We start from the raw sequence: 47,979 nt of genomic DNA, 5'->3' as shown, positions 1-47,979 counted from the left end.
AGGCAATGAACTTCAGCGGCTCAATGAATTGCTGAAATAAACTGTTCGACTTCTTATTGCTAAGAAATCGTCTTGGTCACTTCACCAGACATTGAAAATCAACAAAATTGTTTGATGTTCGATGCTGTGAGTGCCCACACAGATTGCTTGATTCAAATTGTTAAAGAGCGACGCAACAGTGTGTTGCTGCGGGAGTGGAATTCTACTCAACCGCCTTCTCGAGTCAAGCCTTATTTTCAAAGGCTTTTCGAGGCACCGACTGGCTTGTTTGCGTTGCCGCTTGCCCTGTCGATGGAGGCGCATTATAGGGAGTTGAATCTTTCTGGCAACCCCTTATCGGCAATAAAATTGCAAAAATCGGCACTTTTTTAGTTATTCATAACCAACCACAGCTTTTGTACAAACTTATCCACAGAAGCGAGTTCCGGATTGCTAGAATGGCCAAAAACAAGGAGACCAAGATGGACTTGCGACTGAGACCTTACAAAGGAAAACGCCCACAACTGGGTAAACGTGTATATGTGGATCCCTGCGCGACTCTGGTGGGGGATATAAATCTGGCGGAAGATGCCAGCATCTGGCCCATGGTGGCGGCGCGGGGGGATGTGAACCATATCCGCATCGGCGCCCGCAGCAATATTCAAGATGGCACTGTGTTGCACCTTACCCGCAAGAGTGCCAGCAATCCTGAAGGCTATCCGCTGTTAATCGGGGAAGATGTCACCGTCGGCCACAAGGCCATGCTGCACGGCTGCACCATAGGCAACCGTGTGCTGGTCGGCATGGGGGCCATCATCCTGGATGGGGTTGTGGTGGAAGATGACGTGATGATCGGGGCCGGCAGTCTGGTGCCGCCAGGCAAGCGACTCGAATCCGGATTCCTCTATATGGGCAACCCCGTCAAGCAAGTCCGCCCCCTCAAACCTGCCGAAGTCACATTTCTCAAGACCTCAGCCGACAACTATGTCCTGCTCAAGGACGAGTATCTGCAAGAGGCTTGAGCAGACCCCACAAACAGGAAGCCCGGCATGATGCCGGGCTTCTCTTCTTATTATAGCTATCTATATAGCAACAGAGTGCCGAAAGTTAATGGGCCTGATCCCAGTTGTCGCCCGTGCCTGCTTCGACTAGCAGCGGCACATGCAGTTCGGCAGCGGCCGACATCTTCTCCTTGATGATGGCTGTGTACTCCTCCAGCTTCTCTTCGCGGATCTCGAACACCAGTTCATCGTGTACCTGCATCAGCATGCGGATCGACTCATCCTCGATGCCGCAGATCCAGCCATCTACGTTGATCATGGCGCGCTTGATGATGTCGGCGGCCGTCCCCTGCATGGGGGCGTTGATCGCCGCCCGCTCGGCGCCCTTGCGCAGACCGGCGTTGCGGGACTTGATATCCGGCAGATAGAGACGACGGCCGAACAGGGTCTCGACATAACCCTGTGCTTCTGCCTGCTGGCGGGTACGCTCCATATACTCCAGCACACCCGGGTAACGTTCGAAGTAGAGGTCCATGTACTTCTGCGCCTCGGCGCGACCGATCCCCAGCTGTTTGGCCAGGCCAAAGGCGCTCATGCCATAAATGAGGCCGAAGTTGATCGCCTTGGCGCTGCGACGCATGTCGGTGGTAACCGCATCGAGCGCGACCCCGAACACCTCGGCGGCCGTCGCCTTGTGGATGTCCTTGCCCTCGGCAAACGCGGTCAGCAGCCCCTTGTCACCGGAGAGGTGCGCCATGATGCGCAGCTCGATCTGGGAGTAGTCTGCCGCCACCAGCTTGTAGCCGGCACTCGGGATGAAGGCCTGCCGGATCCGGCGACCCTGCTCGTTGCGCACCGGAATGTTTTGCAGGTTGGGATCAGAGGAGGACAAACGGCCGGTGGCCGCCACCGCCTGATGATAGGAGGTGTGTACCCGCCCGGTCTGGGGCTTGATCATCAGCGGCAGCTTGTCGGTATAAGTGGACTTGAGCTTGGCCAGAGTGCGGTGCTCCATCAGCAGGCGCGGCAACTCGTAGGTCTCCGCCAGCTCGGCCAGCACCTCTTCTGCGGTGGACGGCGCACCCTTCGGAGTCTTTTTGATGATCGGCAGGCCCAGCTTGGTGAAGAGGATCTCCCCCAGCTGCTTGGGCGAGGAGAGGTTGAACTCCTGCCCGGCCAGCTCATGGGCCTGACGCTCCAGTTCGGCCAGCCGCAGCTCTATCTCCTGGCTCTGCTGGTGCAGCAGCTTGGGATCGATAGTGGTGCCGAGCAATTCCATCCGCGCCAGTACCGGCAGCAGCGGCAGCTCGATTTCGCTGAATACCTGGCACAGGCCAGGCACGGCTTCCAGTTGGCCCCACAGGGTCTGGTGCAGACGCAGGGTGATATCAGCATCTTCCGCCGCATAGGGAGCTGCCTGCTCCAGCTCAATCTGGTTGAAGGTGAGCTGCTTGACCCCTTTGCCCGCTATATCTTCAAAAGAGGTGGTTTCGACCCCGAGATAGCGTTTGGCCAGCGAATCCATGTCGTGACGACTGGCGGTAGAGTTGAGCACGTAGGACTCGAGCATGGTGTCGTAGGCGATACCCTGCAGGTCGATGTCGTGGTTGAGCAACACGTTGCGATCGTACTTGAGGTTCTGACCCACCTTGAGCCGGGTCGGATCCTCCAGCAACGGCTTGAGCTTGCCCAGTACCACGGCCTCGGTCAGCTGCACCGGCGCCCCGAGATAGTCGTGACCGAACGGCACATAGGCCGCCTTGCCCGCTTCGACGGCGAAAGAAACGCCGACGATGCGCGCCTCCATGTAGTCGAGACTGGTGGTTTCGGTATCGAAGGCAAACAGCGGTGCCACTTTCAGCTGTTCCAGCCAGCCGTCAAACTCGGCTTCGTCCAGAATACAGCGGTAGTCGGTTTCGATGGCGGCAACCGGTGCAGCGCTGTCATCGCCAGCCTCTTTCTGTCCGGCACTCTCTTCGCCACCTGACTCCAGTTCCTTGATCAGGTTACGAAGCTCGTATTCACGGTAGACTGCCAGCAGGGACTCCTTGTCGATGGGGCCAAGCTGCAGCTCTTCCAGACTCTGTTCCAGCTCGACATCGGTCTTGATGGTCGCCAGTACATAGGAAAGGCGAACCTGCTCCTCCTGCTCACGGAACTTGTCGGCGAACGCCTTGGAGCCGCGGAAGCCGAGGCCCGCCACCTTGTCGAGGTTGGCTGCAATCTCGTCTATGCTGCCGATCCCCTGCAGCAGGGCCAGCGCTGTCTTCTCGCCGACACCCGTCATGCCGGGGATGTTGTCCACCTTGTCCCCCATCAGGGCCAGATAGTCGATGATGAGCTCGGGCGGCACGCCAAACTTCTCAATCACCCCTTCCCTGTCTGTCTTCACATCTTTCATGGTGTCGATCAGGGTGACGTGGTCGGAGACCAGCTGTGCCATGTCCTTGTCGCCGGTACTGATCAGCACAGGCAGCTGCTTCTCGGTGGCCTGGCGGGCAAGCGTGCCGATCACATCGTCGGCCTCGACGCCTTCGACCATCAAGAAGGGGAAGCCCATCGCCTTGATCATCTGGTGAATGGGGGCGACCTGGCTGCGCAGATCGTCCGGCATGCTGGCACGGGTAGCCTTGTACTCGGGATAGATGTCGTCACGGAAAGTCTTGCCCTTGGCGTCGAACACCACGGCCACATGGCAGTCAGGGTATTGCTTGCGCAGGCTGCGCATCATGTTGGCCATGACACGGACGGCACCGCTCGGCAAACCGGTCGATGTGCGCAGATCGGCCTGCTGGGAGGCGAAGAAGGCGCGGTAAAGATAAGAAGAGCCGTCGACCAGAATAAGGGGATTGCTAGGGGCCATGAAATCGTCCTGCCAGAGATAAACAGCCGCTAGGATGCCACAGGGCCCCCTTCACACCAAGGGGGCTAGCGCCACCATCAACAGGCCATTGAAAAGGGGCGCACTGTGGATAACTCTGTGTTCAAAAATGGGGCTCACTACGGACCACAGTGGCAAAGCTGTGCATAACAATATAAAAGTACATATAAAACAATACGATGAGATCGTAAAAACTGATCTTGAGACGGTTGAGATGATCTCGATCAATGTGGAAAAAGATTTAAGGGAGTAGATACGGCAGGATCGAAAACGAAACAATCCTAGCACAGCGGGATGACTTGACCAGCGGATGGCGAACGATAACCATACAAAAGTACAACAATCTATCCTGGCTCACATTTTCAACAACGAGGGGTTTGCCATGAAAAAAGTGGCCGTGATTTTGAGTGGCTGTGGCGTCTTTGATGGTGCCGAAATCCATGAGGCCGTCATCAGTTTGCTGGCGCTGGCCCGCCAGGGTGCGACTACCCAATGCTTCGCTCCAAACGTGGCGCAGCTCCATGTTATCAACCACCTGACCGGTGACGTGAGCGAGGGGGAAAGCCGCAACGTGCTGGTTGAAGCCGCTCGCATCTGTCGCGGTCAGATCAGAGATGTGGCAGAGCTGGATGCGGCCGATTACGACGCGTTGCTGGTGCCCGGCGGCTTTGGTGCCGCCAAGAACCTGTGCGACTTCGCCATCAAGGGAGCCGAGTGCCAAATTCAGCCGGATGTCCTCAAAGCCTGCCAGAGCTTTGCCAATGCCAACAAGCCGGCAGCCTATATCTGCATCGCGCCCGCCATGATACCGCTCATCTATGGCGCCGGCACTCTGGCGACCATTGGCCATGACGAAGGCACCGCCAATGCCATGGAGGCCATGGGGGGCAGCCATCTCAACTGCCCGGTCAACGAGTTCGTGGTGGATCAGGAGCGCAAGGTGATCTCCACCCCCGCCTACATGCTGGCCAACAACATTGTGGAAGCGGCAGATGGCATAGAGAAGACGGTCAAGCAGCTGCTGGCGCTGTAATCCCCACTCCGCCACAAACAAACGGGCCGCTCATGGAGCGGCCTGTTTTCAATCTTGCAGCTGGCTGCCGATTAGATGGATTCGCCCATCTGCTCCATCTTGCCCAGCAGGGCACGCAAGCGCTCCTGCCATGCCACGTGCTCGTTGCGCAGCAGATGGTTCTCGTCTTGCAGCTTGCTGTTTTGCTCCTTCAGTTCGTCCAGCTCCATCTTCAGCAGGGAGATGTTGTCGACGGCGGATTGTACTTTGGATTCGAGTTGCTCAAGGACTTCTAGTGACATATGCATACCTGTATGTTCAATTGCGATGCCCCACAGAGGGCGATTCAAGCGCGTAAAGCCAGCATACCCCGAGCACATCGGCACAAACAAGCCAGCGCGCTGTAAAATGCGCCTTCCATAGATGTATTGTCTAAATATGCGTCTATTTTTCTCGCATCCTGCGCCCAGGCCGATACAAGAGCCTCATAACCAGCAGGCAACGCCCTGCCAATCCAGTCACCACGGGCATGTTGCCGGGCACTTCCCCCCAGTTATGCCTTCATCCGTGCAGCGCCACATAAGCCCCCAACAGCAAGCAGGCGACCCCGTACATCAGCAGGCCATAGAGCAGGTTCCAGCGCAGGATCATCCCCGCACTCAGGTTGTAGCGCGATGCCAATGCCAGGTTGGAGCCGGAGAGCGGGCTGGTCCCGGTCGCAAGTCCCCATCCCAGCAAAAAACACATGCCGAGCAGGCTGGGGTCCGGTGACAAGGGCCACAGCAGCGGCGCCAGCCCGGAGATGCTGATGAGCGGATGCACACCGACGATGGCCACCAGCAAGATCAACAGCAACGTCAGGGATGACTCGAGCCAGCCGAAGTGGTTGAAGAGTGGCAGCCCGTGCTCACCGCCAAGTTGGAGCACAGACAGAGCGCTGTTGATGCCGGCTGCCAGCAAACCGGCCCCCAGAAACAGCACCAGCTGGCCACCGATGGCAGGGAAACGCTCCACCACCTGCCGCTTGAGGGCGGCGCCTCGCCCGGCTCTGGGCATGAACAGCAGCGCCAGCAGCGGTGCCACCAGGGCGATCACGGCCAGAATGCCAAGCGCTGGCCAGATCTGCTTGATCAGCAGCACCAGCAGCGCCAAGGCCACCGGCAGCCCCAGGGTCTGCAGTCGAAGCGGATAGCCGGCAAAATCCTGTACGCCGAGTCGCTCCACCTGCCATGCGGTCAGCCCCATGGCCAGCAGAGCCGCAATCACGCCAAACGGCATTATGCTGGAGAGCTGCAGACCCGGCGCGTACGTGAGCGCCACTGCCATGGCGACGAAGAAGGGGGACCAGAAAGCCGCCGCACAGAAGATCCGGCTTAGCACCATTACCTGACGCCGCTCCAGGGTGCCGTTACGTTCCAACCGATCGCCGATGATGAACAGCACAGAAAGATTGATGACGGATCCCAGCAGATTGAGGCTGGCCATGGTGCTCCACAGCCCCTTGCGACCGGACCAGGAGGCAGTACCGGTCAGCAGGCCGGACGTTGCCAGGTTGAGGGTGCTCACGGCGGCAAACATGGTGAGCATATTGATGTTGGGCAACAGCCAGTCGCCCGGATTGAGGCTGGCCCCCCGCCACCATGAGAAGATCAGCAGCAAGAGGGCTGCACCATACAGAGCAAGGGCCTGTCGTCTGGCAGCCCCCACCAGCCAGGGCCAGGTGAGGAGCGATGCCCCCCAGGCGGCGATGGCCGCCGGCCAGGGGGAGAATCCCAGATAGAGGTGCAGCAGGTTGAGCAGCCACATCCCCAGGATCAGGTAACCTGACCAGCGCTTGGCCATCGAATCGTCTCGGTCAGGGGATCAGAGACACTGATCCATATCCAGCGAAGGCTTGTCGCACTCCGGGCGGCCCACTATCTTGGCCGGTACGCCGGCGACAGTAGTGTGCGGCGGCACAGGGTTGATCACCACGCTGCCGGCACCTATCTTGGCGCCCATCCCCACTTCGATATTGCCGAGCACCTTGGCGCCCGCCCCTATCATGACCCCTTCGCGGATCTTGGGATGGCGATCGCCGCTCTCCTTGCCGGTCCCTCCCAGGGTCACGCTCTGCAGGATGGAGACATCGTCTTCAATCACAGCGGTTTCACCGACCACTATGCCGGTGGCATGGTCAAACATGATGCCCTTGCCGATCCGCGCAGCCGGGTGCACGTCGACTCCGAATACCACCGAAATCTGGTTTTGCAGGTAGAGCGCCAGCGAGCGACGACCCTGGCGCCACAGCCAGTTGGCAACCCTATACCCCTGCAGGGCATGGAAACCCTTGAGGTAGAGCAGCGGGGTGGAGAAGAGATCGACCGCCGGGTCGCGCTCCTGCACGGCGCAGATATCTGCCGCCACCATTGCCAGCAACTCGGGCTCGCTGCGCAGGGCCAGCTCGATCACCTCACGCAGGGCGATGGCGGGCATGGTGGCGCTGTCGAGCTTGTTGGCCAGCTGGAAGCTGAGAGCCGAACGCAGGTTCTTGTGATTGAGAATCGTGGAGTGAAAGAAGCTGGCCAGCATGGGCTCTTCGGTTGCCATGCATGCCGCTTCTCGCTCAATTTTTTGCCAGGTTCTGGCAACCAGATCATCCATGTTGCAGCCTACTGTTGTTCTGATGGAGTGCCTTGCTGTTCCTTGTGCACCACAGAGATGGGGTCCATATGAATGATGACATCCATGCGTTCAAATTCCTGACGCACCGCCAGTTCGGCTTCATCGGCAATCTGATGGGCCTTGACCAGAGGGAGCTGATCGTCCAGTTCCAGATGCAACTGAACGAAACGGGTCGGACCGGATTGGCGGGTACGCAGATCATGCACCCCGTGGACACCTTCGACTTCACAGCAGAGGGCCATTATTCTCGCTTGTTCTTCGGCTGGCAACTGACGATCGAGCAGCGCCTGCACAGACTCATAGCCGATATGGATGGCGCCCCACAGCAGGAACAGACCGATCAGGATGGCAAACAGGCCATCGGCCCAGAACCAGCCCCGCCCCGCCAGCACCAGCGCCAGCAAGACGCCGGCATTGAGCAGCAGATCGGAGCGGTAGTGCATCATGTCGGCCTTGATGGCCACGCTGTTGGTCTTGCGGATGACAAAACCCTGGAAGCTGACCAGCAGCAGGGTCAGCACTATGGAGCCGCCGCTGACCCAGATACCCGCTTCGAGTCGAAGAATGGGGGCCTGATTGAGCAGGGAGGAGATGCCGTGCATCACCAGCAGCAGGGCCGACCCAGAGATGAAAGCGGACTGAATGAGACCCGCCAGCGATTCCGCCTTGCCGTGGCCGAAGCGGTGCTCATCATCGGCCGGTGCCAGCGCATAGCGAATGGCCAGCAGGTTGATGATGGAGGCACTGACATCCATGAAGGAGTCGGTGAGCGACGCCAGCAGACTTGAGGAATCGGTCATGAGCCAGGCGATCAGCTTGCCGGTGATCAGCAGGGTGGCGGTGGTGACGGCGGCCATACTGGCCAGCGTCACCCAGCGGGAATATTGTTGATGGCTCAAAACCGGCTTTCCTCTTGCGGTTAAAAAACTATTATACCCTGACCCCTGCGTCACTTTGGCGCGAAAAATCAGCGGAATGACCCTAGATGCACAAAATACTCCTGGTCGACGACGATCTCGAGCTGACTCAGCTGCTCACCGAAATTCTGACCCTGGAAGGCTTCCAGGTGACTGTCGCCGAGGATGGCGAAGAGGGGTTGCTGCGGCTGGCCGAGCAGGACTTCAACCTGGTGCTGCTGGACGTGATGATGCCCAGGCTCAACGGCTTCGCCATGCTGGCAAAGCTGCGTGAGACCCACGACACCCCGGTGCTGATGCTGACTGCGCGGGGCGACAGCCAGGACAGGGTCAACGGGCTGGAGGCGGGCGCCGATGATTACCTTGCCAAACCCTTTGATGACAGAGAATTGCTGGCCCGGATCCGCGCCATACTGCGCCGGACCCAGAGTGCGCAACCCCAGCGTGGCGGTACTTCCGAAGAGATCCGCTTCATGGATCTGGTGCTGCAACCGGGCTTGCAGCAAGCCAGTAGCGGCGAACAGCTGCTGGAGCTCACCGCCACCGAATTCGGGTTGCTGGAGTGTCTGCTGCGCAATCCCGGCCAGATCGTCAGCAAGAGCCAGCTCTCGGAGCTGGTGCTCGGCAAGAAGCTGGAACCCTTCGATCGCGCCATCGACATGCACCTGAGCAACCTGCGCAAGAAACTGCCGGAACGCGCCGATGGTCAGCCGCGGTTCAAAACCGTGCGGGGACGCGGCTACCTCTGGCTGGAACAGGCATGAAAACGGCTCGCTCCCTCAATGGCCTCTCCACCCAGATTTTCCTTTGGTTCTGGTTCATGTTGCTGGTCGTGGTCGCCGCTGTCGTGATACTGCCGACCCTGGATCCCCGCAACATAATCCCGTTACCCGCCCACGAGATGGTGCGGATGAACAACAACCTGAAAGCCCTTCAGCGGGGTGCCGACCCCAATCAGGATTTCGATCTGGCCAAGGCCATAGAGGCTGCTGGTCTGTTGCCTGTGGACAATATCTACCTGCGCGACGAGAAGGGACAGATGCAATCCAGCACGCGGCTCAGCAAGTTCGTCGTCCGCTTCATGGTCGACTCGGACAACCCGGCCAAACCCATGCTGGGCAGCGAGCACCAGAGAGCCATCGCCGGTCCCTTCGAGATGGAGCACCACGGTCAGACCTATCACGTCTACTTCGGCCTCAATGTCGAAAACTCCTATCTGTTCCTGTTTATCCAGATCCTGGATCACCCGATCCAGATCCTGGGGATCGCCATGCTGGTCAGTACACCGCTCTGCCTGTTGCTGGCCTGGCGACTGACTCGTCCCATACTGCAGTTGCAGCGATCAGTCTCCCAGTTGGCGGAGGGCAACCTGGAAGTACAGATCCCCAATCTGGGGCGGCGTGACGAGATTGGCCAGCTGGCGGATCACGTCAGCCACATGGTCGACACGCTCAAGAGCATGCTCCAGAAGCAGAAGCAGCTGCTGTCCGACATATCCCACGAGCTGCGCAGCCCCCTCACCCGTATCCAGCTGGCGCAGGCGCTGATCCGCCGCAAGCAGGGCGACAGCAACGAGCTGGCACGGATAGAGTCGGAGATTGGACGACTGGACAAGCTGATCGGCGACCTGCTCGACCTGTCACGGGTACAGCAGCATGTGGAGGCACCTGTGGTGATGCCGTTGGCCGAACTGCTGGAGCCCATGCTGGACGACGCCATGTTCGAAGCCAACCAGAGCGGCAAGCAACTCCGGCTGCCGCCACTGCCGACCGAGTCGATCAGGATGTGGCCCGAGCTGCTGGCACGGGCGCTGGAAAATCCCCTGCGCAACGCACTCAAGTACGCTCACAAGTTCATCAAACTGGATTGGTATCGGGAAGGAAGGGAGTGGGTCATCACCATCCGTGATGATGGCCCGGGTGTGCCGGTGGCGCAACAGGAGCAGCTGTTCCTGCCCTTCTTTCGGGTGGATGATGCCCGCAACGCCAAGACCGGCGGCACCGGGCTGGGGCTGGCGATCGCCTCGGAGGCAATCCAGCGCCATGGCGGCACCATTCGCGCCAGTTGCAATCAGCCCACCGGGCTGACGATCACCATACGTCTGCCTATTGGCTGAGCCATCTCTTTTCATCCAGGCGGGCGCTGGGTATGCTGGCGCCCTTTTCCGCCCCATCTCGGCCCGCATCAGGATCCCGCCATGCTCGATATCGTGCTCTACCAACCGGAAATCCCGCCCAACACCGGCAACATCATCCGCCTCTGCGCCAACACCGGCTACCGGCTGCATCTGATAGAACCGCTGGGGTTCGAGTGGGATGACAAGCGGGTGAAGCGGGCCGGGCTCGATTATCACGAGTTTGCCGAGGTGAAACGCTGGCCGAGCTATGAGGCATTTCTGGCTGCCGTTGCTCCCGAGCGGGTATTTGCCTGCACCACCAAGGGCAGTACCGCCCATTCTGCAGCGCAGTTCGCGCCCGGTGATGCCCTGCTGTTCGGCCCGGAGAGCCGAGGTCTGCCACTGGAGATCATAGAGAGCCTGCCGTTCGAACAGCGGCTGCGCATCCCCATGTTGCCCCAGAGCCGCAGCATGAATCTCTCCAATGCGGTGGCGGTATTCGTGTACGAGAGCTGGCGCCAGCTGGGTTATGAGGGCTCGCTCTGAGCCTGACTCACCCCATGGGGTGAATGCAACAGGCGGCCATCATGTTCCAGTTGCCAGCACAGATACCCCAGTGTCAGACCTCGGCCCGCCATCAGGGCGCCCATGGCGGCCCACAAGGCGGCAACGCCCCAGCCCTGACAGAGCCACCAGACCGGGAAGAAGCCGCAAAACGCCGCTACCAGCATGCTGTTACGCATCTCCCGGGCACGGGTAGCGCCAATGAAGACCCCATCCAGCAGGAAGCACCAGACCGCCAGTAACGGCATCAGGATCAGCCAGGGCAACTGGCGGTTTGCCTCGGCGATCACCGCCGGTATGTCGGTAATATGGGCGATGAGCTGGCTGCCGCCCGCCGCAAACAGCAGGCTGAAACCAATCGCTATGATCAGCGCCCAGCCAAGGTTCAAGACAATGGCTTCGCGCAGCGCCTGCCGATCCCGCCGGCCAATGGCGCGGCCCACCATGGCCTCCACCGCATAGGCAAAGCCATCCATCCCGTAGGAGATGAGCATCAGAAAGTTGAGCAGCACCGCATTGGCGGCCACTGCCACATCCCCCAAACGCGCCCCCTGCAAGGTCATGAAGGCAAAGCAGAGCTGCAGGCAGAGGGAGCGGATGAAAATATCCCGATTCAGGCTGAGCAATCTCAACAGCGCGGGCCACTGACGCCAGCGTTGCCAGGCCCCCTGCCACACCTCGGGCGAGAGGCGGCGCAGATGGCGGCTCACCAGCCAGAGCCCGACCCCCAGGGCGCTGTAATCTGCCAGCAGAGAGGCGGCGGCCACTCCCTTCACCTGCCAGCCCAGCCCCAGTACGAACCAGGTATCCAGCGCCATGTTGATCAGGTTGGTGAAGATCAGCAACAGCATGGGGCTGCGGGCATCCTGCATGCCCAGCAACCAGCCCATGATCACCAGATTGCAGAGCGCCGCAGGCGCACTCCAGATCCGTACCGACACATACTCGCTGGCATAAACCTGCACCTCGGCTGACCCGCCACTGAGTGCAATCAGCACGGGCAACAGGGGCAGCAGCAAGAGCAAGAGCAGCACGCCCAGCCCGACGGCGAGACCGAGCGCCCGCGCCAGGGTGTCGAGCTGGTCACCTGGACTACCGGCGCCATGAGCCTGGGCGGTCAGCCCTGTGGTGGACATGCGCAGGAAACCGAGCAGCCAGAAGATGAGATTGATGAGGGTCGCCCCGACCGAGACGCCTCCCAAAAACCAGGCCTGACCGAGCTGGCCTATCACCCAGGTATCCACCAGCCCCAGCAATGGGGTAGTGATATTGGAGAGCACCATGGGCAATGCCAGGGCAAACACGGCCCCATGGCGCCGCCTGTCTGTCAACCAGGACGGGATCAGCATGAGAGCAGCCACTCATCCGGCATCATTCGCCCTCCAGTCGCACTATTTTGGCGAAATCGGAGACCAGGGTTTCCATGACAACATGGGGTACTCGCCCCTCGCTCATCTGGGGGCGGAACACGGCTTCCAGCTTGCCTTCCGGATTGATCAGCACTATGGAGGCGGAGTGGTCGATCAGGTAATTCTTCTCTCCCTGTTCGGCAATGGAGTAGATGAGGCCCAGGTTGCGCACAAACGGGAACAACTTCTCGTGGGGGCCGGTTGCCGCCTTGAACTCGGGATGGAAGAAAGCGGTATAGGTCTTGAGGCGAGTGATGTCATCGCGCTGCGGATCCGCCGAAATGAACACCACCTGGCTGTCCGGTGCAATCTTCTTCAGCGCCGGATAGACGGAGCGCAGATCCGCCAGCGTGGTCGGGCAGATATCCGGGCAGAAGGTATAGCCGACAAACAGAAAGGTCCAGTGTCCCACCAGACTGGCTGGAACGAAGGGCTGCCCCTCCTCGTCGGTAAAGGCAAACGGATTGATGTCCCGCCCCGCCGGATAATAGTCGGCCTGCTCGGGCAGGGAGGGCCGGCTCCAGTGGAATGCAGCCATCATGCCCCCGACCAGCAGCAGGAACAGCAAGGGATAACGCGGTTTAACCATAACAACAGACCTTTTCACTGCGACATGCCCGCAGAGTGGGCACGAATGGATGGCCCATTGTAACCCAGCCCATCGCGCTCCGGGTTATCCCTTGCACCGGATGCCGCTTGGGTCAAAAGAGGCTCCCATAATCACTGGTCAGCCGGCCGAGGTCATAAAACAACAGCCCCACCATCAAAGTGGGGCTGTGAGACAAGGGCCAGGAAACATCAGGGTTGTTGTCTGCGCCGCTCATGGGCGCGCTTTGTCAAGGCTCGCAGCGGTATGACGGGAGCCGTCCAGGGAAGATCCGTTTGTCCCGTGTCGCTATGACGGTGAAACAGACGCACCAGGCGGACTATCTTGTCTTTGGGGCAGCCAAGCCAGACAGTCCAGCAGGCACCCTTGTGATGTACCCAGAGAGCATAGAAGCGGGTCATCCGGTTACCCTTGATGAAACGGGTGATGGAAGAAGCGGGCGATGCCAGACCCGGATCCCATGGCGAGCTTGAAGCCATACCTGTCCTCCTTGACCAACAGGTCACGCCGGTCAGCATCGACAGCCCCCTTGGGTGGCCAGATCGATGACTGCCGCGTGTCGACTGCGCAGGTGTGCCTTTATCCTCCAGACGGCAGATGCCGCCGGTGCAATGCTGGCCACCCTCCCTTCTATTCCGCGAACGCCTCCATCAACTGGGCTGGTAGCGCCCTTGCTGTCCGGCGCGCCGCCTGAGGCTGTTGTTATGCATCCCTGCTGACCTTGATTCCTGCCACCTGCCAAGTGGGAGAGGATCGTCTTGTCGAGCATTCGGGGGCAGATCAAGCAAGTGACTGCCTTAGCCAAGGATATATCTGAAATGAGCCGGATGCGGACGGGCGCGACAGACAAAAATCACGGGTATCAGGATCTGATTGAAATCATGGGGAAAGGGGTACAGAAGCGAGACGGCCTCCCGAGGGAGGCCGTGCTGTTACATCCAGTCGGCGTTGCGGATCACGCCGACGGCCAGTCCCTCTATGGTGAGCTGCTGGCAGGAGAGATCAACCGCGATGGGTTCAAGCTCTTCATTTTCAGGCAGCAGCCACACCTGGCTGCCCTTGCGCTGGAAGCGCTTGACGGTGACGTCTTCGTCGAGACGTGCTACCACCACCTGGCCGTTGCGCACTTCCTGGGTTTTGTGGACAGCCAGCAGGTCGCCATCCAGGATGCCGATGTTCTTCATGCTCATGCCTTGCACCCGCAGCAGGAAATCTGCCCGCGGATGGAACAGGGCGGGATCCACCTGATAGTGGCTCTCGATATGCTCCTGAGCCAGTATGGGTTCACCGGCAGCGACCTTGCCGATCAGAGGCAGGCCGGTCTCTTCCAGCACGGCTTCCTCTTCAATCAGCAGGCGGATGCCACGAGAGGTCCCCGGCATGATCTCGATGACCCCTTTTTTGGCCAGGGCCTTCAGATGTTCTTCGGCCGCATTGGCCGACTTGAAACCAAGCTTCTGGGCAATCTCGGCACGAGTCGGCGGCATGCCGGTCTCGCTCATATTCACCTTGATCAGTTCCAGCACTTCGGCCTGGCGTGGGGTTAGGGGTTTCATAACATTGGCACCTGTTTTTTTATACAGCACACTGGCAGTATATACAGTGCAGTGGCCAAGGCAAGGCGCGGCTGACATTTGTCGCGGCCAACCCCTTATTTGCCATGGTTTTACGGCTGTGCAGCCGACTCATCGTACCTCTCGGCGACAAGCAGCCGGTGATTTGTTATGCTCACGCCGCATTTTTTTGGAGAGCAGACGCACATGTCCCTTGGACAGAAGATTTCCAGAGCCATCTTGCAATGGCCGGTCAGTGGCTTGGTCAATCACAAGAGCCTGCCGGAAAATCCCATCACAGAGCTCAAGCTGGATCCAGCCAGACCCATAGTCTATGCCCTGAAAACCAGCTCGATCACCGACCTGATGACACTGCAACAGTGCTGTGAGGATCTCGGCCTGCCTGGTCCCTTCACCCCGCTGGAGCTGAACGGCCAGTTGCTGCCGCGCTATGTCTGTCTGGACCGCCCGCCTCCCCTGTTCGGCAAGCGCAGCAAACCGCTGCCTTTCTTGCAGGAGTTCCACCAGCTGCTGGATCTGCACAAGCAGGATCCGGCACTGGATATCCAGGTGGTGCCCGTCACCCTGTTCTGGGGCCGCGCCCCCGGCCGGGAAGGGGAAGAGGCCTCCGGCTGGAACATCATCAGCAGCCTGGCACCGAACCGCCTCAAGAAGGCGCTGATCGTGATCCTCAAGGGCCGCGAGAACCTGGTGCGCTTCTCTCCGCCGCTCTCCCTGCGTCAAATGGCGGACAAGCACGGCACCGACGAGGCTATCGCCCACAAGCTGGCGCGGGTGGCCCGCACCCACTTCAGCCGCCAGCAGCTGGCGGCCACCGGCCCCAAGCTGCCGAACCGCAGCCTGCTGTTCAGGCAGTTGCTGGATTCCAGCGTGATCCAGCATGCCATAGAAGAGGAGGCGCAGCGCGAGGGCATCAGCCTGGAGAAAGCGCAAAAGCGCGCCCACGGTTACATGGACGAGATCGCCTCCGATTTCTCCTACCGGCTGATCCGCCTCAGTGAAAGCTTCCTCGGCTGGCTGTGGAACAAGCTCTATCGCGGCCTTTCGGTCAACGGCGCCGAGAAGGTACGCCAGCTGGCGCAAGAAGGGCACGAGATCGTCTATATGCCCTGCCATCGCAGCCACATGGACTACCTGCTGCTCTCCTACGTCATCTACCACCAGGGGATGGTGCCGCCCCACATAGCGGCGGGCATCAACCTCAACTTCTGGCCGGCGGGCCCCATCTTCCGTCATGGCGGCGCCTTCTTCATCCGCCGCACCTTCAAGGGCAACCCGCTCTACAGCACTGTATTTCGCGAATACCTCAACCTGCTGTTTGCCAAGGGCTATTCGGTGGAGTTCTTTACCGAGGGTGGGCGCTCCCGCACCGGTCGTCTGCTGCCACCCAAAACCGGCATGCTGGCGATGACACTGCAGGCCATGATGCGCGGGCTGGACAGACCCGTGACCCTGGTGCCCGTCTATCTGGGCTACGAGCACGTGATGGAGGTGAATACCTATCACAACGAGCTCAAGGGCAGCCGCAAGGAGAAAGAGAGCTTCCTGCAGGTGCTCGGCATACTGCGCAAGCTGCGCAACTATGGCCGCGGCTTCGTCAACTTCGGCGAACCCCTGACCCTCAACAGCTACCTCAATGAACATGTGCCCGAGTGGAAGGACCACATAGGTCAGGAGGAGCGCCCAGAGTGGATGGCACCCACAGTCACCCGGCTGGCCGAGCTGCTGATGACCCGCATCAACGCTGCCGCCGCCGTCAATGGCCTGACCCTGAGCGCGCTGGCACTGCTGGCCGCCGAACGCCACGCCCTGACTCGCGATGAACTGCAGGCACAGCTCAACACCTATCTGGACCTGCTCAAGCAGGTGCCCTACAGCCCCCAGAGCACAATCCCGGCTGAGGATGCCAAGACACTGCTGGATCAGGCGATGGAGCTCAACAAGTTCGAGGTGAGCGAGGACAAGCTGGGCCAGATCATCAGCCTGGACCGCTATCAGGCGATCCTGCTGACCTACTACCGCAACAACATACTGCACCTGTTTGCATTGCCATCCCTGGTGGCGGCCCTGATCGAGCGCTGCGAGGGGATATCCCGCAGCGAGATCGTCGCCCGCTGCATCGACATCTATCCGCTGCTCAAGACGGAGCTGTTCCTCCACTACGAAGAGGATGAGCTGCCGGAGCTGGTCGATGCCCTGCTGGCCGAACTGCAACGCCAGCAACTGGTCGAGGCGCGCGATGGCGGCTACTGGGTCAATCCGGGCAACCAGATGCGCCTGCTGCTGCTGGCCGAGAGCATTCAGGAGACGCTGCAACGCTACGCCATAGTGTTGACCCGGGTGCTGGCCCAGCCCTATGTCGAGGCGGAGCAGCTGGAGGCGGACGGCCTGATGATGGCGGAGCGCCTCGGCACCCTGCACGGCATCAATGCCCCCGAGTTTTTCGACCAGAAGCTGTTCAGCACCCTGATCCACACCCTGCGCAAGGAGGGCTACCTCTCTTCCGAGTGCAAACCGGATCTGGGCCGCTTCCAGGCGCTGGCCGACAACATAGTGCCGCTGCTGAGCAACAAGATCCGCCGCACCATACAGGCGGGCAACCGGCTCTGACAGAGACCGGAAACAAAGAAGGCCGCATCATGCGGCCTTCTTTTTATCCTGACATTCATCACGGCAACAGGTAGTTGAGCACCAGGCCGATGAATACCAGCGCCCCCGCATAGTTGTTGTTGAGAAACGCCTGGAAGCAGGCCTCCCGCTGCCGCTCCCGGATCAGCCGCTGCTGGTAGACAAACAGGGCCGCAGCCCCCAACAGCCCCCAGTAATACCAAGCCCCCAGCCCCATCAACTGGCCGACCGCCAGCAGGATCAGCAGGGTTGCCAGCTGCAACACGCCGATGATCCGCTTGTCGTGGCGACCAAACAGAATCGCGCTCGATTTCAAGCCGAGCTTGAGGTCATCATCCCTGTCCACCATGGCGTACTGGGTGTCGTAGGCGATGGTCCACAGCAGATTGGCGAGGAATACCAGCCAGGCCACCAGCGGCAAGGCGTTGGCCTGAGCCGCATAGGCCATGGGGATAGACCAGGAGAAGGCCATGCCGAGCACCAGTTGCGGGATCGGAATATAGCGCTTCATGAAGGGGTAGCAGACCGCCAGCAGCAAGGCCGCGAACGACAGCGCTATGGTGAGGGAGTTCATGGTCAGCACCAGTGCGAACGAGATGAGCGCCAGCACGGCGAACAGCGCCAGCACCTCCCGCGGCTTGACCTTGCCCATGGGCAGTGGCCGACCGGCGGTGCGTTTCACATGGCCATCGAAGTTGCGATCCGCATAGTCGTTGATGACACAACCGGCCGAGCGCATCAGAAACACGCCCACCACAAACACCAGCAGGGTCCAGAGATCCGGCAGGCCGCCGGCCGCCAGCCAGAGCGCCCACAGGGTCGGCCACAGCAGCAGCAGGGTCCCGATAGGCTTGTCGATGCGGGCCAGCTGCACATAGGCCAGTCCCCGCTCCTTGGTTAACAGATTCACTCCAGCTCCTTGTTGCATGACAGAGAGGGCAAGAAGAGTTCATGGACCAACAGTGGCCATTGCCCTAGAAACAGACGGGAACGACGTCCCCAGACGGTGGCGGCCGGGCACCAGGGATTGCTCGCAATCTCGAAACAGGCCAGTTGCAGGTGATCGCGACGGGCTGGCTCGTCACCGAAGATACGCTCGCCCAGGGGCTGCTCACCCAGCTCGCCCAGCCCGCTCTCTTGCAGGGCGGCTTCGGCAAACAGGGTCCAGCCCAGCACAGCCGGCCCCCGATCACCGTGCAGTATCACCTCGCGGCACAAGCCCATGGGTTGCTCGGCGGCCACCAGCTGCTGTTCATCGGCGCAGAGGGTGACACTGCGATTGCCCAGCAGCTGCACCGAGAAGTGGCGATTGTGGTGACGCAGACGCCGGGTCATGGAATCGGCCTCCAGCAACCAGGGCCGCAATGCCTCGGGCAGCTCGCACTCTGCGGGAACCCGCCACGGCGCTAGCTGGATAAGGGGAACAGTCAACTCGGACTTCACGGCTTCACCATCCGGAGATTTACGTTATCAGGTTAAAATCCGGTTTATTATCCGTAAATCATTCGAGAATTGTAAGAACATCCGTGCTTGACGGCCCCGATGGCAACATCAAAAATGGGGTACCTGCCGCTGATGAGCCATCTATATGAAGATCTTCAAAATTCTGCTGCTGTTGTTACTGAGCTGTGGCTCCCTGCATGTGCAGGCCTCGTCCGAAGAGGAACCGTCCGCAGAGGGCGCCGACGCCGCTGCCAAGCCCGGCTTTTCCTACCACGCCCTCGATCCCGACATCATCACCAACTACATCAGCGACGGCAAGACTCTCGGCTATATCCGGATCACGGTCGAGCTGATGGCCGAGAATGAGAGCGACCTCAAACTGCTGGAACAGCACGACCCCCTGATCCGCGACGCCATCATACGTCTGATGGGCAGCAAGACCGCCGAGCAGGTCAAATCGCTGGTAAACCGTGAGGAGCTGCGCAAGGAGTGCCAGACCCAGGTCAACGAGCTGCTGGTAAAAGAAACCGGCAAGAAGGCGGTACGCGAGCTCATCTTCACCAAGTTCCTCTACCAGTAACAGATACAAGCCTTAAGCGAGGGCCACGCCAAGGTGGCCCTGTCGCTGTTTTCGAAATGAAAAGTGATTACACTAGGCCCCCACCGAGTTGTCGAGGTAGTCGTTATGGGCAACAAAACCCTGTGTGAATGGCGCCGCAGCGAGATCCCCGCCGATCTCAAGACACTGCGCAAAATCGTGCGCAAACCCAAGTTTGTCTGTGGCAAGTGTGCTCGCAGCGCCAATGACAAAAGCTATCTGTGTCAGCCGCTGCGGTTGAAAGAGGAGTAAGACTGGACATCCCCACCACGTGACCGGCTATTGATCGGTCCAGCCCTGACGCCCCTGCTCGAACAATCTGCGCGCCTGCCCGTCATTGGGGCAAACCCCACGGTATTCACTGCCGGAACGCCCGGCCAGATAGAGGTGTTCAGGCCGGCAATACCAGGCCAGTCCCTTTTGGCGTCCCTGTTTCCATAGCTCGACATCCACCTTCTTGCCGCACAGGTCCTGATGAAACGCGACCCGTTCCGTGGTGAAGCCCAGCTTGCCATCTGCCTCCCCCACCTCGCTCCATACCTTCTCGCACGGATCATCGTTGGAGGCACAGCCTCCCAGCAGGGCAGCAAACAGTATGATGGTGAGTCTCATAGTCATCCTTGAGTGTCGTTTGGGCAGTTCATTCTAGTCAGCCTGATGGCGGCGACCAAGGGATCATCCCCATTCCTGTGAGCCACACAAAAAATCAGGCGGGCCCCAAGGCCCGCCTGTTCTCTCAATGCGTGGATTACTGATCGTCGAGAGGGTCATCATCCTGCCAGCTCTCGTCTTCCCATTCATCCAGCTCTTCTTCCCAGGATTCCGGTTCCCATTCATCATCGAGATCGTAATCCGGCTTGTGTCCACCCATGCTCATTCTCCTTGGATAGTGCACCCGCCCTCAAAGTCTATCCAGAAAAATGGGGCTCGCCAGTCAAGGCTGGATCAAAGTTTGACCAGAGTGCGACCCGCGATCCGGCCTTGCGTGATGGCCTCGGCAGCCGCCACCACCTGCTCCAGTGCTATCTCGGTCACCGCCTGTTCGAAGAAGCGGGCGGGCAGATCCCGCGCCAGTCGCTGCCACGCCAACTGGCGGCGCGCCAGCGGGCACATCACAGAGTCGACCCCTTGCAACCGCACGTTGCGCAGGATGAACGGCATGACAGTGGCCTTCAGATCGAAACCGCCAGCCAGCCCGCAGGCGGCCACGGCACCACCATAGTTCATCTGGGTCAGCAGCTTGGCCAGCACCTGACTGCCGACGGTATCGACCGCCCCGGCCCACAGCTGCTTCTCCAGCGGTTTGGCAGGCTCCAGCAGCTCGCCGCGCGGCACTATGCGGCTGGCACCAAGCGCCATCAGCATATCCCCCTGCTCCTCGGGGCGACCGGTCAGGGCCGCGACTTGATAACCCAGTGCGGCCAGCAGAGCCACTGCGGTGGAACCCACGCCGCCCGCCGCGCCCGTCACCAGGATTTCACCGCTGTCGGGGGTGATGCCCGCCTCCTCCAGCGCCAGCACGCAAAGCATGGCGGTGAGACCGGCGGTACCGATACACATGGCCTGGCGCTCATCCAGCCCGGCGGGCAGCGGCACCAGCCAGTCGGCCTTGACCCTTGCCTGCTCGGCCATGCCGCCCCAGTGTCCTTCCCCCACGCCCCAACCGGTCAGCACGACTTTGTCGCCGACCTGATAGCGGCTGTCGGCCGATTCCAGTACGGTACCGGCAAAATCGATGCCGGGCACCAGCGGCCACTGACGCACTATCTTGCCCTTGCCGGTGATGGCCAGCCCATCCTTGTAGTTGAGGGAGCTGTAGCTCACCGCCACCCGCACCTCGCCTGCCGGCAACTGGCTCTCGGCCAGCCGGGTCAGAGTCGCAGCAGTCTTGCCGTCTTGATTTTCCAGTAACAGAGCCTTGAACATGGTTGCCTCTTTGATGAAGTGTGAAACGGGGATCAACTGCTTTGACGCTTCTGCAGTTGAAAATCCAGGGTCAGGGCCGTGCCCATGACAGGTTCGCCAGCCAGCTGGCGCAAGATAAGCTCGGCCGCCTCCTGCCCCATTTTGCGATAGGGGATCCGGACCGAAGTGAGCGCCGGATAGCAGGCGCGCGCCACATCCAGATCGTCGAATCCGGCGATGGCGAGCTTGCCAGGCACGCTCAGGTGACGACGCTGGCACTCGAACAGCACCCCAGCCGCCAGCTCGTCGTTGACGCACACCAGTGCATCCAGCTCGGGCCAGCGCAACAAAAATTCACCCAGCATGGCGGCCCCTGTGCTGAAACTCGGCAGCTCAGAGGTGTTGATGATGGCATCGGGGGAGAGGTAGTTGTCCAGCAGTGCCTTCTGCCAGCCCTGCATGCGCTGTTGCAGCATCCACTGTTCCTGGCGGGCACAAAGAAAGCCGATGTTGCGATAGCCGCGCTCGATGAGATGCCGGGTCAGCTGATAACCGGCATCGAAGTTGGAGACCCCCACGTTCATGTCGACAGGGTTGCGCGCCATGGCGCCCACCTCCACGACCGGCAGGCGGGATGCTTTCAGGCGGGCACAGATGGTCTCACCGGGATCGCCACCAAACAGCACAACGGCAGCCGGGTTGTGCTGCAAAAAGCTGGTCAGCAGGCTCTCTTCCTGCTGCTTCAGGTGCTGGGCATCCCCCAGCATTATCTGGTAGCCCTCATCGAGCAGGGTCTGCTGCAGCCCGGCGATCACGTCGCCGCAACCGCGCTCGGTCAGGCTGGGCACTATCACCACTATGGTCTGGGACGTAGCGGAGGCGAGCGCACCCGCCGCCCGGTTTGGAATGTAGCCGAGTTCATCCACGGCGGCATCGATGCGCTCGCGCATCTTGTCTGACACCAGCTCGGGGGTGCGCAGGGCACGGGACACCGTCATGGCACCCACTCCGGCCAGCTGGGCCACATCGTTGAGGGTCACCCGACCCGTGCTACGGCGCTTCTTCGCTTCTGACATCCCTTCCCTTCCTCGACATACGGGTGCTCACTTTAAGGCAAAAGTGCGGCACTGACTATTTGCTCAAACCGGATTTTACCCCCTTTGAGCGAGTGACGGGGCAAGATGAATCCCACTCATGGCATAAATGATAGCGCTATCACAATTTCATGTTAGCGCTATCTGGTAGCGCTAACTTTCGAGATCAGGCTCACAGTTATCGCGGGGCAAGATCGCTAGATTGGCGCCATCTCATCCAGCCGGATCATTGCCATGCTGACTCAACTGCTGACCGAAGAGGTCATTTCCATCGAAACGGGAGCCCGCGACTGGCGTCATGCCATCGAGCTCGCCACCGCTCCCCTGCTGGCCAACGGCACCATAGAGCCCTCCTATGTGGCGGCGCTGTTTCGCTCCCACGAAGAGCTCGGCCCTTACTACGTGCTGGGCCCGGGCCTGGCCATGCCCCACGCCCGCCCGGAAGATGGCGTCAACCGTCTCGGCCTGGGACTGACAGTGCTGAAAACCGGGGTCAATTTCGGCTCCGAGGGCAATGACCCGATCCGGCTGCTCATCACCCTGGCCGCCAGCGACAGCAACTCCCACGTGGAGACCATCGCCCAGCTGGCCGAGCTGTTCATGAACGAAGAGGACGTGGCGGCCATCATGGCAGCCGACACCAAAGACGACATATTGCGCATTCTGGCGCGTTACTGAGCGGCGCCCTGCGCCCGACAAAGGAAGAGACGATGAAAATTCTGGTTGTATGCGGACACGGCCTGGGCACCAGCCTGATGATGGAGATGAGCATCAAGAGCATCCTCAAGGAGCTGGCCGTGACGGCCGAGGTGGATCACAGGGATCTCGCCTCCGCCGGCAGTGAAACCGCCGAGATGTTCGTGGCCACCCGCGACATCGCCGAGCAGCTCATCAGCATGGGGGTCAACGGCCGGCTGGTGTCCCTGGACAACATGGTCGACAAAGCCGCCATGAAAGAGAAACTCTCCATCGCACTGCGCGAACTGGGCGCTCTCTGACCACCTGACTTCGCGGCCTGCGGGCCGCCTCTTCCATCTGATTGGAGCTGACCATGGAATTTTTCAATTTTCTGATGTTTGACGTGCTGTCCGAGCCGGCCGTGCTGGTCGGCCTGATCGCGCTCATCGGCCTGATTGCCCAGAAAAAACCCGTGACCGAGTGCATCAAGGGCACGGTCAAGACCATAATGGGCTTCGTCATCCTGGGGGCCGGTGCCACCCTGGTGGTGAACTCGCTGGGCGATTTTGCCACCATCTTCCAGCACGCCTTCGGCATCAAGGGCGTGGTTCCCAACAATGAAGCCATCGTCTCCATCGCCCAGCAGTCGTTCGGCAAGGAGATGGCGATGATCATGTTCTTCGCCATGCTGGTGAACATACTGATCGCCCGCCTCACCCCGTGGAAATTCATCTTCCTGACCGGTCACCACACCCTCTTCATGTCCATGATGGTGGCGGCGATCCTCTCCGCCGGCGGCATGAGTGGCATTCAGCTGATCGCGGTCGGCAGCCTGGTGGTCGGCGTGACCATGGTGCTGTTCCCGGCCCTCGCTCACCCCTACATGAAGCAGATCACCGGCTCGGACGAGGTGGCACTCGGCCACTTCTCCACCATCTCCTACGTGCTGGCCGGCTGGATCGGCGCCAAGTTCGGCAACAAGGCCCACAGCAGTGAAGAGGTGCAGGTGCCCAAGAGCCTGCTGTTCCTGCGCGATACCCCGGTGGCTATCTCCTTCACCATGGGTATCATCTTCCTCATCACCTCCGCCTTTGCCGGGCCCGAGTTCGTCACCAGCGTTGCAAAGGGCAAGCACTGGTTCATGTTCTCCCTGATGCAGTCCATCACCTTCGCCGCCGGTGTCTACGTCATCCTGCAGGGTGTGCGCATGGTCATCGCCGAAATCGTGCCGGCCTTCAAGGGGATCTCCGACAAGCTGGTCCCGAACGCCAAACCGGCGCTCGATTGTCCCATCGTCTTCCCGTACGCCCCCAACGCCGTGTTGATCGGCTTCCTGTCGAGCTTCACCGCCGGTCTGGTGGGCATGGTGCTGCTCTACCTGCTGGGGCTCACCGTCATCATACCGGGCGTGGTACCGCACTTCTTCGTCGGCGCGGCGGCCGGGGTGTTCGGCAACGCCACAGGCGGCCGGCGCGGTGCCCTGCTTGGCGCCTTCGCCAACGGCCTGCTGATCACCTTCCTGCCGGTGTTCTTGCTGCCTGTGCTGGGGGATCTCGGCTTTGCCAACACCACCTTCAGCGATGCCGACTTCGGCGTGGTGGGCATACTGCTCGGCCTGATAATGCGTTGACCGACGCCTGCACGAAAAACAAAAACGGAGCGCCTGGCGCTCCGTTTTTTATAGCCACTCTGGGCTCAGTCGCTTTCCAGGCTGGCAAGACAGTGAGAGAGGGTGCGCGCCAGCGCGCCCTGATTGCGCAGCACCACAGCGTGGGCCTGTTCGCCCATCTGACGGCGCTCGCCCTCGTCGGCCAGCAACTCGCTCACCTTCTCCCCCAGCGCGGCGGCATCGGCCACCAGGGCGGCACCACCCTGAGCCACCAGCTGGCGGGTGATGTCGCTGAAGTTGAAGTAGGCAGGGCCGCTCAGACAAGGCTTGCCCAGCGCCGCCGGTTCCAGCAAGTTGTGACCGCCGACCTTCACCAGACTGCCGCCGACGAAGGCCACATCGGCCGCCGCCAGCATCAGCGGCAACTCGCCCATGGTATCGCCGAGATAGACCCTGTCTGTCTCGCGGATCGGGGATCCGCCGGTGCGCCGCACACAGCCGTAAGGGACACAGAGCTCGGCCACCCGATCGAAGCGCTCCGGATGGCGCGGCACCAGGATCAACAAGGCCTGGGGGTGGCGTTGCAGCACCAGGTCAAACGCCGCCAATACCTGCTCATCCTCACCCTGATGGGTACTGGCGGCGATCCAGACCGGCCTGCTTTGCCCCAGCTGCTGACGCAGGGCCTGTCCCCTGGCCTGCACTTCGTCACCCAGCTGGATATCGAACTTGATGGAACCGGTCACCGCCAGCCGCTCACGACCGATGCCGAGCCGTGCAAAGCGCTCGGCATCGTCCTGATGCTGGCAAAGCAGATGGGTCAGTGGCCGGCTGAGGGTATCGAACGCCCCCTGAAAACGGGCATAGCGCTGGCAGGAGCGTTCGGATAAACGGGCATTGATGATGGTCACCGGCAGATGGCGCGCCTCGCAGGCCGCCAGCCAGTTCGGCCACAGCTCCGTCTCCATCACCCAGAGGGCGCGAGGCTTGATGCACTTGAGAAACGCGGCCACCGCCCAGGGGTAATCGAGGGGGGCGTAGCGATGCACCACCAGATCGCCGAGCTTGGCCGCCTGCTCGGCGCCGGTGCGGGTGGTGGTGGTGAGCAGGATCGGCAAATCCGGCCGCTCGGCCTTGAGTGTACGGATGAAGGGACTGATGGCCAGGGTTTCACCCACGCTGACCGCATGGATCCAGAGCGGCGCCTCCTGCCCGCTGGCCGGCGTCCGTCCCAGATGCTCGGCCCAGCGCGCACCAAAGCCAGGCTTGCCCTTCTTCGGCTTGTAGAGTGCCAACAGCGCCAGCGGCAACCCCAGGTGGATCAGCAGGTTGTAGAGCAGCCGATAGCCCATGTTATGTCGGCTCCGATCGCTTGCTCGCATCGGAGACAAACCGTGGCGGTTCGCCCACTTGCAACGCGATCGGTTGATCTGGCGACTCGGCGCACTCCAGCCGTCGGCCTGCCTCTATCACCTGTTCCGGCATCAGCTCGATCAGGCACTTGAGGTGGCCGAACTTGCAAGTGCGCTTGAAACAGGGGCGGCACTCTATGTCGGTGTGCACTATCTCGACCCTGTCCGCCAGCGGCGGCGTGTAGAGCGGCGAGGTAGAGCCATAGACGCCGATCAACGGCCGGTTGAGGGCTGCGGCTATGTGCATCAGGCCGGAGTCATTGGAGATGACCCGCCCGGCCAGCGCCATCAGATCGATCGCCTCATACAGGTTGGTCTTGCCCGCCAGCACGTGGCAGTTGGGGCGCGACAGCGGATTGATCCGCTCGCGAATGGTGTTGGCCACAGGCACATCCTTGCCGGAGCCGAAGATCCACACCTGCCAGCCCTCATCCAGATACTTCTGCGCCACCACGGCGTAGTGCCCTTCCGGCCAGCGCTTGGACGGGCCGAACTCGGCACCCGGACAGAGCACCAGCACGGGACGAACGCGATCCAGACCGAGTCGCTCCAGCGCCTTGCCCTGATTGATGAGATCCACATTGAGGGAGGGGTGGGGAATGGTAGGAATATCGGCCCGGCTCTTCATCTGCGCCTTGGGATAGGCCAGCGCCAGATAGGCCTCCACCATCAGCGGGAAGGCGGACTTGTTACTGCGCATGTCGTTGAGCAGGCCGAAGCGGTGCTCCCCCTTCCAGCCGGTGCGCACCGGGATCCTGGCGAACCAGGGGATCAGCGCCGACTTCATGGAGTTGGGCTGGATGATCGCCTGATCGTACTTCTCGGCCGCCAGCTGTTTGCCGAGCCGACGGCGGGCCCCCAGCTTGAAGTCTCCGTGGCCGAGCGGCATGGGGACAGCCTTGTCCACTTCTGGCATCCGCTCCAGCAGGGCACCGCACCAGGCTGGCGCCATCACATGCAACTCGCTGTCAGGGTGATTGGTCTTGATCGCCTTGTAGAGGCTCTGGGACATCACCATGTCGCCGACCCAGGAGGGGCCGATCACCAATATTTTCATCTCACGCTTCTCTTGGGGCCAAGCCCTGCGGTTAATCATTGCTGGCCGAGATTATGCCCCAAGAATGGTCCGAGAAATAACAGAAGATCCCCGCACCATGTACACCTCTAATAAAAAAGAAGCCGTTTGAAACTGACGTACTCAGACCGCTGGAACCATGCTCCGCCTGCCGTTTTAGGCTAGAATGGGCGCCAATTCGAGCATGCCCCGCCAGCCGGGCGCCAACAAGAGCCTTCAACCCGTGAAAAAACCGACTCTGGCGGCCGTCCTGATCGTCAAGAACGAAGCCGACAACCTGAAAGCCTGCCTCGCCTCACTCGACGGTCTGGTGGACGAGATCGTCATTCTGGACTCCGGCAGCCAGGACGAGACCCCCGCCATCGCCGCCGAATTCGGCGCCCGTTTCTTCGTCAATACGGTGTGGCCCGGTTTCGGCCGCCAGCGCCGCCTCGCCCAGTCCCATGTCCAGTCAGAGTGGGTACTGTGGCTGGATGCGGACGAGCGGCTCACCCCTGAGCTGAAAGAGGCCATCGCGACCGTCATGGCCAATCCGGCCAGCGACACCATCTACTCCATCCCCCGCCTCTCCTGGGTGTTTGGTCGTTTCATCCGCCACAGCGGCTGGTATCCGGATCGGGTGCTGCGCCTCTATCCCAAGGCGCTCACCCGTTACAACGAGGTACTGGTACACGAGAAGGTGGAAGTACGGGCCAACATGAAGATCGTCAATATCCATGGCGACCTGCTCCACTACACCTATCGGGATCTGGAGCACTATCTGGTGAAGTCCGCCGGCTATGCCAGGGCCTGGGCCGATCAGCGCACCGCCCGTGGCAAGAAGGGCTCCCTCGGCCAGGGACTGGTCCATGCCGTGGGCTGTTTCCTCAAGATGTACCTGCTCAAGGCCGGCTTCCTCGATGGCAAGCAGGGACTCTTGCTCGCGATCCTCTCGGCCCACTCCACTTTCGCGAAGTACGCAGACCTCTGGATCCGCCAGCAGCCGCAAGCGCCGGATCAGACCCGCAACTAATTGCGCAGCCGCTCAAACCAGCATGACGAAACAGGGCCCGAAAGGGCCCTGTTTGCATCTGTCAGCTCTCTGTTCGCCAGAAGGGCGGTGCCCAGCGAGCTATCGCCGCCGCCATTGTCTTGGGATCGAGCTGGCTCATGTCTTCCGGATGATCGCTGTCTTCCGGCGGGCTGAACGCCAGGTGACGCCCCTCGCTGTTGAGCGGACGCCAGCGCAGCGGGGTGGCCGAGCGGTGCGCCGGGAAGAAACCTATGGTGGGCACGTCCAGCGCCGCCGCTATGTGCAAGGGACCCGTGCTGCCCGCCACAAACAGGGCCGCGTTGGCCATCACCTGACAGAACTTGGGCAGCCCCTCGTCGGAGCGATAGATCCAGCCATTGCCGCCGTGGGCCAGCAATTCTGCCGCCAGCTGCTCGGCGATCTTCTCCTCCCCCGGCCCCGCCGTCAGGATGCACTGCAATTCCGGGCATGCCTGATTGAGCTTGATGATGAGGCGCGAGTACTGCTCGATGGAGAGGTTGTTGGCCGAACCACCGCTGCCGGCGTGTACCATCAGCCAGGGACGGCTGGCATCCAGCTTCAGTCTGGTTGCAACCTGTTCGCGCACCAGCTGCAGGCTCTGGGGGTCAAAGCTGAGGTAGGGGCCCTGTGGCTCGGCCACGCTTACCTGCTGGTCGGCGAGAAAGCGACGCACCAGATCCAGGTTGTACTCGTACTCCGGCTTCTGGGAGCGGGAGCGGCGCTGCACCAGCCGCTGGTTGTAGAGCACCTGGGCCAGCTTGGTGGCCGGGGCCAGCCGGTAGGGGATGTGCGCCTTCCACACCAGCTTGGCGTTACGGGTGTTGGAGAACAGGCAAATGGAGGCATCGAAGGCTGCCGCCTTGATGCGGGCCAGCAAGGCGCGTTGCTGTTCCTTGTCGGCTCCTGACCCCGGATCCAGGATAATCTCGTCGATCCAGGGACAGAGACGGGCCAACGGCGCCGTGTAGGCAGGAACCAGGGCAGTCACATGACAATCCATGGAGCGCTTGAGCATGGCAAAACTCGGCCATGCCAGCATGAAGTCACCAATCTTGTCGTTGCGTACTACCAGAATACGTTTCATAAAAAATCCCTTTGCTCCCTGTCACCAATGCAAGGAGGCTTGATGCGCGGTGCGGGTATTCTTGCCTGATGCACAGCTATTCTCAAGCGAAGACACCAGACGATACTGATTTGGACGACCAAACCGGGCGTCTCGCGCCAGGTCCCGCACAAAACGGACATCGTCCCGGTCGCGACAAAACATCAACAGACCCTATAATGCGACCAAATTTCCAGGTTGCAGGAATCAACAGCATGACCAACAAGGTAATTTATCCCGGCACCTTCGACCCCATCACCAACGGCCATACCGATCTGATAGGTCGTGCCGCCAGGCTGTTTGATGAAGTGGTCGTCGGGGTAGCCAACAGCCCGAGCAAGCGCCCCTTGTTCGATCTGGCAGAACGTGTCCTGCTTGCCCGGCAAGTGACGGCCCACCTGCCCAACGTCAAGGTGGTGGGCTTCTCCGGCCTGTTGGTGGACTTTGCCAAAGAGCAGCAAGCCAACGTGCTGATCCGTGGCTTGCGGGCCGTCTCCGACTTCGAATACGAATTTCAGCTGGCCAACATGAACCGCCGCCTGATGCCGGAGCTGGAGAGCGTGTTTCTCACCCCTGCCGAGGAGAACTCCTTCATCTCCTCGACCCTGGTGAAGGAGGTCGCCCTGCATGGCGGTGATATCCGCCAGTTTGTCGACCCGATCGTCGCCAAGGCGATTGCCGCCAAGCAAGGCAAGTAACAAGCAAACAGGCTACCCGAGGGTAGCCTGTTTAGTGCGGCGCACATGGGCCGCGCTCGCCATTGTCCGCACTGGCAGTCAGCCCGCCGCGCGACCCAGCACCTGCTGGCAGGAGAGCGCCAGCTCGTCAAGCCATTCGTAACGACGCCGGTACATGGCCCGCTTCTTGGAGGCAATCTCCTCCAGCGGCTTGCGCACCGCAGGCAACAGCTGCACGAAGTTGTCATCCTGATCGATGGCGCCAAATTCCTCCCACAGCTCGTCATAATCCGCCTGCAGACAGGCTTTCTTCTTCTTGCTGTAACGCTTGGCCTGGTAGATGTGTGCCTTCATCCGCACCGCCGAGATATGCTCGGCCCCCATTGCCTCGGCCAGCTGCATCACCAGCATCACCACCAGCGACTTGGGCCGCAAACCGTGGCCCTCCTTGGTCAGGGATCGAACCTTGTCCTGTGCCTGTTCGACGCAGGGTTCCGGCCCCTGTACCGAGCCGATCACCAGCGCCAGCTTGCCGGGGGTGCCCGCCAGCGAGAAGGCACAACTATAGAGGCGCTTGCCCTGTTGATCGACGATGGAGAGCGCCAGCTCGGCCTCACGACGGAAGGTGCCATCGTGGCGCAGCACTATGCGACATCCACTCTGGGGATAGTGGCCAAGCTCTATGCCCTCGTCCAGATAGAGCGGATCTATCAGCTCGGGATAACGGGCCAGCAGCAGTCGATAGTGGTTTTCCAGCATCTCGGCCCGCTGGGTCGCGGTGGAGCCGGCAAACCGATAGGGTCGCATCGGCTTGTCGAGCAGCTCGGGATAGTGGGCAGGCAGGGCCTTGAGCGGTTCGGCCTGAAACAGTTCGAACACCCGGCTCATCTGCTGCCGATAGAGCAGGCTGCGCAGCACGAACTTGGCGCGATTGAAGGTCTTGCGGGCGCTGTCATCGGGATAGAGGAAGCGGGCCATTTTTTGGGCGCAATAGTGCCCCTGCCGGGATAAGTGATCCCAGTCCATTGATTTAGCTGTCATTTTATTTTCTCAAACCGCCTGAACGGTCGAGATACTAGTGACAGGCGCCCAAATATTCAACAGACCGGAAATACTCTCTTACAACTTGGCCATGTTTGGCCAAAATAACTGCGATTCAGCGCTGGCAGTGGGAGCAAAACACGGTTGTACGCTGCCCAAGCCGTATTTCACTGAGCAGGGTATGGCAGTGCAAACAGGGCTGGCCGCCGCGACCATAAACCTGCAACTGCTGCACGAAATAGCCCGGCTTGCCATCGGCGCTGGTGAAATCCTTGAGGGTGGTTCCCCCCTGCTGGATGGCAGAAGCCAGCACCCGCTTGATCTCGGCCACCAGGGTCGCCAGTCGCTCGGCACTGATGTTGCCCGCTGCCCGTTTGGGGTGAATACCGGCAGCGTACAGCGCCTCATTGGCGTAGATGTTGCCCACACCGACCACCACATGATTGTCCATCAGGAAGGTCTTGATGGCAGTACTGCGCCCCTTGGCCCGCCCTTGCAGATACGCGGCGTTGAAGGCATCGGTCAGCGGCTCCGGGCCCAGTTTGGCCAGCAGGGCGTGTGCCTCCGCCGGTTCACGGGTCCACAGCAGGGCACCGAAGCGGCGCGGGTCATTGAGTCGCAGCAGCTTGCCGTTGGCGAGTTCTATATCCACGTGATCGTGTTTCTCGGCCGGCGTACCGATATTCAGTACCCGCAGACTGCCGGACATGCCCAGATGCAGGATAGCGGTGCCAAAGTCGGTCTCCAGCAGCAAATATTTGGCACGACGGCTGACCCTGTGGATGGTGAGATCCACCAGCTCCTGGATTTCGCCCGGTACCGGCCAGCGCAGCCGGCCATCCCGTACCACGACGCGGGTCACCTTGATGCCGGTGAGCCAGGGAGATATGCCCTGGCGGCTGACTTCAACTTCCGGTAATTCAGGCATGAGGCCTCCAACAAATAGGGTGGATTAAGGCGAGGGGCGCAACAGGCTGCGATACTGCTCCTGACTCAGGGTGAGCCAGGTTGAGGGCGGCAGCAGGGCGGCAAACTTGCCGTTGTCCTGATAGAGCCCCACTGCGATCGGATCGCTCTGACCGGCGATCCACACCTTGAGGGTGACCGGCGTGCCGCGCACAGCCTCGCCAGGGGGCAGCAACCAAGCCTGCCACGCCTCGACATGGGCCGCCAGCTGGGCACTGCTGAGCCCCAGATCCGGTCCGCTGCGCCAGCCCTGGCCGATGCGCTCTATCTGCCAGCTCGGCCCCTGCCAGGTGAGAACGACTGCACTGTCCGGCAATAGGGTACGAGGCCGCTGGGCGCTGTTCTCCTGCTGGGCAACCTCCAGCCGGTGCAACAAGGTCACAACCCCCAGCACGGCCACTATGATCACGTTATTCCAGCCTTTACGGCTCAATTTGAACATGGCAAGCCTCCGTTGAACCGGCAGTGTACTGAATTCCAGCCATAAAAAAACCCGGCACTGGGCCGGGCTTTTGGGAATGCAGCATCAAGTAATTACTTGATTTTGCCTTCCTTGTAGATCACATGCTGACGAACAACGGGATCAAACTTTTTGATCTCCATTTTTTCGGGCATGGTGCGCTTGTTCTTGGTAGTGGTATAGAAGTGACCAGTACCGGCGCTGGAGTTCAGGCGAATTTTCTCGCGAATACCTTTAGCCATGATCTAATTCCTTATACCTTAACACCGCTGGCGCGCAGTTCAGCCAGAACCACTTCAACGCCACGCTTGTCGATAATACGCATGCCTTTTGCGGATACGCGCAGGCTTACGAAGCGTTTTTCACCCTCAACCCAAAAACGGTGAGTGTGCAGGTTCGGCAGGAAACGACGCTTGGTAGCGTTGTTAGCGTGCGAACGGTTGTTACCAACTGCCGGGCGCTTGCCGGTTACTTGGCATACTCTAGACATGTCAGTCTCTCCAAATCTTACTTCATTGCTCGAGCAAATATCTGCCCCGCTGGCCTTCGATTGCGGGGCAAACAGAAGGCGGCATTTTATACAGCATCCGTGATCAAAGATCAACTAATACAGTGCCAGAGCCCAGTTACAACCAACCACGCTCTGCAAAAGAAACCGTGATGCCGTCACCGATCACCAAGTGATCCAGCACTCTGATATCGATCAGGGCCAAAGCGGCCAAGATCCGATCCGTGATCTGGCGGTCGGCCCGACTGGGCTCGGCCACGCCGGACGGGTGATTATGCGCCAGAATCACTGCGGCTGCATTATGTTTGAGCGCGATCTGCACGATTTCTCTGGGCCAGACGCTTGCAGAATCGAGGGTGCCGTAAAAAAGTTCAACGAATTGAATGACTCTGTGCTGGTTATCCAGCAACAGCAGGGCGAACACCTCCCGCGGCCGATCCCGCAGCTGGGCTTGCAGGTAATCCCGGGTCAGCTGGGGCGAGGTCAGGGCATCGCCCCGTTGCAACTGCTCGGCCAGATGGCGCTTGCCCATCTCCAGCACCGCCTGCAATTGAGCATACTTGGCAGGCCCCAGTCCATGGGCATGACAGAAGGTGCCTTGATCGGCCCCGAGCAGTGCCCGCAGCGAACCAAACTGCTGCAATAGCTGACGGGAGAGATCCACAGCACTCAGGCCGTTGACGCCGGTTCGCAGGAAGATGGCCAGCAATTCAGCATCGGATAACGTCGCTGGCCCCTGCCGTAGCAGTTTCTCTCTGGGTCTCTCATCCTCAGGCCACTCCTTGATGCTCATTTGTCTCTCCCTCATGCCTATTGAGAGAAAACATAGCAAAAAATCGCGGGAGGCCGGCCACAAGTCCCCCATGTCAGCCTCTGTCGTCGTCCGTTGCCTGTGGTATCTTAGCCGACCAGTCAGAGTGAGCCGGAAGAGAAGCAGCAGATGAGATTGGCCGATAAACGCATCCTGTTGGGTGTCAGTGGCGGGATCGCCGCCTACAAGAGTGCCGAACTGGTACGCCGCCTGAAAGATCAGGGGGCCGAGGTACGGGTAGTGATGACGCGCTCCGCCAAGGAGTTCATCACCCCGCTGACCCTGCAGGCGGTTTCCGGTCATCCGGTGGCTGACAGCTTGCTGGATCCGGCTGCCGAAGCGGGCATGGGCCACATAGAGCTGGCCAAATGGGCGGATCTGGTGCTGATCGCTCCGGCGAGCGCCAATCTGATGGCCCGCATGGCCGCCGGCATGGCCGACGAACTGCTCACCACCCTCTGCGTGGCAACCCCGGCTCCGGTGGCACTGGCTCCCGCCATGAATCAGCAGATGTATCTCAACCCCGCCACCCAGGCCAATCTCAAGACCCTGGCCAGCCGCGGCATCCTGCTGTGGGGGCCGGATTCCGGCAGCCAGGCCTGTGGCGACGTGGGCCCGGGCCGGATGCTGGATCCCTTGGAACTGGTTGAGCGCTGCTGCCAGCAACTGGCCGCCGAGCCGCTGCTGGCGGGCGTCAGACTGCTGCTCACCGCCGGACCGACCCGCGAGGCACTGGATCCGGTGCGCTACATCAGCAACCACAGCTCGGGCAAGATGGGTTACGCCATCGCCCGCGCCGCCCGTGAGGCAGGGGCCGAAGTGACGCTGGTGAGCGGGCCGGTCGCCCTGCCTGCACCGAGCGGGGTGGAGCGTGTCGATGTGGAGAGCGCCGAGCAGATGCATAAGGCGGTGATGAGCCGGGTCGGCGAGTGCGACCTCTTTATCGGTTGCGCGGCGGTGGCCGACTATAGGCCCGAGCAAGTCGCCAGCCAGAAGATCAAGAAGACCGGCGACAACGATCAGATGGTGCTGACCCTGGTCAAGAATCCCGACATCATAGCTGCCGTGGGGGCGTTATCAGACAAGCCCTTCACCGTCGGATTTGCCGCCGAAACCGTGGATGTGGAACAATACGCCCTCGATAAATTGCAGCGAAAACGGCTGGACATGATCGCCGCCAACGATGTGTCTCGTGCGGGCCAGGGCTTCAATGCCGATGACAATGCTCTGACCGTGTTCTGGCAAGGGGGTCAAGCCCCGCTGCCACTGGCCGATAAGCTGACGCTGGCTCGCCACCTCATCGCCCTGATTGCGCGCCACTACCGGCGCTGAGTGCAGACACATGGCACCCCGCTGGCATTGCCCATGCAGGACGCCCACATCAACACTCACTGAGCAACGATCAATTCATGACTGCCCGGACTGTAACGAACATTCTGGGTGTCCACACAAGAACCCATTGAAAAACGAACGATTCATGACAACACAAATTGAGCTGAAAATTCTGGATGCCCGCATCGGCACCGAGTACCCGCTGCCCGCCTACGCCACACCGGGCTCTGCCGGTATGGACCTGCGTGCGCTGCTAGATGCGCCCATGACGCTGGCACCAGGCGACACCATTCTGGTACCGACCGGTCTGGCCATCCACATTCAGGATCCCGGCTTGTGCGCCACCATTTTGCCCCGCTCCGGCCTCGGCCATAAGCACGGCATAGTGCTGGGCAATCTGGTGGGGCTCATCGATTCCGATTACCAGGGCCAGCTGATGGTTTCGGTCTGGAATCGCGGCAACGACAATTTCACCATGCAACCCGGTGAACGCATCGCCCAACTGGTGATCATGCCGGTGGTGCAGGCCAGCTTCCAACTGGTCGATGAGTTCAATCAGAGTGAACGGGGTGAAGGCGGTTTTGGTTCTTCTGGTCGCCAATAACAGACCACACAGGCCCCCGGGCCTGTGCCTAATAACAGAATCAAGCCATTGTTTTTTTTAGGGGAATCCATGGCAAGCAGTAATCAGAAACAGAGTCGGCGCGATCAGATCCTGCAAGCACTCGCCCATATGCTGGAGACCAGCCCTGGCCAGCGTATCACCACGGCACGTCTGGCGGCCGAGGTGGGTGTCTCTGAGGCCGCCCTCTATCGACATTTTCCCAGCAAGGCGCGGATGTTCGAGGGACTGATCGACTTTATCGAGGATTCCCTGCTGTCACGGGTCAACCTGATCATGGCCGAAGAGAAGGACACCATGGCCCGCTGCCATCATATCCTTCAGCTGCTGCTGGTGTTCGCCGAGCGCAATCCCGGCATCACCCGCATCCTCAACGGCGATGCCCTGCTGGGTGAGCACGATCGACTGCGGGATCGTATCAGCATCCTGTTCGACAAGCTGGAAACCCAGATCAAGCAGGTGTTGCGGGAAAAACGGCTGCGGGAAGGTCAGGGCTTCCAGCTCGACGAGACCATGCTCGCCAATCTGCTGCTGGCCTATACCGAGGGACGCATCAGTCAGTTTGTCCGCTCCGAGTTCAAACTCAAGCCCACCGCCGGCTTTGAAGATCAGTGGCTCTTCATCCGCAGCCAACTGCTGCAAAGCTGACGCCATTCGGGTGGATACACAGAGGGAGGCCTTGGCCTCCCTTGTTTTTTATGGCAAAAAATGGAGGGGAGCACCAGATGCGACCCAAACTGTCGCATGCCAGTGTTAGATTCATGCGTCATAAACCTTTACTGCCTGACAGGACATCCTATGGAACCCGAAATCATCACAGAAGCGCAGACCTGGCTGGTCAATAATCAGGGCCTGCTGATCGAGTATGCCGTCAATATTGCGGCCGCCCTGATCACCCTGCTGGTCGGTTACATCGCCGCCAACCTGCTCAGCAATGGTGTGACCAAGGTGATGCATGCTCGCAAGCTGGATGCCACCGTGGTTCATTTCGTTGGCAGCATCCTCAAGTACACCATTCTGGTGTTCGTGGTGATAGCAGCCATGGGGCGAGTCGGGGTGCAAACCGCCTCCTTCGTCGCCATTATCGGTGCCGCCGGTCTGGCCATAGGTCTGGCACTGCAAGGCTCGCTCTCCAACTTCGCCGCCGGTTTCCTGCTGATCATCTTCCGCCCCATCAAGGCCGGTGAGTTTATCGAAGTGGCGGGCACCAATGGCGTAGTGCAGTCGGTGCAGCTATTCACTACCACCCTCACCTCGGGTGACAACAAGATGGTAGTGGTACCCAACTCCGCCATCCTCAACGGCACCATAGTCAACTACTCGCGCATGGACACCCGCCGCGTCGACATGACCTTCGGTATCGGCTACGGTTCTGACCTGCGCAAGGCCAAACAGCTCCTCGAGCGCCTGGTGAGTGAAGAGCCGCGCATCCTGAAGGAACAGGCAGCCACCATAGCCGTTGCCGCCCTGGCCGACTCATCGGTCAATATCGTAGTGCGTCCCTGGGTCAAGACTGCCGATTACTGGGGCGTCTGGTTCGACTTCCACGAAAAGGTGAAGCTGACCTTCGATGCCGAAGGCATCGAGATCCCCTTCCCGCAGATGGTCATGCACATGCAAAAGCCCCAGGCCTGATACCTGCGCAGACGATCACGACAATGCCAGCCCCGGGGCTGGCATTGTCGTTTCTGAACCCCCGGCCGTGCCGCAAGGCATAAAGACTCGACCCGCAGCTCACCTTGCATCATGGGGTCGAAAACCTGTCAATCCGGGCAGCCAGGTTGGCTTGCCCATCTTCATACCAGTCGACGAGCGACTCGGTTGAGCAGTGGCTGCACCAACGCATAGCCCCCCAGCACGGCCCCGATCACGGCCAACACCCGAATCTCGAGAGTCGGTGCGGCGGCTGTCAGCGCCAGGGTCAGCAGGCCGATGAGGCCGGTGGCGATCAGGCTCAGGGCAAACAGGGATAAAACATGTTTCATATCGATCTCCTCATTCCAGACAGTGGCCATCCCTGGGAGATCTCGTCCATTCGGTGCACATACTAGCCAACGCCCAACCCCGACAAGTTGCGTTTGCTCATAAAACGAGCCGAAAAACGGCTGTCAGATACTCCTTTAGCTGTAATACAAACTTGCCAGGCAGGCAGCCATAGATGAAAACCCTTTCACCCCGGCCAAGCCGGGTGAAGTATGAGCAAACTCAAGATCCCCTGGCCATGAGTGACTCATAATCGCAGCGTTTTGGTTGTAAACTCCTTCGATGGCAGACAATTGGTAAAGCTCTGTTACACGGGCCGCGCCATGGGCTCGGTATAATGGGCCCGGTATAGTGCTCGAATAATAAGGTTTGGCGGGAGCCTTGCCTGCAAGGTTCAAACACAACTTGGAAGATCGGTAATCCTATGAAAAATATCAATCCAACCCAGACCCAGGCCTGGCAGGCGCTGGAAGCCCATTTTGCAGCTAACAAAGAGACTCGACTCAAGGATCTGTTCGCGCATGACACGAAGCGCTTCGACAAGTTCTCCCTTACCTTTGGCGGCGACATTCTGGTCGACTACTCCAAGAACCTGATCACCGAGGAAACCCTCAAGTTGCTGGTTGATCTGGCCAAAGAGACCGATCTTCGCAGCGCGATCGATGCCATGTTCAATGGCGACAAGATCAACATGACCGAAGGGCGCTCCGTACTGCACGTGGCCCTGCGCAACCGCTCCGACCGCCCCATCGAGTGCGACGGCAAGGACGTAATGCCGGAAGTGAACGCCGTGCTGGCCAAGATGAAGGGCTTCTGCGAGAAAATCATCTCCGGCGAGTGGAAAGGCTACACCGGCAAGGCTATCCAGCACGTGGTCAACATAGGTATCGGTGGCTCTGATCTGGGCCCGGTAATGATCACAGAGGCACTGCGCCCCTATAAAAATCACCTGCAGATGCACTTCGTCTCCAACGTCGATGGCACCCACATCGCCGAGACTCTCAAAGAGATTGATGCGGAAACCACCCTGTTCCTGGTGGCCTCCAAGACCTTCACCACTCAGGAGACCATGACCAACGCCCTGACCGCCCGCGACTGGTTCATCAAGATCGCCGGTGACAAGGCCCACGTGGCCAAGCACTTCGCTGCCCTCTCCACCAACGGCAAGGCCGTGGCCGAGTTCGGCATCGACACCGACAACATGTTCGAGTTCTGGGACTGGGTTGGCGGCCGCTACTCATCCTGGTCTGCCATCGGCATGCCCATCGCCCTGTCCGTCGGTTTCGAGCACTTCGAAGCCCTGCTGCAAGGCGCCTTCGAAATGGACATGCACTTCGCCACTGCCTCCTATGAGCAGAACGTGCCTGTGCTGCTGGCGCTGATTGGCCTGTGGTACAACAACTTCCATGGCGCCGAGTCCGAAGCCATTCTGCCGTACGATCAGTACATGCACCGCTTCCCTGCCTACTTCCAGCAGGGCAACATGGAGTCCAACGGCAAATACGTGGATCGCAACGGTAAGCCGGTTGACTACCAGACTGGCCCCATCATCTGGGGTGAGCCGGGCACCAACGGCCAGCACGCCTTCTACCAGCTGATCCACCAGGGCACCAAGCTGATCCCCTGTGACTTCCTGGCGCCAGCCATTAGCCACAACCCGATCGGTGACCACCACCCGAAACTGCTGGCCAACTTCTTCGCCCAGACCGAAGCACTGGCTTTCGGCAAGAGCAAAGAACAGGTTGAAGCCGAGTTCCTTGCTGCTGGCAAAACCCTGGAGCAGGTCAAGGATCTGGTGCCGTTCAAGGTGTTCGAAGGCAACCGCCCGACCAACAGCATACTGTTCAAGAGTCTGACCCCGAAAACCCTGGGTGCCCTGATCGCCATGTACGAGCACAAAATCTTCGTACAGGGCGCAATCTGGAACATCTTCTCCTTCGACCAGTGGGGCGTGGAGCTGGGCAAACAGTTGGCCAACAAGATACTGCCGGAGCTCAACACCGATGCGGCTGTCACCAGCCACGACGGCTCCACCAACGGTCTGATCAACACCTGGAAAGCGTGGAAAGCCTGATTTATCCGGCCTTTCTGAATGCAAAAGCCCCGCTCGATGAGCGGGGCTTTTTTATAGCTGTCGGGCCGGATTTTCTGGCTGGCCGGTCGGGTGTCCAGTCCGACTGGCGACGGGGATCGTCATCCCCGCCCCTTCATCAATCCTGCCAGATGCAGGCTTAACCACCGACGGCGATGCGCTTCATGTCCTTCATGTAACCGCGCAGTACCTGGCCGATCTTTTCGATCGGATGGTTGCGGGTCGCTTCGTTGGCCGCCAGCAGCGCCAGGTTGTCGACGTTCTGCCCTTCGGCCTTGCTGGCACCCAAGTCGCCAGCCTTCAGGGTCGGCATGAAGTGCTCGCGCAGCAAGGGCACAGCAGCGTTAGCGAACAGATAGTTGCCGTACTCGGCGGTGTCTGAGATGACCACGTTCATCTCGTACAGACGCTTGCGAGCAACTGTGTTGGCGATCAGCGGCAACTCGTGCAGGGATTCGTAGTAGGCAGACTCCTCGTAGATACCGGAAGCTACCATGGTCTCGAACGCCAGCTCGACACCCGCCTTGACCATGGCCACCATGACCACGCCATGGTCGAAATACTCCTGCTCGGCAATTTTGCCAGTGAACGCAGGAGCGTTCTCGAAGGCAGATTTGCCGGTCTCTTCACGCCAGGTCAGCAGCTTGACGTCATCCTCAGCCCAGTCGGCCATCATGCCGCGGGAGAATTCGCCAGCGATGATGTCATCCATGTGCTTCTCGAACAGCGGGCGCATCAGGGTGCGCAGTTGCTCGGAGAGCTCGAAGGCACGCAGCTTGGCCGGATTGGAGAGGCGGTCCATCATCAGACTGATGCCACCCTGCTTCAGGGCTTCGGTGATGGTCTCCCAACCGAACTGGATCAGCTTGCCGGCGTAGGCCGGGTCTGTCCCTTCGGCAACCAGCTTGTCATAACAGAGCAGAGAACCGGCCTGCAGCATGCCGCAGAGGATGGTCTGCTCGCCCATCAGGTCAGATTTCACTTCCGCCACGAAGGAGGATTCCAGTACGCCGGCACGGTCGCCGCCGGTGGCAGAGGCCCACGCCTTGGCGATGGCCATGCCTTCACCCTTGGGATCGTTCTCCGGGTGGACGGCGAGCAGGGTCGGCACACCGAAACCGCGCTTGTACTCTTCACGCACTTCGGTTCCCGGACACTTGGGTGCAACCATGACGACAGTGATGTCGGCGCGGATCTGCTGACCCTCTTCCACCACGTTGAAGCCGTGGGAATAGCCCAGGGCGGCGCCCTGTTTCATCAGCGGCATCACGGTTTTCACTACGTCGGAATGCTGCTTGTCCGGGGTCAGGTTCAGCACCAGATCAGCGGTCGGGATCAGCTCTTCATAGGTGCCAACCGCGAAGCCGTTGTCGGTGGCCTTCTGCCAGGAGGCGCGCTTCTCGGTGATGGCAGCCTTGCGCAGGGCGTAGGAGATATCCAGCCCGGAGTCGCGCATATTCAGACCCTGGTTCAGACCCTGGGCACCACAGCCCACAATCACCACCTTCTTGCCCTTCAGCACGTCGCAACCGTCGGCGAATTCCGCTCGCTGCATGAAACGACACTTGCCCAGTTGGGCCAACTGCTGACGCAGGTTCAAGGTGTTGAAATAGTTAGCCATGGTGATTGCTCCGTTCGATTGATTCCATGCCGGGTAGCGGCGTTGTCTGAACCACTATAGCGCGGGACACTCATTGCCTGAACTGATATATTCGAAACAGTATGTTGCAGGAATTGAAAGATGATTCTGCGCAATCTCAAGCTGTTTCTCCCCCACGTCAGCAAACGCGCCGCCGCAGGAATAGAAAGATGGACCTTCGTAATCTCGAACTGTTTCTCCACCTCGCCGACTCCCTTCACTTTGGCAAGAGTGCCGATGCCATGGCGGTCAGCCCCTCCACCCTCAGCCGCGCCATTCAGCGCCTGGAGCAGGAGACCGGCTGCGTGCTGTTCGAGCGGGACAATCGCAGCGTGCGGCTCACCTCGGCGGGTGAGAAACTGCGGGAGTTTGGCGGCAGCCTGTTGCAGGAGTGGCGCCAGCTCAAGCAGGATCTCAAACGCAGCGATGAACCGCTGCAGGGGCGGCTGCGGGTGTTCTGCTCGGTCACCGCCAGCTACTTTCTGCTGCCAGAGGTGCTGGAGCGCTTCCGCCGCCGCTACCCCCAGCTGGAGATCAAGCTGGAGACCGGCGACCCGGCGCTGGCGGTGGACAAGATTCTGGCCGACGAGGCCGATCTCGCCATCGCCGCGCGGCCGGATGCGCTCTCCGCCAAGCTGGAATTTGCCAGCCTGCAGCAGGTGCCGCTGGTATTCATTGCCCCACGAACCGCACCGCAACAGAGCCAGTGGTTCTTACAGGGTGAGCCGGACTGGGAGCGGCTGCCGCTGATCCTCTCCGAACAGGGTCTGGCACGAAAGCGCTGTGACCAGTGGTTTCGCAACAAGGGAATTGCCCCCAACATTTATGCCGAGGTGGCGGGCAACGAGGGCATAGTCGCCATGGTGGCGCTCGGTTTTGGCGTCGGGCTGGTGCCTGCCGCCGTGATCGATCACAGCCCCATGGGGGAGAAAGTGCGCATCGTCGAGCCCAGACCGGCGCTCAAGCCATTCGACGTCGGTATCGCCGTACTCAAGAAGCGGCTGGAAGAGCCTCTTATCCGCGCCTTCTGGGATACGGCGCGCGGCCAGGGTTCACTGCGCTGACGGGGTGGCCGTGACCGGCGCATAGATTAGCGAGGGGTCAGCCATCATGATGCGGCTCCTGGCGGGCAGATCCGGATTATGCAGCTCAAGCATGATCCGCTCGTCCAGCTTCAACCGACGAATCGTGCTGCCAAACTCCTTTTCAAAGATCTGATCAAAGGCGCCGGACTGGCGCGCCCGCTGCAGCCCGAGCTCGATGCGCTGTGCCAGTTCGGGATATTGGGGGGAAACAAAAAACAGCAGCGCCAACGGATAACGGAACACCAGATGGGGTTCGATTGCGAGCTCCGGATGCAGCTTTAGTTCATCCTCTATCTCGATGACGGAACGCAGAAAGCAGTCAAAACGCCGCTTGCTCAGCATGTTGAACAGCGCCTCGTAGAGATTGCCCACCGTTACCTTGAGGCCGTTGGCCTTGAGCAGCTGGGTATCGGGCCAGGATCTGTGCTGACCGATGGTGAGTCCGGCGCTATGCCAGTCCGCCAGCGACCCTATGCCGCTAAAGCGCCCCTCATCCCCCTGCCGGATGAGGCAGACCCGCCAGCCCAGCAACCCCTTCGCCAACGGAATATGGACCGCCAGCAGGGAACGCTCCCGCTCTTCATCAGGGGCAAAGACTCCTATCTGTACCAGGGCACCCTCTTGTAACGCCTTGACCGCCCGCCCCTGCTCCATTGGCGGACTCGCAATCAGCTGATAGGGACCATATTCAGGCACTGTGAGATCGAGCGACAACCGCAGCAAGCCCGCCACAGCCGGATTGGGGTGCTCCAACAGCAGGTTCCAGGCCCGAATGTGCGACTCGGCAGCCAGGGCACTCCCCGCAAACAGTGTGATGCACCACAGCCAAATCCTGATCATTGCGCCTCGTACCTCTGATCTTGATGCACTCACTATAACGCGTGAGCGCCCAGTTCTGATGCATGGACCCGCAGATGTGTGAGCGACTTGGTGTCAAATCTGACAATGGTCAGAGCCAGATCCAGGTCACAGACTAGGCTCGGTGTTCAACCTGAATGGAAAAAGCCTCGCCATGATGCGTCACCTGATCGAAATCAACAGCTCACAGCTGTTTGAAGAGTACCTGCAGAGTCTGGGAGTGCCGCAAACCTTGCTGGATCACGAACAGGATATCTATCTGCAAGAGCGCCCGCTGGCGGCAGTGCGCCAAATTCAGGGCAAGATGAAGTTTTATCTGCGAGCCAGCGCCCTGACCACACAGTGATCCGCAACCGGTCACAGAACAGGCAATCAAAGCGTATTACACTGGCACCATCCGTCACCCTCGCCTCCGGGGGTCGCCATGAGGAGTGCCCATGAAACCAAGCGGCCTGGATCGGCTCTTCAAACCCCACTCAATCGCCGTCATCGGTGCCTCGACCGACCCGCAGAAAGCGGGTCACGTGGTGATCAGGCACCTGCTTGCAGGCCAGTTCAAGGGCCCCATACTGCCGGTCAGCCCCCATAACAAAGCCATCGCCGGAGTGCTGGCTTATCCCGACATTGCCAGCCTGCCGCTCTCCCCCGATCTCGCCATCATCTGCACCAAACGCGAACGGGTACTGTCGCTCATCGAAGCGCTCGGCAAAAAAGGGGCCGGGGCCGCCATCATACTGGCCGCCGATTTTTCGCAGGAAGAGAGGGAACAGTTGCAGCGCCTGAGCAGCCAATATGACATTCGCCTGCTTGGCCCCAACAGTATGGGCATGTTGCTGCCAGCGCAGGGCATCAACGCCAGCTTCTCCCCCATCGCCGCCAAACCTGGGCAGGTAGCCTTTGTCTCCCAGTCGGCGGCCGTCAGCACGACCATACTGGATTGGGCCAAACAGCATGAGCTGGGCTTTTCCGCCTTTATCTCCCTCGGCGATCACTGTGACATCGACTTCGGCCAACTGCTGGATCAGCTCTCTCGCGACGGCACCACTCGCGCCATCCTGCTCTATATGGACAAGTTGCACGACGCCCGCCACTTCCTCTCGGCAGCGCGGGCGGCTTCGCGCAACAAGCCAATACTGGTGCTCAAGAGCGGTCGCCACGATCCGGCCAAGGGGCTGGACAACGTCTACGATGCCGCCATCCGGCGAGCAGGCATGCTGCGGGTACGAGATACCCACGAGCTGTTTGCCGCGGTCGAAACCCTGAGCCATTCGCTGACCCTCAAGGGGGAACGGCTGGCCATCATCTCCAACGGCCGCGGACTGGCCAACATGGCGGTCGATGTGCTGCTTGAGCGGGGCGGAAAACTGGCCATGCCGCCAAAAGACATAGGTAGTGATGCCGATATCACCGCCTATCAGCAGGCACTCGATACCTTGCTGCAAGGGAATGAAGCAGATGCCATCCTGCTCATTCATGCGCCTTCCCTCACAGCACGCGGGGCCGAATTGGCGCGCAGTCTGATCGATTACCTCAGGCAGCATCCCAGAGCCAGGCGCTTCAATATCCTGACCAACTGGGCCGGGGAATACTCGGCACAGGAAGGACGCAAGCTCTTCACCGAAGCGGGCATTCCGACCTATCGCACTCCCGAAAGTGCAGTGGCCGCCTTCATGCATATGGTGGAATACCGTCGCAACCAGAAGCAGCTGATGGAAACACCCGCGTCCCTGCAGGGGGACAAGCTCAACGTCGAACTCTGCCAACAACTGATCCGGCAGGCACTGGAACGCAAGCAACTCACCCTCGATACCCATCTGGTGCAACCCATACTGCAAGCTGCCGGGCTCTCGACCCTGCCGACCTGGATTGTCTCCGATGCCATCGAAGCCACCCTGACGGCTGAACAGATCGGCTATCCGGTAGCGGTCAAATTGCGCTCGCCGGATATTGCCCACAAGTCAGCGGTGCACGGCGTCATGCTGAACCTGCGGACTTCTGCCGAGGTTGCTCAGGCGGCAGATGCCATTCTGGATCGGGTCAGACAGCACGATGCCGGGGCCCGCATCGAAGGCTTGTTGGTGCAGCGTATGGCACGCCGCAGCGGAGGGCTGGAACTGAGGATCCGCCTGCAACAGGATCCCGTCTTCGGTCCTGTCATCCTGCTCGGCGAGTCGGGAGCAGAACCCCAGGAGATGGTCGCCGCACTCCCGCCACTGAACCAGGCTCTCGCACGCTACCAGGTCATCGGTGCCATCAAGAGCCGCAAGATCCGCGAGCAGGCCACCCCCGAAAGACTCGATATCGATGCGCTTGGTCAGGTGTTGTGCCAGCTGTCGGAACTGCTGCTGGCGTTTCCCGAGATCCAGGAGCTGGACCTGCATCCATTGCAAGCATGCGGGGCCGAGATGGTGATCCTGGATGCCAGCCTGACACTGATGCCAATAACGCAGCAGCGTTGCCCGCTGGCGATACGCCCCTATCCCACCGAGCTGGAAGAGGGGGCCTGGCTCAAGGACCAGAGCCATGTGCTGCTCCGCCCGATCCGGCCGGAGGATGAACCCGCTCACAAACAGTTTGTGCTCAAGGTCTCCGATGAAGACAGGTACAAACGCTTCTTTGCTGACGTGGGAGAACTGGGCCACGAAGAGCTCGCTCGCATGACCCAGATTGACTACGACAGGGAGATGGCCTTTGTCGCGGTAGGACAGGACGGGGCCTTCAGTCAGCAAATTCTGGGGGTGGTGCGAGCCATTTCAAACCCGGATCAGTCCGATGCAGAGTTTGCCATTCTGGTGCGATCCGACCTAAAGGGGCTGGGGCTCGGCAAGTTGATGATGGAGAAAATCGTACGTTACGCCAGAGAGAGAGGGATTGGCCAGCTATCCGGCATGACCATGCCCAGCAATCGCGGCATGATCAATCTGGCCAAGCGTCTTGGTTTCAAGATCGATATCCAGCTGGAAGATGGGGTGGTCAATATGGAGTTGCCCTGTGCGGAGAGAGCCTAAGGGGCATAGCGCAGAGGACACCGCAGGAATGATAAATTTCAGGAAATAAAAAACCCCGCTCGGTGAGCGGGGTTTTTCGTGTTGGGTGCCTGGCAGTGTCCTACTCTCGCATGGCGAATGCCACACTACCATCGGCGCTACCGCGTTTCACTTCTGAGTTCGGCATGGGATCAGGTGGTTCCACGGCGCTATGGCCGCCAGGCAAATTNTGTAAGTCGCTGACCCATTATACAAAAGGTACGCAGTCACCCCGAAGGGCTCCCACTGCTTGTACGTACACGGTTTCAGGTTCTATTTCACTCCCCTCACAGGGGTTCTTTTCGCCTTTCCCTCACGGTACTGGTTCACTATCGGTCAGTCAGGAGTATTTAGCCTTGGAGGATGGTCCCCCCATATTCAGACAGGATGTCACGTGTCCCGCCCTACTCGATTTCACTTCAAGGTTGTTTTCGTGTACGGGGCTATCACCCTGTATCGCCGGCCTTTCCAGGACCGTTCCACTAACTTCCAAGATGCTTAAGGGCTAATCCCCGTTCGCTCGCCGCTACTGAGGGAATCTCGGTTGATTTCTTTTCCTCGGGGTACTTAGATGTTTCAGTTCTCCCGGTTCGCCTCTGTTACCTATGTATTCAGTAACAGATANGCTGACCCATTATACAAAAGGTACGCAGTCACCCCGAAGGGCTCCCACTGCTTGTACGTACACGGTTTCAGGTTCTATTTCACTCCCCTCACAGGGGTTCTTTTCGCCTTTCCCTCACGGTACTGGTTCACTATCGGTCAGTCAGGAGTATTTAGCCTTGGAGGATGGTCCCCCCATATTCAGACAGGATGTCACGTGTCCCGCCCTACTCGATTTCACTTCAAGGTCGTTTTCATGTACGGGGCTATCACCCTGTATCGCTGGCCTTTCCAGGACCATTCCACTAACTTCCAAGAAACTTAAGGGCTAATCCCCGTTCGCTCGCCGCTACTGAGGGAATCTCGGTTGATTTCTTTTCCTCGGGGTACTTAGATGTTTCAGTTCTCCCGGTTCGCCTCTGTTACCTATGTATTCAGTAACAGATAAACACTTCTTGGGTGTTGTATGGTTAAGCCTCACGGGTAATTAGTATGGGTTAGCTCAACACATCACTGCGCTTACACACCCCACCTATCAACGTTGTGGTCTCCAACGGCCCTTTAGGACCCTCAAGGGGTCAGGGATGACTCATCTCAGGGCTCGCTTCCCGCTTAGATGCTTTCAGCGGTTATCGATTCCGAACTTAGCTACCGGGCAGTGCCACTGGCGTGACAACCCGAACACCAGAGGTTCGTTCACTCCGGTCCTCTCGTACTAGGAGCAACTCCCTTCAATCATCCAACGCCCACGGCAGATAGGGACCGAACTGTCTCACGACGTTCTGAACCCAGCTCGCGTACCACTTTAAATGGCGAACAGCCATACCCTTGGGACCGACTTCAGCCCCAGGATGTGATGAGCCGACATCGAGGTGCCAAACACCGCCGTCGATATGAACTCTTGGGCGGTATCAGCCTGTTATCCCCGGAGTACCTTTTATCCGTTGAGCGATGGCCCTTCCATTCAGAACCACC

Annotated in this window: 49 protein-coding genes, 1 rRNA gene and 1 other annotated feature (1 of these 51 cut by a window edge); of the genes, 22 read left to right on the top strand and 28 right to left on the bottom strand. The window is 60.0% G+C overall.

Translation table 11 applies throughout. The features are described from left to right. Nucleotides 1–72: 72 nt before the first annotated feature. Together AACX78_RS00565 and AACX78_RS00560 are read left to right on the top strand one after the other, a co-directional pair. Nucleotides 73–372, top strand: coding sequence for a hypothetical protein (locus AACX78_RS00565; protein ID WP_159165099.1), 300 nt, complete (start codon nucleotides 73–75; stop codon nucleotides 370–372). An 89-nt stretch (nucleotides 373–461) separates the two neighbouring features. After that, nucleotides 462–1,001 (top strand): gamma carbonic anhydrase family protein, encoded by a 540-nt coding sequence (locus AACX78_RS00560; RefSeq protein WP_159165098.1) that lies wholly within the window; start codon nucleotides 462–464, stop codon nucleotides 999–1,001. A gap of 85 nt (nucleotides 1,002–1,086) precedes the next feature. On the opposite strand, the gene polA is transcribed toward AACX78_RS00560, so the two are convergent. Beyond that, a complete protein-coding gene (polA, locus tag AACX78_RS00555; protein WP_159165097.1) occupies nucleotides 1,087–3,843 on the bottom strand; it encodes a DNA polymerase I in 2,757 nt (918 codons plus the stop codon). Between the two features lie 400 nt (nucleotides 3,844–4,243). Between polA and elbB the strand changes: the two genes are divergently transcribed. Further along, nucleotides 4,244–4,894 carry an isoprenoid biosynthesis glyoxalase ElbB gene (gene elbB, locus AACX78_RS00550; protein WP_005321205.1) on the top strand — a complete coding sequence of 217 codons (651 nt, stop codon included), beginning with the start codon at nucleotides 4,244–4,246 and terminating at the stop codon, nucleotides 4,892–4,894. 71 nt (nucleotides 4,895–4,965) lie between these two features. Here elbB and AACX78_RS00545 read toward each other — a convergent pair whose 3' ends face one another. The 4 genes from AACX78_RS00545 to fieF form a co-directional block, all read right to left on the bottom strand. Then, nucleotides 4,966–5,175, bottom strand: coding sequence for a cell division protein ZapB (locus AACX78_RS00545; protein ID WP_011899225.1), 210 nt, complete (start codon nucleotides 5,173–5,175; stop codon nucleotides 4,966–4,968). Nucleotides 5,176–5,434: 259 nt separating this feature from the next. Further along, a complete protein-coding gene (locus tag AACX78_RS00540) occupies nucleotides 5,435–6,715 on the bottom strand; it encodes a hypothetical protein (protein WP_159165096.1) in 1,281 nt (426 codons plus the stop codon). 21 nt (nucleotides 6,716–6,736) lie between these two features. After that, nucleotides 6,737–7,516 (bottom strand): serine O-acetyltransferase, encoded by a 780-nt coding sequence (gene cysE / locus AACX78_RS00535; protein WP_011899226.1) that lies wholly within the window; start codon nucleotides 7,514–7,516, stop codon nucleotides 6,737–6,739. Between the two features lie 8 nt (nucleotides 7,517–7,524). Then, complete coding sequence (gene fieF, locus AACX78_RS00530) at nucleotides 7,525–8,436, bottom strand: cation efflux pump FieF (protein WP_005321213.1); 912 nt, start codon at nucleotides 8,434–8,436, stop codon at nucleotides 7,525–7,527. Nucleotides 8,437–8,522: 86 nt separating this feature from the next. Between fieF and AACX78_RS00525 the strand changes: the two genes are divergently transcribed. From AACX78_RS00525 to trmL, 3 genes are all read left to right on the top strand, one after another. Further along, the gene (locus AACX78_RS00525) at nucleotides 8,523–9,218 is read left to right on the top strand and encodes a response regulator (RefSeq protein WP_159165095.1); all 696 of its coding nucleotides are present in this window, start codon (nucleotides 8,523–8,525) and stop codon (nucleotides 9,216–9,218) included. Continuing rightward, on the top strand, nucleotides 9,215–10,570 hold the full coding sequence (locus AACX78_RS00520; RefSeq protein WP_159165094.1) for an ATP-binding protein: 1,356 nt from the start codon (nucleotides 9,215–9,217) through the stop codon (nucleotides 10,568–10,570). The genes AACX78_RS00525 and AACX78_RS00520 overlap by 4 nt, the downstream gene beginning before the upstream one ends. 81 nt (nucleotides 10,571–10,651) lie before the next feature. Beyond that, nucleotides 10,652–11,116 (top strand): tRNA (uridine(34)/cytosine(34)/5-carboxymethylaminomethyluridine(34)-2'-O)-methyltransferase TrmL, encoded by a 465-nt coding sequence (trmL, locus tag AACX78_RS00515; RefSeq protein ID WP_005321220.1) that lies wholly within the window; start codon nucleotides 10,652–10,654, stop codon nucleotides 11,114–11,116. On the opposite strand, the gene AACX78_RS00510 is transcribed toward trmL, so the two are convergent. From AACX78_RS00510 to lexA, 4 genes are all read right to left on the bottom strand, one after another. After that, nucleotides 11,098–12,483, bottom strand: a complete 1,386-nt coding sequence (locus tag AACX78_RS00510) for an MATE family efflux transporter (protein WP_159167411.1) — start codon at nucleotides 12,481–12,483, stop codon at nucleotides 11,098–11,100. The two genes, trmL and AACX78_RS00510, sit on opposite strands and share 19 nt — an antisense overlap. A gap of 22 nt (nucleotides 12,484–12,505) precedes the next feature. Then, nucleotides 12,506–13,132 carry an SCO family protein gene (locus tag AACX78_RS00505; RefSeq protein WP_159165093.1) on the bottom strand — a complete coding sequence of 209 codons (627 nt, stop codon included), beginning with the start codon at nucleotides 13,130–13,132 and terminating at the stop codon, nucleotides 12,506–12,508. A gap of 209 nt (nucleotides 13,133–13,341) precedes the next feature. Further along, nucleotides 13,342–13,629 (bottom strand): hypothetical protein, encoded by a 288-nt coding sequence (locus AACX78_RS00500; RefSeq protein WP_005321232.1) that lies wholly within the window; start codon nucleotides 13,627–13,629, stop codon nucleotides 13,342–13,344. Between the two features lie 453 nt (nucleotides 13,630–14,082). Beyond that, nucleotides 14,083–14,706: a transcriptional repressor LexA gene (gene lexA, locus AACX78_RS00495; RefSeq protein ID WP_005321237.1), complete on the bottom strand. Its 624-nt coding sequence runs from the start codon at nucleotides 14,704–14,706 to the stop codon at nucleotides 14,083–14,085. Nucleotides 14,707–14,910: 204 nt separating this feature from the next. Between lexA and plsB the strand changes: the two genes are divergently transcribed. Beyond that, the gene (gene plsB, locus AACX78_RS00490) at nucleotides 14,911–17,334 is read left to right on the top strand and encodes a glycerol-3-phosphate 1-O-acyltransferase PlsB (protein ID WP_159165092.1); all 2,424 of its coding nucleotides are present in this window, start codon (nucleotides 14,911–14,913) and stop codon (nucleotides 17,332–17,334) included. 58 nt (nucleotides 17,335–17,392) lie between these two features. On the opposite strand, the gene ubiA is transcribed toward plsB, so the two are convergent. Continuing rightward, on the bottom strand, nucleotides 17,393–18,262 hold the full coding sequence (gene ubiA / locus AACX78_RS00485) for a 4-hydroxybenzoate octaprenyltransferase (protein WP_005321240.1): 870 nt from the start codon (nucleotides 18,260–18,262) through the stop codon (nucleotides 17,393–17,395). Beyond that, nucleotides 18,259–18,795, bottom strand: a complete 537-nt coding sequence (locus AACX78_RS00480) for a chorismate--pyruvate lyase family protein (protein WP_159165091.1) — start codon at nucleotides 18,793–18,795, stop codon at nucleotides 18,259–18,261. Before AACX78_RS00480 ends, ubiA begins: the two co-directional genes overlap by 4 nt. A 145-nt stretch (nucleotides 18,796–18,940) precedes the next feature. Between AACX78_RS00480 and AACX78_RS00475 the strand changes: the two genes are divergently transcribed. Then, entirely contained in the window at nucleotides 18,941–19,375 is a 435-nt protein-coding gene (locus AACX78_RS00475) for a flagellar basal body-associated protein FliL (RefSeq protein WP_099991351.1), read from the top strand. Nucleotides 19,376–19,480: 105 nt separating this feature from the next. Continuing rightward, nucleotides 19,481–19,645 (top strand): hypothetical protein, encoded by a 165-nt coding sequence (locus AACX78_RS00470; protein ID WP_021140706.1) that lies wholly within the window; start codon nucleotides 19,481–19,483, stop codon nucleotides 19,643–19,645. 27 nt (nucleotides 19,646–19,672) lie between these two features. On the opposite strand, the gene AACX78_RS00465 is transcribed toward AACX78_RS00470, so the two are convergent. The 4 genes from AACX78_RS00465 to AACX78_RS00450 form a co-directional block, all read right to left on the bottom strand. Further along, complete coding sequence (locus AACX78_RS00465) at nucleotides 19,673–20,005, bottom strand: DUF2799 domain-containing protein (protein ID WP_021140705.1); 333 nt, start codon at nucleotides 20,003–20,005, stop codon at nucleotides 19,673–19,675. A 136-nt stretch (nucleotides 20,006–20,141) separates the two neighbouring features. Beyond that, nucleotides 20,142–20,264, bottom strand: coding sequence for a hypothetical protein (locus tag AACX78_RS00460; RefSeq protein WP_111589670.1), 123 nt, complete (start codon nucleotides 20,262–20,264; stop codon nucleotides 20,142–20,144). Between the two features lie 74 nt (nucleotides 20,265–20,338). Next, complete coding sequence (gene acuI, locus AACX78_RS00455) at nucleotides 20,339–21,319, bottom strand: acrylyl-CoA reductase (NADPH) (RefSeq protein WP_159165090.1); 981 nt, start codon at nucleotides 21,317–21,319, stop codon at nucleotides 20,339–20,341. A 32-nt stretch (nucleotides 21,320–21,351) separates the two neighbouring features. Beyond that, on the bottom strand, nucleotides 21,352–22,374 hold the full coding sequence (locus AACX78_RS00450; protein ID WP_159165089.1) for a LacI family DNA-binding transcriptional regulator: 1,023 nt from the start codon (nucleotides 22,372–22,374) through the stop codon (nucleotides 21,352–21,354). Between the two features lie 252 nt (nucleotides 22,375–22,626). Between AACX78_RS00450 and AACX78_RS00445 the strand changes: the two genes are divergently transcribed. From AACX78_RS00445 to AACX78_RS00435, 3 genes are read left to right on the top strand one after another with little or no spacing between them, the layout of a single operon-like run. After that, nucleotides 22,627–23,070, top strand: coding sequence for a PTS sugar transporter subunit IIA (locus tag AACX78_RS00445; protein WP_005894035.1), 444 nt, complete (start codon nucleotides 22,627–22,629; stop codon nucleotides 23,068–23,070). A gap of 32 nt (nucleotides 23,071–23,102) precedes the next feature. Further along, a complete protein-coding gene (locus tag AACX78_RS00440; protein WP_005321257.1) occupies nucleotides 23,103–23,390 on the top strand; it encodes a PTS sugar transporter subunit IIB in 288 nt (95 codons plus the stop codon). 53 nt (nucleotides 23,391–23,443) lie between these two features. Then, complete coding sequence (locus AACX78_RS00435; RefSeq protein WP_159165088.1) at nucleotides 23,444–24,700, top strand: PTS ascorbate transporter subunit IIC; 1,257 nt, start codon at nucleotides 23,444–23,446, stop codon at nucleotides 24,698–24,700. Nucleotides 24,701–24,765: 65 nt separating this feature from the next. Here the strand turns inward: AACX78_RS00435 and waaA are convergent, their stop codons facing one another. Together waaA and waaF are read right to left on the bottom strand one after the other, a co-directional pair. After that, nucleotides 24,766–26,031 (bottom strand): lipid IV(A) 3-deoxy-D-manno-octulosonic acid transferase, encoded by a 1,266-nt coding sequence (gene waaA / locus AACX78_RS00430; protein ID WP_159165087.1) that lies wholly within the window; start codon nucleotides 26,029–26,031, stop codon nucleotides 24,766–24,768. A 1-nt stretch (nucleotide 26,032) separates the two neighbouring features. Next, on the bottom strand, nucleotides 26,033–27,148 hold the full coding sequence (gene waaF, locus AACX78_RS00425; protein WP_159165086.1) for a lipopolysaccharide heptosyltransferase II: 1,116 nt from the start codon (nucleotides 27,146–27,148) through the stop codon (nucleotides 26,033–26,035). A gap of 241 nt (nucleotides 27,149–27,389) precedes the next feature. Here waaF and AACX78_RS00420 point away from each other — a divergent pair, with 241 nt between their 5' ends. Further along, nucleotides 27,390–28,178 (top strand): glycosyltransferase family 2 protein, encoded by a 789-nt coding sequence (locus tag AACX78_RS00420; protein ID WP_159165085.1) that lies wholly within the window; start codon nucleotides 27,390–27,392, stop codon nucleotides 28,176–28,178. 61 nt (nucleotides 28,179–28,239) lie between these two features. Here AACX78_RS00420 and AACX78_RS00415 read toward each other — a convergent pair whose 3' ends face one another. Beyond that, a complete protein-coding gene (locus AACX78_RS00415; protein WP_159165084.1) occupies nucleotides 28,240–29,283 on the bottom strand; it encodes a glycosyltransferase family 9 protein in 1,044 nt (347 codons plus the stop codon). A gap of 233 nt (nucleotides 29,284–29,516) precedes the next feature. Here AACX78_RS00415 and coaD point away from each other — a divergent pair, with 233 nt between their 5' ends. Next, nucleotides 29,517–29,999: a pantetheine-phosphate adenylyltransferase gene (gene coaD, locus AACX78_RS00410; protein ID WP_005321264.1), complete on the top strand. Its 483-nt coding sequence runs from the start codon at nucleotides 29,517–29,519 to the stop codon at nucleotides 29,997–29,999. Nucleotides 30,000–30,077: 78 nt separating this feature from the next. Here coaD and AACX78_RS00405 read toward each other — a convergent pair whose 3' ends face one another. The 6 genes from AACX78_RS00405 to radC form a co-directional block, all read right to left on the bottom strand. Then, complete coding sequence (locus tag AACX78_RS00405; protein ID WP_159167410.1) at nucleotides 30,078–30,956, bottom strand: VirK/YbjX family protein; 879 nt, start codon at nucleotides 30,954–30,956, stop codon at nucleotides 30,078–30,080. Nucleotides 30,957–31,134: 178 nt separating this feature from the next. Next, complete coding sequence (gene mutM, locus AACX78_RS00400; RefSeq protein ID WP_159165083.1) at nucleotides 31,135–31,947, bottom strand: bifunctional DNA-formamidopyrimidine glycosylase/DNA-(apurinic or apyrimidinic site) lyase; 813 nt, start codon at nucleotides 31,945–31,947, stop codon at nucleotides 31,135–31,137. Between the two features lie 24 nt (nucleotides 31,948–31,971). Next, nucleotides 31,972–32,427, bottom strand: a complete 456-nt coding sequence (locus AACX78_RS00395) for a hypothetical protein (RefSeq protein ID WP_159165082.1) — start codon at nucleotides 32,425–32,427, stop codon at nucleotides 31,972–31,974. Nucleotides 32,428–32,519: 92 nt separating this feature from the next. Continuing rightward, the gene (rpmG, locus tag AACX78_RS00390; RefSeq protein ID WP_005307500.1) at nucleotides 32,520–32,687 is read right to left on the bottom strand and encodes a 50S ribosomal protein L33; all 168 of its coding nucleotides are present in this window, start codon (nucleotides 32,685–32,687) and stop codon (nucleotides 32,520–32,522) included. Nucleotides 32,688–32,698: 11 nt separating this feature from the next. After that, nucleotides 32,699–32,935, bottom strand: coding sequence for a 50S ribosomal protein L28 (rpmB, locus tag AACX78_RS00385; protein WP_005321271.1), 237 nt, complete (start codon nucleotides 32,933–32,935; stop codon nucleotides 32,699–32,701). Between the two features lie 136 nt (nucleotides 32,936–33,071). Beyond that, nucleotides 33,072–33,746: a RadC family protein gene (gene radC, locus AACX78_RS00380; protein WP_125601175.1), complete on the bottom strand. Its 675-nt coding sequence runs from the start codon at nucleotides 33,744–33,746 to the stop codon at nucleotides 33,072–33,074. Between the two features lie 147 nt (nucleotides 33,747–33,893). On the opposite strand from radC, the gene coaBC reads away from it, so the two are divergent. The 4 genes from coaBC (at nucleotide 33,894) to AACX78_RS00360 (ending at nucleotide 37,353) form a co-directional block, all read left to right on the top strand. Further along, the gene (gene coaBC / locus AACX78_RS00375) at nucleotides 33,894–35,096 is read left to right on the top strand and encodes a bifunctional phosphopantothenoylcysteine decarboxylase/phosphopantothenate--cysteine ligase CoaBC (protein WP_159165081.1); all 1,203 of its coding nucleotides are present in this window, start codon (nucleotides 33,894–33,896) and stop codon (nucleotides 35,094–35,096) included. 145 nt (nucleotides 35,097–35,241) lie between these two features. After that, nucleotides 35,242–35,700 carry a dUTP diphosphatase gene (gene dut / locus AACX78_RS00370; protein WP_159165080.1) on the top strand — a complete coding sequence of 153 codons (459 nt, stop codon included), beginning with the start codon at nucleotides 35,242–35,244 and terminating at the stop codon, nucleotides 35,698–35,700. Nucleotides 35,701–35,769: 69 nt separating this feature from the next. Beyond that, nucleotides 35,770–36,366: a nucleoid occlusion factor SlmA gene (gene slmA / locus AACX78_RS00365; RefSeq protein WP_005321293.1), complete on the top strand. Its 597-nt coding sequence runs from the start codon at nucleotides 35,770–35,772 to the stop codon at nucleotides 36,364–36,366. Between the two features lie 150 nt (nucleotides 36,367–36,516). Continuing rightward, nucleotides 36,517–37,353 carry a mechanosensitive ion channel domain-containing protein gene (locus AACX78_RS00360; RefSeq protein WP_021140968.1) on the top strand — a complete coding sequence of 279 codons (837 nt, stop codon included), beginning with the start codon at nucleotides 36,517–36,519 and terminating at the stop codon, nucleotides 37,351–37,353. 161 nt (nucleotides 37,354–37,514) lie between these two features. Here AACX78_RS00360 and AACX78_RS00355 read toward each other — a convergent pair whose 3' ends face one another. Continuing rightward, a complete protein-coding gene (locus AACX78_RS00355) occupies nucleotides 37,515–37,703 on the bottom strand; it encodes a hypothetical protein (RefSeq protein WP_034524411.1) in 189 nt (62 codons plus the stop codon). A gap of 422 nt (nucleotides 37,704–38,125) precedes the next feature. Between AACX78_RS00355 and pgi the strand changes: the two genes are divergently transcribed. Then, nucleotides 38,126–39,775 carry a glucose-6-phosphate isomerase gene (gene pgi, locus AACX78_RS00350; protein ID WP_159165079.1) on the top strand — a complete coding sequence of 550 codons (1,650 nt, stop codon included), beginning with the start codon at nucleotides 38,126–38,128 and terminating at the stop codon, nucleotides 39,773–39,775. Between the two features lie 157 nt (nucleotides 39,776–39,932). Here the strand turns inward: pgi and ilvC are convergent, their stop codons facing one another. Then, nucleotides 39,933–41,414: a ketol-acid reductoisomerase gene (gene ilvC, locus AACX78_RS00345; RefSeq protein ID WP_159165078.1), complete on the bottom strand. Its 1,482-nt coding sequence runs from the start codon at nucleotides 41,412–41,414 to the stop codon at nucleotides 39,933–39,935. Nucleotides 41,415–41,602: 188 nt separating this feature from the next. Between ilvC and ilvY the strand changes: the two genes are divergently transcribed. Beyond that, entirely contained in the window at nucleotides 41,603–42,496 is an 894-nt protein-coding gene (gene ilvY / locus AACX78_RS00340) for an HTH-type transcriptional activator IlvY (RefSeq protein ID WP_021140972.1), read from the top strand. Here the strand turns inward: ilvY and AACX78_RS00335 are convergent. Further along, complete coding sequence (locus tag AACX78_RS00335) at nucleotides 42,485–43,357, bottom strand: substrate-binding periplasmic protein (protein WP_159165077.1); 873 nt, start codon at nucleotides 43,355–43,357, stop codon at nucleotides 42,485–42,487. The two genes, ilvY and AACX78_RS00335, sit on opposite strands and share 12 nt — an antisense overlap. A 172-nt stretch (nucleotides 43,358–43,529) precedes the next feature. On the opposite strand from AACX78_RS00335, the gene AACX78_RS00330 reads away from it, so the two are divergent. Both AACX78_RS00330 and AACX78_RS00325 read left to right on the top strand, forming a co-directional pair. Next, nucleotides 43,530–43,721: a hypothetical protein gene (locus tag AACX78_RS00330; RefSeq protein WP_159165076.1), complete on the top strand. Its 192-nt coding sequence runs from the start codon at nucleotides 43,530–43,532 to the stop codon at nucleotides 43,719–43,721. 91 nt (nucleotides 43,722–43,812) lie between these two features. After that, the gene (locus tag AACX78_RS00325; protein WP_159165075.1) at nucleotides 43,813–46,383 is read left to right on the top strand and encodes a bifunctional acetate--CoA ligase family protein/GNAT family N-acetyltransferase; all 2,571 of its coding nucleotides are present in this window, start codon (nucleotides 43,813–43,815) and stop codon (nucleotides 46,381–46,383) included. Between the two features lie 87 nt (nucleotides 46,384–46,470). Then, nucleotides 46,471–47,085: a sequence feature (most likely nonfunctional fraction of RNA operon), on the bottom strand. Between the two features lie 385 nt (nucleotides 47,086–47,470). Here AACX78_RS00325 and AACX78_RS00320 read toward each other — a convergent pair. Next, nucleotides 47,471–47,979: ribosomal RNA gene (locus AACX78_RS00320) — 23S ribosomal RNA — on the bottom strand (it continues 2,381 nt past the right edge of the window).

It is taken from the genome of Aeromonas sp. 9A (assembly GCF_963900955.1).
GTDB lineage: Bacteria > Pseudomonadota > Gammaproteobacteria > Enterobacterales > Aeromonadaceae > Aeromonas > Aeromonas salmonicida.
The sequence above is the reverse complement of the archived record's forward strand: the minus strand, read 5'-3'. Positions and strand labels throughout refer to the sequence as shown.

Excerpts from the sequence above, each read along its gene's own strand:
- AACX78_RS00560 (WP_159165098.1), top strand. The coding sequence starts at position 462 with ATGGACTTGCGACTGAGACCTTACAAAGGAAAACGCCCACAACTGGGT.
- polA (WP_159165097.1), bottom strand. The coding sequence starts at position 3,843 with ATGGCCCCTAGCAATCCCCTTATTCTGGTCGACGGCTCTTCTTATCTT.
- elbB (WP_005321205.1), top strand. The coding sequence starts at position 4,244 with ATGAAAAAAGTGGCCGTGATTTTGAGTGGCTGTGGCGTCTTTGATGGT.
- AACX78_RS00545 (WP_011899225.1), bottom strand. The coding sequence starts at position 5,175 with ATGTCACTAGAAGTCCTTGAGCAACTCGAATCCAAAGTACAATCCGCC.
- AACX78_RS00540 (WP_159165096.1), bottom strand. The coding sequence starts at position 6,715 with ATGGCCAAGCGCTGGTCAGGTTACCTGATCCTGGGGATGTGGCTGCTC.
- cysE (WP_011899226.1), bottom strand. The coding sequence starts at position 7,516 with ATGGATGATCTGGTTGCCAGAACCTGGCAAAAAATTGAGCGAGAAGCG.
- AACX78_RS00525 (WP_159165095.1), top strand. The coding sequence starts at position 8,523 with ATGCACAAAATACTCCTGGTCGACGACGATCTCGAGCTGACTCAGCTG.
- AACX78_RS00520 (WP_159165094.1), top strand. The coding sequence starts at position 9,215 with ATGAAAACGGCTCGCTCCCTCAATGGCCTCTCCACCCAGATTTTCCTT.
- trmL (WP_005321220.1), top strand. The coding sequence starts at position 10,652 with ATGCTCGATATCGTGCTCTACCAACCGGAAATCCCGCCCAACACCGGC.
- AACX78_RS00510 (WP_159167411.1), bottom strand. The coding sequence starts at position 12,483 with ATGCTGATCCCGTCCTGGTTGACAGACAGGCGGCGCCATGGGGCCGTG.
- AACX78_RS00505 (WP_159165093.1), bottom strand. The coding sequence starts at position 13,132 with ATGGTTAAACCGCGTTATCCCTTGCTGTTCCTGCTGCTGGTCGGGGGC.
- AACX78_RS00500 (WP_005321232.1), bottom strand. The coding sequence starts at position 13,629 with ATGGCTTCAAGCTCGCCATGGGATCCGGGTCTGGCATCGCCCGCTTCT.
- lexA (WP_005321237.1), bottom strand. The coding sequence starts at position 14,706 with ATGAAACCCCTAACCCCACGCCAGGCCGAAGTGCTGGAACTGATCAAG.
- plsB (WP_159165092.1), top strand. The coding sequence starts at position 14,911 with ATGTCCCTTGGACAGAAGATTTCCAGAGCCATCTTGCAATGGCCGGTC.
- AACX78_RS00475 (WP_099991351.1), top strand. The coding sequence starts at position 18,941 with ATGAAGATCTTCAAAATTCTGCTGCTGTTGTTACTGAGCTGTGGCTCC.
- AACX78_RS00470 (WP_021140706.1), top strand. The coding sequence starts at position 19,481 with ATGGGCAACAAAACCCTGTGTGAATGGCGCCGCAGCGAGATCCCCGCC.
- AACX78_RS00465 (WP_021140705.1), bottom strand. The coding sequence starts at position 20,005 with ATGAGACTCACCATCATACTGTTTGCTGCCCTGCTGGGAGGCTGTGCC.
- AACX78_RS00460 (WP_111589670.1), bottom strand. The coding sequence starts at position 20,264 with ATGGGTGGACACAAGCCGGATTACGATCTCGATGATGAATGGGAACCG.
- acuI (WP_159165090.1), bottom strand. The coding sequence starts at position 21,319 with ATGTTCAAGGCTCTGTTACTGGAAAATCAAGACGGCAAGACTGCTGCG.
- AACX78_RS00450 (WP_159165089.1), bottom strand. The coding sequence starts at position 22,374 with ATGTCAGAAGCGAAGAAGCGCCGTAGCACGGGTCGGGTGACCCTCAAC.
- AACX78_RS00445 (WP_005894035.1), top strand. The coding sequence starts at position 22,627 with ATGCTGACTCAACTGCTGACCGAAGAGGTCATTTCCATCGAAACGGGA.
- AACX78_RS00440 (WP_005321257.1), top strand. The coding sequence starts at position 23,103 with ATGAAAATTCTGGTTGTATGCGGACACGGCCTGGGCACCAGCCTGATG.
- AACX78_RS00435 (WP_159165088.1), top strand. The coding sequence starts at position 23,444 with ATGGAATTTTTCAATTTTCTGATGTTTGACGTGCTGTCCGAGCCGGCC.
- waaA (WP_159165087.1), bottom strand. The coding sequence starts at position 26,031 with ATGGGCTATCGGCTGCTCTACAACCTGCTGATCCACCTGGGGTTGCCG.
- waaF (WP_159165086.1), bottom strand. The coding sequence starts at position 27,148 with ATGAAAATATTGGTGATCGGCCCCTCCTGGGTCGGCGACATGGTGATG.
- AACX78_RS00415 (WP_159165084.1), bottom strand. The coding sequence starts at position 29,283 with ATGAAACGTATTCTGGTAGTACGCAACGACAAGATTGGTGACTTCATG.
- coaD (WP_005321264.1), top strand. The coding sequence starts at position 29,517 with ATGACCAACAAGGTAATTTATCCCGGCACCTTCGACCCCATCACCAAC.
- AACX78_RS00405 (WP_159167410.1), bottom strand. The coding sequence starts at position 30,956 with ATGGCCCGCTTCCTCTATCCCGATGACAGCGCCCGCAAGACCTTCAAT.
- mutM (WP_159165083.1), bottom strand. The coding sequence starts at position 31,947 with ATGCCTGAATTACCGGAAGTTGAAGTCAGCCGCCAGGGCATATCTCCC.
- AACX78_RS00395 (WP_159165082.1), bottom strand. The coding sequence starts at position 32,427 with ATGTTCAAATTGAGCCGTAAAGGCTGGAATAACGTGATCATAGTGGCC.
- rpmG (WP_005307500.1), bottom strand. The coding sequence starts at position 32,687 with ATGGCTAAAGGTATTCGCGAGAAAATTCGCCTGAACTCCAGCGCCGGT.
- rpmB (WP_005321271.1), bottom strand. The coding sequence starts at position 32,935 with ATGTCTAGAGTATGCCAAGTAACCGGCAAGCGCCCGGCAGTTGGTAAC.
- radC (WP_125601175.1), bottom strand. The coding sequence starts at position 33,746 with ATGAGCATCAAGGAGTGGCCTGAGGATGAGAGACCCAGAGAGAAACTG.
- coaBC (WP_159165081.1), top strand. The coding sequence starts at position 33,894 with ATGAGATTGGCCGATAAACGCATCCTGTTGGGTGTCAGTGGCGGGATC.
- dut (WP_159165080.1), top strand. The coding sequence starts at position 35,242 with ATGACAACACAAATTGAGCTGAAAATTCTGGATGCCCGCATCGGCACC.
- slmA (WP_005321293.1), top strand. The coding sequence starts at position 35,770 with ATGGCAAGCAGTAATCAGAAACAGAGTCGGCGCGATCAGATCCTGCAA.
- AACX78_RS00360 (WP_021140968.1), top strand. The coding sequence starts at position 36,517 with ATGGAACCCGAAATCATCACAGAAGCGCAGACCTGGCTGGTCAATAAT.
- AACX78_RS00355 (WP_034524411.1), bottom strand. The coding sequence starts at position 37,703 with ATGAAACATGTTTTATCCCTGTTTGCCCTGAGCCTGATCGCCACCGGC.
- pgi (WP_159165079.1), top strand. The coding sequence starts at position 38,126 with ATGAAAAATATCAATCCAACCCAGACCCAGGCCTGGCAGGCGCTGGAA.
- ilvC (WP_159165078.1), bottom strand. The coding sequence starts at position 41,414 with ATGGCTAACTATTTCAACACCTTGAACCTGCGTCAGCAGTTGGCCCAA.
- ilvY (WP_021140972.1), top strand. The coding sequence starts at position 41,603 with ATGGACCTTCGTAATCTCGAACTGTTTCTCCACCTCGCCGACTCCCTT.
- AACX78_RS00335 (WP_159165077.1), bottom strand. The coding sequence starts at position 43,357 with ATGATCAGGATTTGGCTGTGGTGCATCACACTGTTTGCGGGGAGTGCC.
- AACX78_RS00330 (WP_159165076.1), top strand. The coding sequence starts at position 43,530 with ATGATGCGTCACCTGATCGAAATCAACAGCTCACAGCTGTTTGAAGAG.
- AACX78_RS00325 (WP_159165075.1), top strand. The coding sequence starts at position 43,813 with ATGAAACCAAGCGGCCTGGATCGGCTCTTCAAACCCCACTCAATCGCC.